Genomic DNA, 57671 nt, shown 5'->3' with positions numbered 1-57671 from the left:
CGTCGCGCCCGCCTACGACCACATCACGTCGGGCATCGGCGCCGCGATGATCGCCTGGTGGGGCACGGCGATGCTCTGCTACGTCACGCCCAAGGAGCACCTGGGCCTGCCCAACCGCGACGACGTCAAGACCGGCGTCATCACGTACAAGATCTCGGCGCACGCCGCGGACCTCGCCAAGGGGCACCCGGGCGCCCAGGAGTGGGACGACGCCCTGTCCGACGCGCGGTTCGAGTTCCGCTGGGAGGACCAGTTCAACCTGGCGCTGGACCCGGACACGGCCCGTGAGTTCCACGACGAGACGCTGCCCGCCGAGCCGGCCAAGACCGCGCACTTCTGCTCCATGTGCGGTCCGAAGTTCTGCTCGATGAAGATCTCGCAGGACATCCGCCGTGAGCACGGCGGGGACCTGAAGGCCGACGAGATCGAGGCCGGCATGGCGGAGAAGTCCGCCGAGTTCGCGGCCGCGGGCAACCGGGTCTATCTGCCGCTGGCCGACTGAGGCCGGCCGGCAGGACCCGACTGCGGACGGGCGGACCCGCGACCCATGGGGGGAGTCGCGGGCCCGCCCGTTTTTCGTGCCGTCGGACGGAGGGGGCCGGGCTCCGTGGCCCGGCGGGAGCCCATTGGTGTCGCATCAATAGTCCGATAAGTGGACTTTTCTGCGAGGTGTCCGGCGTGTTCGTGGCGGCGGTTCACACGCTACCGATGTGGCCGGAGAGGCCACCACCATCGTTCGACCGGTTTCGAGAAGGAGTGGTATGCGTCCCGAGAACAGGACCAGGTCGCCCTTTGGCCCCCTGCCGAGGAGTACTTGGCGCAAGGCCGGCACGCTGGCGTCGCTCGCCCTGGTGATGATGGGAGTGGCGAGCCCCTCCATCGCCGTGGCGCAGGGCGTCAGGGCGGCCGAGCGGGTCGACGCGGCGAGCCGCGTGGGCGGGGACGGCTGCGATCACTATCAGGAGCCGGACCCGTGGGCGGACCTCGACCCGGACCAGGGCCCGGACGCCGACCCGAACGACGGCCGGACGGCGTGGGACCTCCTCCTGGCCGGCCCCCGCGGAGGAGGCGACCAGTGCGGGCCGGGCCGACCCGGCCCGACCGGCCCCACCGGTCCGACGGGAGCCACCGGAGCGGACGGTGCCGATGGCGCGGACGGCGCGACGGGCCCGACCGGTCCGACGGGCGCTACAGGTGCGACCGGGGCTACGGGTGCTGACGGTGCCACTGGGGCTGCGGGTGCTGACGGTGCGACCGGCGCGACAGGTTTGGCTGGTGCTGACGGTGCGACCGGCGCAACGGGTGCGGATGGCGCTCCCGGTGCGACCGGGGCTACCGGTGCTGACGGTGCCACCGGGGCTACGGGTGCCGATGGTGCCACCGGGGCTACAGGCGCCGACGGTGCGGCAGGTGCTGATGGCGCGACTGGTGCGACCGGTGCGACCGGCGCCGACGGTGCCACAGGGGCTACCGGTGCCGACGGGGCGGTCGGAGCTACGGGCGCCACTGGTGCGGATGGTGCGGCCGGAGCTACGGGTGCTGCCGGAGCTACGGGCTCCACCGGACCGAGCGGCGCCGATGGCGCGACCGGCGCCACTGGGGCCACTGGTGCCACTGGGGCCACGGGTGCGACCGGGGCCACCGGCGCCACTCTTCGCTGCCGGGACATCGATACCGTCGCACCCTCGAACAGCGAGTCGTTCGGCGTCGTCCTCGCGAACGGCGTCGCCTACGTCGGCCGGGCGGCCACGGCCGGAGGAGTGCCCGTCTGGCAGAACGTCTCGGACGGGGACAACCCCGGATTCCCCGCCGCCACCGCCTGCGGCATCGCCATCGTCAGTCAGGGAACGAATTCCTACATCAGGGTCCTGACCTCGGACAACCGGATCTTCCAGACGCACGGTGACACCAATGGCACCACCTTCGTCTGGGACGAGGGGTGGACCGAACTGACCCCCGGTCCGGTGGCAGCCCTCCGGGGCAAGGCCTTCCCGAACCGCGCCGCACGGTAGGGGGCAGAGGGGGCCGAGGGGCCGGACGCATCCCACGCCGTGGACGCGTCCGGCCCCTCGGCCGTGCGGGAGCGTCGGTGGCCGTCAGGCCACCACCTGGTACTCCGGTCCCAGCTTGCCGAGGGCGAACGCGCGGTTCTCCACGACCCGTTCACGCTGGCTCTCCGGAAGCCGGCCCTCCCGCAGCAGCCGCTCGCAGCACCGCAGCGACTCCTCGTACGCGCCGACCCAGTAGGCGGACACGGCGAGCTCGTCGAGCGCGCGCCACTCGTACCAGTCGAACTCGACGAACAGGATGTCGTCCGGCCGTGGGATCCGCGCCGCCTGACGGGCGAACAGGTACGCCAACGGGAAGCGGCCGTCGAGACGGCACAGGCGCGCCAGGTCGCCGAGCGCCTCGGCCCGCCCGGGACGGCTCTCGTGGGCGCGGAGGTAGCGGTCCATCACCTCGGCCGGCGGGCGCTGGAGGCTCGCCGCGAGGCGTGCCGCGTAAAGCCGGGAGCAGTAGGCCTCCTCGGCGAAGCCGCCCATGCCGGCGCGGTGGTCGTAGGCGGCCAGGGACTTCTCCGGCTCGCCCGCGTCGCGCCAGCTCTGGGCCAGGTAGAAGGCGTAGCGGGCGTTCCCGGGTTCGTCGAGCAGGCCCTTTTCGAGGATCGCGGCGTCGCGGAGGTACTTCTCCCGGTCGCCGCCTTCGCCCTGGCGGGCTCCGCCGCCGACGACGCGGATATGGAAGCCTTCGAGATCCCCCCGGGTGAAGGATTCCTCGCAATCGAGGTACTCGTGCAGCACACCCACGTATTTCCAGGGCAATCGGGTGGAGACCAGAGCCGGCCGCCAGTGGATGACGGGCTGGTGGTGCACCGCGACGCCGTACGCGTCGAAAGTGAGCTCCGGCATCCGGAATCCGGGATCCACCTCGATCACGTCGTCCGCGTCGATGAACAGCAGGTAGTCCGCGCTGGAGCGGGCCAGGTCGATCGCCTCGCTGCGGCTGCCGTCGAATCCCTTCCAGGGGCGTTCGTGCAGGACACCGGGGAGATCACCGAAGAATTCCCGGATGATCTCCTGGGTGCCGTCGGTCGACCCGGTGTCGACGATCACCCAGGTGTCGATCAAAGGACGTACGGATTCGAGACAGCGCCTGATCACCGCGGCCTCGTTCTTTACGATCATGTTCAGGCAGATTTTGGCTTTCAAGGATCCCGTCCACGGTGGTGGTGAAGACGACCGTGAGGCGACCGTAGGGATCGGGTCAATGGGGTGCAAGGAAGGCACGATGAGAGCCGCCATTGGGGGTCTCTTGCTGGTCCGATGAGATGACGGCGGTGCGAGGCGCCTCATTCCTTCAATCCGATTTACCGACTATGAGCGAGGCGGCCCGTCCGGGCCGATCGCCCATCGTTCGATTCGGATACGAGAAGGAGCGGCGTATATGAGCCCCGTGAACAGGACCAGGTCACCCCTTGGCCCGGTGGCCAGGCGGAGTGCTGTGGTGAAGGGAGGCACACTGGCGTCACTGGCCCTGGTGATGGCGGGCATCGCCAGCCCGGCGTTCGCCACCGCGCAGACCGTCCAGTCGGCCGCCACGGTCCGGTCGGCGAGCCCCGCCGGCGGCGGTGACTGCACGACCAAGAAGAGCGCGAGCCAGGATCCGAGGGCGGTGGACGTCGAGGCCGGCCCCCGCGGCGGCGGCGACAAGTGCGAGGGCGAGCGCGGTCCGACGGGTCCGACCGGCCCCACCGGTCCGCGTGGCGAGCCGGGCGCCGACGGCGCGACGGGCGCCACGGGCGCGACGGGCGCCACCGGTGCGACGGGTGCGACGGGTGCCACGGGCGCGACCGGTCCGGGCACGTGCGTGGACATCGACGCCGTCCGGGACAACAACGACCGCGAGTTCAAGGCGGCGCTCACCCCTGACGGCATCACGTACGCCGGCGTCCGGGAGGTCCAGAACACCACGCTGGGCCCCTGGATCTGGTACGACCTCACCACCAACGAGGAGGGCGAGTACCCGGAGGGCGCCTGTGCGGTCTCCCTCTCCCACCAGGCCAACCGGCTCGAGATCGAAGTGATCACCCAGGCGGGCGAGATCTACGAGACGTTCTGCAACGTGGTCCCGGGCACCCCGGACACCCTCACGTGCGACGGGGTGTGGAACCTCGGAGTACCGCAGCCCAACCCGGGCGACCCGCCGCCGCCGCTGCGGGCCGACGCGCAGCCGGTTCGTCCCATGGACCCCAACCACCTGCCGAAGGAGCTGAAGTAGCCACGGAGCCGGCCGGAGCCGTTACTCCGGCCTCTGCTCCGCACCGCCGAAGTCCGGGCTGGTGAAGTCCGGTGACGTGTAGCCGGGCGGGGACCCCTGCGAAGGGGTTCCCGGGCTGGTGAAATCGGGCCGGGTGTACCCCAGACTGGGGATGCGCCCGGCCCCTGGCGTGCGGGGGGTCGGGAAACCCGGGCCGGCGCTCGGATCGGCCAGTGCGTCCCGCAGGAACGGGATGATGCCGCGCTCCAGCAGGGCGTGCCGCCAGGCCTCGCGGGCCCGTGCCACCTCGTCGGGTATCGCCTCGGTCTCGTCCGCCGCCACCTCGGTCGCGCTGTTGCGCACGGCCGTGACCAGCAGCCCGATCACGGCGAAGAGGAGGGCGGCCGCGGTGAGCGCCCCGAAGAGCCAACCCGCCGTCACCATGGTCTGCGCGAAGGCCGGTTCGGGCTCGATCATCTTCAGGATGTAGCCGACGAGCAGGAAGATCAGCATGGCGGTGCCCGCCAGGACCGGTGCGAGGACCGCCACCACGGCGCTGACGCCCGCGCCGGCGCCGCTGCTCCCGTCACCGTCCTCGTCCCCCGTCGTACCGGGGGCGTAGAGCGTCTCGTCGCGTCGTTCCTCGCGGACCTTCACGTAGTGGCCGTACTCGGCGGCCGCGGCGGCCGCCAGCAGGGCGCTGGCGCCCTGGGCCATGGTGCGCAGCTGTTCGGCGTTCAGCCGTTCGCCGAGCGTGGCGAGTTCGGGCCGTTCGCTCGCGGCGCGCAGTGCTTCGTCGATGAGCCGGTCGAATTCGGGCCGGTCCTCGGTCAGCAGGTGCGGAGCGCTGGTCATGTGCATCCCCCGATGCTCCGTAGAAGCCGGTTTGCCGCGCGTAGACCCGGGTGCCGGCTGAAACGGAGGAGAGCCTGCTACGGATAGTGCGATGGTAGAGCGACCACACCGCGCCGTGACAGGGGCTTTCCGGAAATACCCCTCTGCGTAAACTCTCAGTCGCTCAGCGGAAGCCGTACGACAAGCAGCTTGCCCGCCATCGTCACGCCGCCGTCCATCGCGATGGCGAGGCCGTCCGCGTAGACGTGCGGGCCGTCCACGGCCTCCGGTCCGCGTGACTCGTCGCCGTCCTCGGTGCCCACTTCGCCCAGCAGGTACGGGATCGGGCTGTGGCCGTGCACGACGCGGCTGCCGCCGTAGGTGTCGAGCAGTTCACGGACGGCCTGCGGGCCGGTCTCCTCGTCGCGGAAGGCGAAGCGCTTGGTGAACTTCCGGAAGAGGTCCCAGGTGATGTCGACGTCGCCCCGGTTGAGGAGCTCGTGGATGGTGTCGTTGACGTCCTCGATGGAGTCGCCGTAGTCCAGGTAGGCCGTGGTGTCGGAGTGCAGCAGCAGGTGGTCCTCCTCCAGCACGGCCGCGTCCAGTCTCGACATCCACTGGATGTGCACGTCCTGCAGGCGCTCCATGTCGGTGCGCTGGCCGCCGTTGAGCAGCCAGGCGGCCTGGAAGGTGGCGGTGCCGGCGCCGGAGACGACGGGGGTGTCGCCGAATCGCTTGGCGCCGATGAGCAGCAGTTCGTGGTTGCCCATCAGCGCCTTGCAGTAGCCGCCGGCCGCGGCCGCCTCGGCGGACAGCCGCATGACGAGGTCGATGACGCCGATGCCGTCGGGGCCGCGGTCGGTGAAGTCGCCGAGGAACCAGAGCCGGGCGTTGCCCGCGGACCAGCGGCCCTCGGCGTCGATCAGGCCCTGGGCGCGCAGCTCGGTGACGAGCTCGTCGAGGTAGCCGTGGACGTCGCCGACGACGTACAGCGGACCGGGTCCGGCGGCGTCCTGCGGGACGTACTGGACCTGGACGGTGTCGCCGGGGCCGCCGAGCGGGGTGCGGCCGATGACGGGGAGGTCCCGGTAGGTCGGGGTGTAGCCCTCGGGCTCGTCCTCCTCGGGGCCCTTGGTCATCGAGTGCACCGGTTCGGCCTCGGTGTGCGCGGCGGGCTGCGGGGGACCCTGGGGACGCCCGTGCGGGGGCCCCTCGTGGCGCGGGTCCTGCCGGGGGTCCTGCCGGGAGTCGTGACGCGGATCGCGGTGCTGCTCGCGGTGCTGCTCGTGAGCCTGCTCGCGGTGCGGATCGGGCTGCGGGCCCGGCGCCGCGGGCGGCTGCGGCAGGTACCCGGGCTGGGGCGGCACGGCGGCCCGTGCGCCGTCCTCGTAGTACGCGGGGTACTCGCCGTACACGGGAGCCTCGTCGGGCAGACCGGTGGATACGGCGTACGGGGCGGCGGGTTCGGTGACTGGCACCCGGAAGTCCCGCAGCGTCTCCGTCCGCATCGCGGGTCCCTGACCGGCCCCCTGAGTCATCGACCCCTCCACCACCGTCGCGCTGCCGTACACCTGCGGACCCTCCTGACCTCCTGGGAGGAGGGTCCGTGATGTCGTGCGCCCATCATAGGAATGCGGCTCGCGCTGTGTGACGCACCAGGGGTGGTGAATCCTTTGCGGAGCGTATCGTTCCTACCGTTTTTGCCCGATATTGCCGGTTGTTGAAATTCCGGACGACCCGCCGAACAGGCCGACCGGACGGTCCGGCGGTCAGTCCTGGGCCGGAGATCGGGGTGGGCTGACGGTCGTTCGGGGCTGCCTGCGCTGCGACGAGGTGCGGATGATCAGCTCGGTCGGGACGACCTGTTCGACCGGCCGTCCGGTGTCCACGCCCTCGATCGCGTCGATGAGCAGCTGCACGACGGCGGTGCCGATGCGACGCGGTTTGAGGGACAGCGTGGTGATGGGCGGCTCGGTGTTGGCGTACACGGTGGACTCGCTGCAGCAGACGAGCAGCAGGTCCTCGGGGACGCGCAGGCCGTAGCGGCGGGCGGCGGCGAGCAGGTCGGTGCCGTTCGGGTCGAAGAGACCGTAGACGGCGTCGGGACGGTCGGGTCGGGCCAGGAGCCGGTCGGCGGCGACGGCGCCCGCGCACGGATCGTGGGCCGGGTAGGACTCGTACACGGGGTCCTGGCCGACGCGCTCGCACCAGTTCAGGTAGGCCGTGGTGGACAGGCGGGTGTACGTGTCGGTGGTGGTGCCGGTCAGCAGCCCGATCCGGCGGGCGCCGGCGGCGGCGAGGTGGTCGAGGAGGCCGAGCACGGCGGCCTCGTGGTCGTTGTCGACCCAGGCGGTGACGGGGAGGGAGCCGGCGGGCCGGCCGTCGGAGACCACGGGCAGGCCCTGGCGGACGAGCTCGGTGACGACGGGATCGTGGTCGGAGGGGTCGATGACGACGGTGCCGTCGAGGGCGACGTTGGACCACACGTCGTGGCGGGAGGTGGCGGGGAGGATGACGAGGGCGTATCCGCGGGCCAGCGCCGCCGAGGTGGCGGCCCGGGCCATCTCGGCGAAGTAGGCGAATTCGGTGAAGGTGAAAGGTTCATCCCCGTACGTCGTCACGGTCAGGCCGATGAGGCCCGACTTTCCGGTACGGAGGGTGCGGGCGGCGGCCGACGGGCGGTAGCCCAGCCGGTCGGCTACTTCGCGAACGTGGCGGCGGGTGGCGTCGGGCAGCCGTCCCTTGCCATTGAGCGCGTCGGAGACGGTCGTGATGGAGACGCCGGCCGCGGCGGCCACGTCCCTGATGCCGGCCCGGCCCTGTCGGCCGGCGGCCCGCCGGGTGGTCTCGGTCCGGCTCACCTGATGCTTCCCTGCTGCTGTCATGGCGAGCCGATAGTAGGGCTCGGTGGGGTGGGCGGTCCGGGTGCATATGCACGCGTTGACAGGCACGTTTCTGCATGGTTCGCCACCCCCAATGACCTTGGAAATGAAGGCATTTGGTCGTACAGGCTGGCGGTGGAGCTTGTCGACGGGACCGGGCATGCCAAAACGGCGCGCTTTCGTGTCGGTCGCAACTCACCTGCACGAGGGATGCGCGCCACGGCGCAGGCCACCGGCGCGCGCATATATGCGCGCGCTCCCCCGCAATCCAGGCGCCCCCATTCTCGGGAGAGCGGAATCCTCATAAGGTGAGCAGTATTGAGTCGACGGCGACGTCGGACGGGACGGTCGAGGAGGACCTGCGGTGAGCGAGAAGAGCCCGAAGCTGCGCGCCGAGCTGGACGGCATTCCGACGTACAAGCCCGGAAAGCCGGCTGCCGCGGGCGGGCCCGTCGCGTACAAGCTGTCCTCGAACGAGAACCCGTACCCGCCGCTGCCGGGGGTGCTGGAGAGCGCGGTCACGGCGGCGGGTGCCTTCAACCGGTACCCGGACATGGCCTGCACCGGCCTGGTGAACGAGATCGCCGAGCGGTTCGGCGTGCCGGTCGAGCACGTGGCCACGGGCACCGGCTCGGTGGGCGTGGCCCAGTCGCTGATCCAGTCCACGGCGGGCCCGGGCGACGAGGTCATGTACGCCTGGCGGTCCTTCGAGGCGTACCCGATCATCACGCAGATCTCAGGTGCGACCTCGGTGCAGGTCCCGCTGACCGAGGGCGACGTGCACGACCTGGACGCCATGGCCGCGGCGATCACCGAGCGGACCCGGCTGATCTTCGTCTGCAACCCGAACAACCCCACCGGCACCGCCGTGCGCCGGGCCGAGCTGGAGCGCTTCCTGGACCAGGTGCCCTCGGACGTCCTGGTGGTCCTGGACGAGGCGTACCGCGAATTCGTGCGCGACACGGACGTCCCGGACGGCATCGAGCTGTACCGCGACCGCCCCAACGTCGCCGTGCTGCGGACGTTCTCCAAGGCGTACGGGCTCGCAGGTCTGCGGGTCGGATTCGCGGTCGCGCACGAGCGGGTGGCGGCGGCGCTGCGCAAGACGGCGGTGCCCTTCGGCGTCAGCCAGCTCGCGCAGGACGCGGCGGTGGCCTCGCTGCGCGCCGAGGACGAGCTGATGGGCCGGGTCGGTGCGCTGGTGGGCGAGCGTGCGCGGGTCCACGCGACGCTGCTGGCGCAGGGCTGGACCGTGCCGGACACGCAGGCGAACTTCGTGTGGCTGCGCCTGGGCGACCGGACCCTCGATTTCGCGTCGGCCTGCGAGAAGGCCGGTGTGGTGGTCCGGCCCTTCGCGGGCGAGGGCCTTCGGGTCACGATCGGTGAGCCCGAGGCGAACGACCTCTTCCTGCACACGGCGGAGGCCTTCTTCAAGGAGCTCTAGGCTCCGCGGCGCGGGTCCGGCGGCGGCGCGGGTTCCGGCAGCGGCGCGGTCCGCGGCCGTCCGGCCGGTCGGCGGGAGCGCCGCGCGGACGGGTGGGGCGGGAGTCTCAGGCCAGTTCCACGCGGACGGGATCGCCGTCGCGAACGGTGGACAGCAGGCGGGGGTCGCCGTCGAACGAGCCGAGCACGTTGCACGGGCTCGCCAGGCGGCTCTCGCCCCCGCGCGAGATGGGCGTCGGGCCGTAGGGCAGCGCGAGGGCGTCGCCCTCGGTCCAGAAAGCGACCGTGCCGGGCTCGACGACCTGCCGGGCGTCGTCCTCCAGGGCCACGGAGACGCCGGTGTCGAAGTAGACCTCCTCACCCCATGTGTTCGCGGAGGCGGAGATCGGAAGAGCCTCGGCCAGCGCCTTGCTGGTCGGGGTCTCGTCGAGGGTTGCGGTGAGCTGGCCCGAGGGCCAGGAGATTCGAATCTGCATGAGCCAGATTCAACAATCTGTTGAATCGATTGGCTAGGGGTACCCCGCCGGAAGGCGTCCGAACGCGATGCGCCATAATGCTTGTGAATGTGAACGCGTTCACAAGCGTGTCTGCTTCCTCCCGGAATAGGCGGGTTCGGAAAGCAGGCTGCCGCTGTGATCACGGCGACACGAAGGAGACGACGACGTGGACCTGGCTCTGGCGCCAGAAACCCTGGCGCGATGGCAGTTCGGCATCACCACCGTCTATCACTTCCTCTTCGTGCCCCTGACGATCTCGCTCGCCGCCCTCACGGCCGGCCTGCAGACCGCCTGGGTGCGCACCGAAAAGGAGAAGTACCTCAGAGCCACGAAGTTCTGGGGAAAGCTCTTCTTGATCAATATCGCGATGGGTGTCGTCACCGGCATCGTCCAGGAGTTCCAGTTCGGCATGAACTGGTCCGACTACTCGCGCTTCGTCGGTGACATCTTCGGCGCCCCCCTCGCCTTCGAAGCGCTGATCGCCTTCTTCTTCGAGTCCACCTTCATCGGACTGTGGATCTTCGGCTGGGACAAGCTGCCCAAGAAGATCCACCTGGCCTGCATCTGGATGGTGTCCATCGGCACCGTCCTGTCCGCCTACTTCATCCTGGCGGCCAATTCCTGGATGCAGCACCCGGTCGGCTACCGGATCAACGAGGAGCGGGGCCGGGCCGAGCTCACCGACTTCTGGCTGGTGCTCACCCAGAACACCGCGCTCACCCAGTTCTTCCACACCATCACGGCCGCCTTCCTCGTCGGCGGTGCGTTCATGGCCGGCATCTCCGCCTACCACCTGGCGCGCAAGAAGCACGTCCCGGTGATGCGCAGCTCGCTGCGCCTGGGCCTGGTCGTCCTGATCATCGCCGGCCTCGGCACGGCGATCAGCGGTGACCTGCTCGGCAAGGTCATGTTCAAGCAGCAGCCCATGAAGATGGCCGCCGCCGAGGCCCTCTGGGACGGCGAGGCCCCCGCGCCCTTCTCCGTCTTCGCCTACGGCGACGTCGAAAAGGGTCACAACAAGGTGGCCATCGAGATCCCGGGTCTGCTGTCCTTCCTGGCCAACGACGACTTCACCTCCTTCGTCCCGGGCATCAACGACGTCAACAAGGCCGAGCAGGAGAAGTTCGGACCGGGCGACTACCGGCCCAACATCCCGGTCGCCTACTGGGGCTTCCGCTGGATGATCGGCTTCGGCATGGCCTCGCTCGGTATCGGCATGCTGGGCCTCTGGCTGACCCGCAGGAAGTTCCTGCTCCCGCCGGGGCTGCGCACCGGGGAGGACGAGGTCCCCCACCTGGTGCTCTTCAAGAAGGCGCTGAGCCCCAGGCTCGGCAACCTCTACTGGATCGTCGCCCTCTGGACCATGGGCTTCCCGCTCATCGCCAACTCCTGGGGCTGGATCTTCACCGAGATGGGCCGCCAGCCGTGGGTGGTCTACGGGGTCCTGCGCACCCGGGACGCGGTCTCGCCGAACGTCTCCCAGGCCGAGGTCCTCACCTCGATGATCGGCTTCACCCTGCTCTACGCCGTGCTCGCCGTGATCGAGGTCCGGCTCCTCATCAAGTACGTCAAGCTCGGCCCGCCGGAGCTCACCGAGGCCGACCTCAACCCGCCCACCAAGATCGGCGGGGACGACAAGAACCCCGACCGGCCGATGGCCTTCTCGTACTGAGGCTGAGGAGAACGCACCATGGAGCTCCACGACGTCTGGTTCGTGCTGATCGCCGTCCTGTGGACCGGCTACTTCTTCCTGGAGGGCTTCGACTTCGGCATCGGCGTGCTGACCAAGCTGCTCGCCCGCGACCGTACGGAGAAGCGGGTTCTGATCAACACGATCGGGCCCGTGTGGGACGGCAACGAGGTCTGGCTGCTCACGGCGGGCGGTGCGACCTTCGCCGCCTTCCCCGACTGGTACGCCACCCTCTTCTCCGGCTTCTACCTGCCGCTGCTGCTCATCCTGATCTGCCTGATCATCCGCGGGGTGGCCTTCGAGTACCGGCACAAGCGCCCCGAGGACCGCTGGCAGACCAACTGGGAACACGCGATCTTCTGGACCTCGCTGATCCCGGCCTTCCTCTGGGGCGTGGCCTTCGCCAACATCGTGCGCGGAGTGAAGATCGACCAGAACAAGGAGTACGTCGGCAGCTTCCTCGACCTGCTCAACGTCTACTCGGTCCTCGGCGGGCTGGTCACGCTCACCCTGTTCACCTTCCACGGCGCGGTCTTCGCCTCGCTCAAGACCGTCGGTGACATCCGGGAGCGGTCGCGCAGGATGGCGACCGCACTGGGCCTTGTCACCGCCGTACTCGCCCTGGTCTTCCTCATCTGGACCCAGGTCTCGCGCGGCGACGGCAAGAGCCTGGTCGCGATGGCCGTCGCGGTGCTGGCCCTGCTCGGGGCGCTCGGCTTCAACCTGGCGGGGCGCGAGGGCTGGTCGTTCGCTCTGTCCGGGATCACCATCGCGGCGGCCGTCGCGATGCTCTTCCTGACGCTCTTCCCGAACGTGATGCCCTCCTCGCTCGACGCGGCCTGGAGCCTCACGGTCACCAACGCCTCGTCCAGCCCCTACACGCTGAAGATCATGACCTGGTGCGCCGCCGTCGCCACCCCGCTCGTGCTGCTCTACCAGGGCTGGACCTACTGGGTGTTCCGCAAGCGGATCGGTACGCAGCACATCGTCGACGCGCACTGATTCCGTGCCAGTGAACGCGCCCTTCCCCTCGCGCCGCCCGGCCCGCCGGCCCGGCCGGCCCTCCCTCGGAGGATGTTTCACGTGAAACCGATCGACCCGCGCCTGCTCCGGTACGCCCGTTCCACCCGCCTCTTCCTGGGGGCGGTGGTGGCCCTCGGGCTGGCCGGGGCGGGGCTGGTCGTCGGCCAGGCGATGCTCATCGCCGAGATCGTGGTGGGCGCCTTCGAGCAGGGCCTCGGCGGCGCGGCGCTCCGCACGCCGCTGCTGCTGCTCGCGGCGGTGGCGCTCGGCCGCGCTCTGATCGCATGGCTGACGGAGCTGGCCGCGCACCGCGCCAGCGCGGCGGTCAAGTCGGAACTGCGGGGCCGGCTGCTGGACCGGGCCGCGGAGACAGGGCCCGGGCGTCCGGGCGGACAGCGGACCGGGTCGCTGGTCTCGCTGGCCACCCGGGGCGTGGACGCGCTCGACGACTACTTCTCCCGCTACCTGCCCCAGCTGGGGCTCGCGGTCGTGGTGCCGGTGGCGGTGCTCGCCCGTATCGTCACCGAGGACTGGGTGTCGGCGGCCATCATCGTGGTCACCCTCCCCCTGATCCCGGTGTTCATGGTCCTCATCGGTATGGCCACCCAGTCCCGGATGGACCGCCAGTGGCGCCTGCTGTCACGGCTGTCCGGGCACTTCCTCGACGTGGTGGCCGGGCTCCCCACACTGAAGGTCTTCGGCCGGGCCAAGGCGCAGGCCGAGTCGATCCGCAAGATCACCGACGACTACCGGCGTGCGACGATGCGGACACTGCGCATCGCCTTCCTGTCGTCCTTCGCCCTGGAACTGCTGGCGACCCTGTCGGTCGCGCTGGTCGCCGTGACCATCGGCATGCGGCTGGTCCACGGCGAACTGGACCTCTACACCGGGCTGGTCATCCTGATCCTGGCGCCCGAGGCCTATCTGCCGCTGCGGCAGGTGGGGGCGCAGTACCACGCGGCCGCGGAGGGACTCGCGGCCGCCGAGGAGATCTTCGAGATCCTGGAGACCCCCGCCGCCGCCGCCGGTCCGGCCGGTACGGCGGAACTGCCGGCCGGCGCTCCCCTGCGGATCGAGATCGACGGGGTCGCCGTCCGGTACGAGGGCCGGGACGAGGACTCACCCCGGCCCGTCTCGCTGACCGTCGCACCGGGGGAGTGCGTGGCCCTCACCGGCCCGAGCGGGGCCGGCAAGTCCACGCTGCTCCAGGTGCTGCTGGGATTCGTCCGGCCGACCGCCGGGCGGGTCCGCATCGCGGGCGTGGACCTGGCCGAGCTGTCACCGGAGCACTGGCGGGAGCGGATCGCGTGGGTGCCGCAGCGGCCGCACCTGTTCGCAGGGACCGTCGCCGAGAACGTACGGCTGGCCCGGCCCGGGGCCGGTGAGGGTGCGGTGACCGCCGCCCTGAAGGACGCCGGAGCCTGGGAGTTCGTGTCCGCGCTCCCGCGCGGCGCCGAGACCCTGCTGGGCGAGGGCGGCGTCGGCCTGTCGGCCGGGCAGCGGCAGCGGCTGGCACTGGCCCGGGCCTTCCTGGCGGACCGTCCGGTCCTGCTGCTGGACGAGCCGACGGCGGCGCTGGACGGCGAGACCGAGGCGGGGATCGTGGACGCGGTGCGGCGGCTCTCCGCGGGACGGACGGTGCTGCTGGTCGTGCACCGGCCGGCCCTGCTTGCTGTCGCGGACCGGGTGATCCGTATGACGGCCGGTCCCGTTCCCGCCGAGCCGCTTTCCGGGCTCGCGCTGTCCGCAGGACCGCTCCCCCGCCCCGGAGGGGCCGGGACGGAAGCCGAGGAGCCCTCCCCCGACGGTTTCGGCCCGGACGCCGGGGAGTGGATCCTCGGCTCCGCCCCGGAGCGGCTGCGGACCGGCGGCGGTGCGTCCGACACCGGCGGCGCGGATCCGCTGCGCCGGGTGCGGGCGGTGGCGAAGGCATGGCAGGGACGTTTCAGGCTGGGTCTGCTGCTCGGGGCGCTGGCCGTCGGCTGCAGCGTCGGCCTGATGGCCGTGTCGGGCTGGCTGATCTCCAGGGCCTCCGAACAGCCCCCCGTCCTCTATCTGATGGTGGCGGTCACCGCGACGCGGGCCTTCGGATTGGGCCGCGCCGTCTTTCGGTACGCCGAGCGGCTCGTCTCGCACGACGCCGTTCTGCGGATGCTCGCCGACCTCAGGGTGTCGGTGTACCGGCGGCTGGAACGCATCGCGCCCGCCGGACTGCGCGAACACCGGCGCGGGGACCTGCTGGCCCGGCTGGTCGCCGACGCCGACGCGCTGCAGGACTACTGGCTGCGCTGGCTGCTGCCCGTCGGCACCGCGGTGCTCGTCGGAACGGGCTCCGTCGCCTTCACCACGTGGCTGCTGCCCGAGGCCGGGGCCGTGCTCGCCGTCGGCCTGCTCGCCGCGGGCATCGGGGTGCCGCTGGTCAGCGGCGCCTGCGCCCGCCGGGCGGAGCGCAGGCTCGCGCCCGCCCGGGGCGAACTCGCCACCCGGGTGGCCGACCTGCTGACCGGCACCGCGGAGCTGACGGTTGCCGGGGCGCTGGCGGACCGCAAGGACCGGGCGCGGGAGAGCGACGGCGTGCTGACGCGCATCGCCGCACGGGGCGCCGCCGCGGGCGGGCTGGGCGGCGGACTGTCCGCCCTGGTCTGCGGGCTCACGGTCGTGGCCGCCGCTGCTGTTGCCGCGAACGCGGTCCACGACGGACGGCTGTCCGGGGTTGCGATGGCGGTCGCGGTCCTGACGCCCCTCGCCGCCTTCGAGGCGGTCAGCGGACTCCCTCTCGCCGTCCAGTACCGCCAGCGGGTGCGCCGTAGCGCCGAACGGGTCTACGAGGTCATCGACGCGCCCGCTCCCGTCGCCGAGCCCGAGCAGCCCGCCGCTGCTCCCGCCTCGCCCTTCCCGCTCCGGCTGACCGGACTCACCGCCCGCCACCCGGGCCAGGAACGTGACGCGCTGCGCGGGCTGGATCTCACCCTGGAGGCCGGCCGCCGCATCGCGGTCGTCGGCCCCTCGGGCTCGGGCAAGACCACGCTGGCCCAGGTCGTACTCCGGTTCCTGGACCCGGCCGAGGGCTCCTACAGCCTGGCCGGTGTGGACGCGCGCACCCTCGACAGCGATGACGTACGGGCGCTCGTCGGCCTGTGCGCCCAGGACGCGCACCTCTTCGACAGCTCGGTCCGGGAGAACCTCCGGCTGGCCCGGACCGGGGCGAGCGAGGAGCAGCTGCGGGACGCGCTGGCCGCGGCCCGGCTGCTGGAGTGGGCGGACGGGCTTCCGGACGGGCTGGACACACTGGTCGGCGAGCACGGCGAGCGGATCTCGGGCGGCCAGCGCCAGCGCCTCGCCCTGGCCCGGGCGCTGCTGGCGGACTTCCCCGTACTGGTCCTGGACGAGCCGGCCGAGCACCTGGACCTGGTCACGGCGGACGCCCTGACCGCGGACCTGCTGACCGCCACGGAGGGCAGGACCACCGTGCTGATCACGCACCGGCTGGCCGGCCTGGAGGCGGTCGACGAGGTGCTTGTGCTGGACCGCGGCGAGGTCGTGCAGCGCGGTGAGTACGCGGAGCTGGCCGCCGTCGAGGGGCCGCTGCGCCGGATGCTGGAGCGGGAACGGGAAACCGACCGGACTTTGGCCAGCTTTCCCGTCTAATGGGGACTAACTAGGCTCAAGGACATGTCAGCGCAGTCGTCGCAGCACTCATCGGATCCGCTGCCGGATCCCTCGCAGGGGACACCGGATCCCCTGGCTGCCGCCACCGAGGCCACCAAGAGTCTGCACGGACTGTCGACCGAGCTCACGGCCCGGGTGCCGCAGCTGCTGGAGGCCATGCGGTCGGTCGGTACCGGGCTGGAGCTGCACTCCACGCTCGACCGTATCTGCGAGACCGCGGCCGAGCTGGCGGACGCCCGCTACGCGGCGCTCGGTGTCGTCGACACGGAGGGCCGCGGGCTCTCCGACTTCGTCACGTACGGGATCAGCCCGGAGGTGGCCCGGCAGATCGGCCACCGTCCGGACGGGAAAAGGGGCCTGCTCGGAGCGTTGATCTCGCACTCGGACACCGTCCGGCTCGCCGACCTGACGAAGGACCCGCGCTCGGCCGGTTTCCCGGCGCACCACCCGCCCATGAAGACCTTCCTCGGTGTCCCCATCCGCGTGCAGGGGGAGATCTTCGGCAACCTGTACCTCGCCGAGAAGCACGGCGGCGTCGAGTTCAGCGACTACGACGTCCACATGGTCCGGGTGCTGGCCACCGAGGCGGGCATCGCCATCGGTAACGCCCGGCTGTACGAGGCGGCCACCCAGCGCGAGCGCTGGATCGACGGCTCGGTCGCGGTCACCACCGCCCTGCTGTCCGGCGGGGACGCCGACGACGCACTCTCGGTTGTGGCCGAACAGGCCCGCCGCCTGGCCGACTCCGCCGCCGGGATCGTCCTGCTGCCGGCCGAGGAGGGCGGGATGGAGATCGTCGCCGTATCCGCGGAGAACGCGGCCACCTCGCTCGGCGTGGTGATCCCGGCCGAGAGTCCGGTGGTGGACCATCTGCTGTGCGGCGAGCCGGTCTTCACGGACGACGCCTCGTCGGACCCCCACATGATCAGTCCGCTCACCAGCGCGTTCGGCCCCTGCATGATGCTCCCCCTGCACAGCGGCGGGCGGGTCCTGGGCGCTCTGGTCACCCCGCGGGCCCGCGGCGGCCGGCCCTTCAGCGAGTCCGAGCGGACCCTGGCCACCCAGTTCGCCTCGCAGGCGGCACTCGCGCTGATGATGGCCGAGGCGCAACGCGACCGGGAGCGGCTGGCGGTCTTCGAGGACCGCGACCGGATCGCACGTGACCTGCACGACCTGGTCATCCAGCGGCTGTTCGCCACCGGGATGATGCTGGAGGGCGCCCAGCGCAGGTCGATCGTCCCCGAGGTCCGCGACGGCGTGGGCAAGGCCGTGGACGAACTGGACGTGACGATCCAGGAGATCCGTACGGCGATCTTCGCCCTCCAGCAGGGTCCCGCGGAGGCACCGTCCGGGCTGCGCACCCGCGTCCTGCGGGAGATCAACATGGCGGCCGTCCCGCTGGGCTTCAAACCGGCACACCGCTTCCTCGGCCCGGTCGACACGGTCGTCGGCGAGCTCGTGGGCAAGAACCTGATCGCCGCGCTGCGCGAGGCGCTGTCCAATGCCTTCCGGCACGCCGACGCGTCCCGGATCGAGGTGGTCCTGGACTGCACCGTCGCGTTGCCCGACGGCCGGCCCGGAGTCCGGCTGGAAGTCGCCGACGACGGGGTGGGCATCCCCGAGAGCGGTCGGCGCAGCGGCCTGCGCAACCTGCGGCGGCGGGCGGAGTCCCTGGGCGGCACGAGCTCCTACGGGGCGGGCCTCGGGGAGGACGGCGGCGGGACCACCCTGGTGTGGGAGGCCCCGCTCCAGTAGGGGCGGCCGGCCGGCGGGCGTCCGGTCCTGCCTGGCCTGCGCTTGCCCGGTCCGAGCCCGCCCGGCCCGCACCTGTTCGGCCTACGCCTCGTGTCGTGCGAGCCGTTCGGCCAGGATGCGTTCGATGACGAGGGCGACCCCGTCCTCGTTGTTGGCGACCGTACGGCCGGACGCGGCAGCGATCACATCGGGGTGGGCATTGCCCATCGCGTAGGAGGTGCCGGCCCAGCTGAGCATCTCCACGTCGTTCGGCATGTCTCCGAAAGCGACCACCTGGTCCGGGGAGATGCCCCGTTCGGCACAGCACAGTGCCAGCGTGCTCGCCTTGGACACGCCGTGCCCACTGATCTCCAGCAGGGAGGTGGGGCTGGACCGGGTGATCGACGCGTACGCGCCGGCGGCGGAGCGGGCCAGTGCGAGGAACTCGTCCGGGGCGATTTCGGAGTGGTGTGCGAGCAGCTTGAGTACGGGCGCTGGGCCTTCGCCTTCGCCGGTGTTCTCCTGGAGCAGTTGCTCGGCGGCCGCGAGTCCGGCGCCCGGATCCTTGAAGAAGGGCGGGTAGGCGGGCTCGTAGTTGATGCCGGTGGTCAGCTCGACCGCGAAGGACGTGCCGGGTGCCGCCGCACGCAGAGCTTCGACGACGGAGAGTGCGGCCGTCCTCGGGAGGGCTCGGACCTGGACGAACTCCCGTCCGGCATGCAAGTCGACCACCGCCGCGCCATTGGCGCAGATCGCCAGGCCGTGACCGTGGACGTGGTCGGCGACCACGTCCATCCACCGTGCGGGGCGGCCCGTGACGAAGAAGACCTCGATCCCCGCCTCCTCGGCTGCGGCGAGTGCGGCGACGGTACGCGGCGAGACGGACTGGTCGTCGCGCAGCAGGGTGCCGTCGAGGTCGGTGGCGATGAGCCGGGGAGTGGGGGTGGGCCCGTCCGGGCACTGAGGAGCCGAGGTCACGGCTCCATCTTCGCCCATGGGACGGGAGGACCGGACCATGATCAAGCCAGGCTGCCGCGGAGGGCGCTGTTTCACGTGAAACAGCGCGTGGCTCGATGTGTTTCACGTGAAACATCGGCCCGCCGTAGGCTCGATGCATGAGTCTGCGTCTGAGCACGGTGATCCTTCCGGTACGTCGATGGCATGAGGGGGGTCGGGACCAGTGGCTGCGGGCCGAGCAGCTCGGGTTCCACGCCGCCTACACCTACGACCACCTGTCATGGCGGACCTTCCGCGACGGCCCCTGGTTCGGTGCGGTGCCCACCCTGACCGCCGCGGCCGCCGCCACCGAACGGCTGCGTCTGGGCACGCTCGTGACCTCGCCGAACTTTCGTCACCCGGTGACCCTCGCCAAGGACCTCATCACCCTGGACGATGTCTCGGGCGGCCGTGTCACCCTCGGCATCGGCGCCGGCGGCAACGGCTTCGACGCGACGGCCCTGGGCCAGGAGGCCTGGTCCCCGCGTGAGCGCGCCGATCGCTTCGCCGAGTTCGTGGCGCTGCTGGACCGGCTGCTGACCGAGGGCTCCGTGAGCCACGAGGGCACCTTCTACTCCGCCGAGGAGGCCCGCAACATCCCCGGCTGTGTGCAGAAGCCGCGGCTGCCGTTCGCGGTTGCCGCGACCGGACCGCGCGGTCTTCGGCTCGCCGCCCGGTACGGGCAGGCGTGGGTGACCACGGGTGACCCGAAGCTCTTCGAGGACGGCACGCCCGAGCAGTCGCTGGAGGCTGTGCGCGGACAGCTCGCACGGCTCGACAAAGCCTGCGCGGAGATCGGCCGGGATTCCCAGCCCATGGAGAAGATCCTGTTGACCGGCTTCACGCCCGAGGCCAATACCGTGCTGGCGTCCGTGGACGCGTTCGTCGACTTCGCGGGCCGGCACCGCGAGCTGGGCTTCACGGAGCTGGTGATCCACGCGCCGATCCCGGACTCCGACTTCGCCGCCGACGAGGCCGTTTTCGAGAAGATCGCCACCGAGGCCCTGGCGCAGCTCGACAGCTGACCGACGGCCGTCGCCGCTCCGCGTGGAGCGGCGGCAGAGGGTGGACGGAGCGTCACCTCGCCCGTGAGCGTGCAGGGTTCGGCTACGGGAAGCGCAGGAACTGCGGGGGTACGGCGTCCACCAGCCACACCCCGTTGGCGCTGATCCGGAAGACGTGCCCGGCCGCACGCATCGCCGCGGCGTCCACGCTGAGCACGACGGGCCGGCCGCGGCGCGCGCCCACCCGGGTCGCGGTCTCCCGGTCGGGGGACAGGTGCACATGGTGGCGGGCCATCGGGCGCAGGCCTTCGGCACGGATCGGGTCGAGGGCGGCGGCCACGGTGCCGTGGTAGAGGTAAGCGGGCGGTTCGGCCTCCGGAAGGTCCAGGTCCACGGCCACGGTGTGTCCCTGGCTGGCCCGGATGCGGGTTCCGTCGACGGCGAACCGCTGCTTGTCGTTGGCTGCCACGACGTGATCGAGCTCGGCGCGGCTGAAGTGGAAGCCGTGCGCGGCGGCGGCGCGCAGCAGGTCGTCGATCTCCACCCAGCCGTTGGCGTCGAGCACCAGTCCGATCCGTTCCGGCTGGTGCCGCAGATGTTTCGAGACGTATTTGGACACCTTCACGGTGCGTCTTTCATCCATGAACCCCAGCGTGCCCGCTCGGGAGACCTTCCGGCAGGGATTTTCGTGGGGCTCGCGGTGCCGGACGACGGCGGACGCCCTCTATCCTCATTCCAGTATGCGGAATATGCTTTCCATTATTACTTCCGCTCTGGGGGAGAACCATGACAGTCCATACCTCTCTGCCACGCCGCGCGGCTGCCGAGCTGATCGGAACGGCTGGCCTGCTCGTGGTCGTGATCGGCTCCGGGCTCAAGGCCGCGGAGCTCAGCACCGACACCGGTGTCGCCCTCATCGCCAACTCGTTCGCGTCGGCCATCGGCCTCGGGCTGATCATCACCCTCTTCGGGCCGCTGTCCGGCGCCCACCTCAACCCGGTGGTGACCCTCACCTCCTGGTGGACCCGCCGCACCGGTGGCGAGGGGGTCGGCGGGCGCGAGGTGCCCGTCTACGTCGCCGCCCAGACCGCCGGCGCCATCGGCGGTGCCTTCCTCGCGGAGGCCATGTTCGGCCGGACCCCGGGCGCCTTCGCCACGCAGGCCCTCGACGGGGGCCACCTGCTCGTCGGAGAGGTGATCGCCACCGCCGGTCTCGTCCTCGTGATCCAGGGGCTGGGGCACATCGGGCGCGCCCGTCTCATCCCGGCAGCGGTGGCGGCTTACATCGCGGCCGCGATCTGGTTCACCTCCTCCGGCTCCTTCGCCAACCCGGCCGGCACCATCGGGCGCAGCTTCAGCGATTCCTTCACCGGCATCGCGCCCGGTTCGCTGCCGGGCTTCGTCGCCGCCCAGCTGTTCGGCGGGATCGTCGGGCTGGCCCTGGCCGCCTTCCTCTACGGATCCGGCGCGAAGAGCGGCACGAGCCGTGCCGGCCGGGGGACCCGCGGGGCCGAGCCGGGGCCGGGCGCAACGGCCGTACCGGCCGCGCTCCCCGCGCCCGGGCCGGCAGACGGAGCGAGCCCCGACCGGGACGCCTACCGGACCGTAGGGTGAGACGCCGTCCCGGTTACCCACAGGGAAAGGGCACTTGTCCACAGCCGTTTGGGCGGGTTTTGACGACAAACGCGTGATCCGCCCTGTGGAACCTGTGGACCGATCCGCTCAGGCGCTACCGGTCTCCCCGACGTGCCAGATCATTCATCGTCCGGGCCTGGATCTCCCGCTCCGTCGCGGCCCGCACGAACTCCGCCACGTGCTCGGCGCCGACCAGCTCCTGTACCGCCCGTACCGTTCCGGCGGGCAGGGCCACCGGGGAGGGGCCCGTCGGCTGCGGTGTCCCCGCCGTTCCCAAATGTCGCTGGAGGTGCCGGGTCGCGAAGAGCCGCATCGCCCGCGCCAGTTCCGCGTCCACGGTCTGCTGTGCCAGTGGCCGCAGCCGCCGCACCATCGTCGCCGCCTCCGCGGCGTCCGCGTCGGTGGGCGGCACCTGCCCGAGATACCGCGCGAAGACGTGCTCGGTGGTGAACTCCAGGAACCGCGAGGCGATGTGCTCCACCTGACCCCGCAGTTCCCGGAGGTGACCGGTGATCGCCGCGAGCGGCACCCCAGCCGCGTACAGCTCGGCCGCCACCGCCAGTTCCTGCGGGGACGGCACCAGGAACTGGTCCGGCCGCCCCGGGATCCGCTCCAGCACACCCAGGTCGCAGGCCTCGCCCACCGCTTCGTCGTCGGGCAGCCCGCCGAACCGTGCGTTCAGCTCGTCCCGGCTGATCCGGGCCGCCTCCTCATCGGTCCACGGCCCGTGCACCTCCGCGACCAGCCCCAGTACGCCTCCCAGTCCGCGTCCCGCGTCCCAGGCCTCCAGCAGCTCCTTGATGGAGGCCAGGGTGTAGCCGCGGTCCAGCAGGTCGGCGATCTGGCGCAGCCGCGCCAGGTGCGTGTCCCGGTAGACGTTGGAGCGGCCCCGCCGTTCCGGCTTGGGCAGCAGACCGCGGTCCTGGTACGCGCGGATCGTGCGCACCGTCGCTCCGCTGTGGTGCGCCAGATCCTCGATCCGGTACTCGGCTACGGCCTGATCGGACAATCCCGGCTCCCTACGACATGGCGGCTCGGCCGCCCGCGCCGGCTGCGGCCCGGGCGGCAGGCGAAGCCGCAAGGTACTCGACCGCCCTGCGCAGCGAGCCCTCCTGCGAGGGATGGTACGACCGCCGGCAGAAGCCGGGTATGGCCGTGCCGGGCTCTCTGCGCGGGGGCACCGGTCCCGCGGCCCCCGCGCGGCCGTGCACGCCCGACGGATCCGGGACCCCGGTCACAGCCGGGGCTCCAGTCGGGCGATGCGCCGCAGGGTGCGCGGGGCGAAGCGGGACATCCACAGGGCGCCCTTGGACTCGGGCGTGACCGGCACGACCGCCTCGTTGCGGACGACGGCGCGCAGGATCGCGTCGGCGACCTTCTCCGGCGGGAAGTTGCGCAGGCCGTACAGCCGCGAGGAGCGTTCCTGGCGGCGCTTCTCCTCGGCCTCGTCCACCCCGGCGAAGCGCGAGGTCGCGGTGATGTTGGTGTTGACGATGCCGGGGCAGATCGCGGAGACGCCGATGGACTTCGAGGCGAGTTCCGCGCGCAGGCACTCCGACAGCATCAGCACCGCCGCCTTCGAGGTGCTGTAGGCGGGCAGGGTGCGGGAGGGCAGATAGGCCGCGGCCGAGGCGGTGTTGACGATGTGCCCGCCCTGGCCGCGCTCGGCCATCTGCTTCCCGAAGATCCGGCAGCCGTGGATGACGCCCCACAGATTGACGTCCAGAACCTTCTTCCAGTCCTCGGCCGTGGTGTCGAGGAAGGCCCCGGACAGGCCGATCCCGGCGTTGTTGACCAGGACGTCGACGATCCCGTACTCGGCGGCGACCTTCGCCGCCAGCTTCTCCATCGCCTGCTCGTCGCTGACGTCCACGCACTCCGCCCACGCCTCGGGGGCACCGACCAGGCGGGCCATGTCGGCCGTGCGCGCCGCGCCCTCCGCGTCCCGGTCCACGGCCACCACCCGTGCTCCCGCCTCGGCGAAGGCGAAGGCGGTGGCCCGGCCGATCCCGCTGGCCGCGCCGGTGACCAGGACCAGCTGGCCGCCGAAGCGGTCGGCGTACCTGGCCGGGGCCTTCTGTTCCGGTGCCCGCGCCGCCGGCTCCTCCCGGGCCGTGACGAACTCGGTGATCCAGGAGGCCAGCTGGTCGGGCCGGGTACGCGGTATCCAGTGCTTGGCGGGCAGCGTCCGCCGCAGCAGGTCCGGGGCCCACCGCTCCAGGCCGTCGTAGAGCCGCTCGGACAGGAACGCGTCCCCGGTCGGAGTGATCAGCTGCACCGGTACGTGGGCGTACGCGTCGGAGCGCGGCCGGCGCAGCCTCGGGCGTACGTTGTCGCGGTAGAGCCAGGCCCCGTGCGCCGCGTCCGAGGGCAGCGAGGCCGTCGGGTAGGACCCGGCCGGCACCTTCTCGACGCGCTGCAGCATCTTGGGCCACCGCTTGCCGAGCGGCCCGCGCCAGGCGAGCTCCGGCAGCACGGGGGTGTGCAGCATGTAGACGTACCAGGACTTGGCGCCCTGGCCGAGGAGCTGCGCCGCCGCCCGCGGGGTCGGCCGCGCCATGCGCTTCTTGATCCAGTGCCCGAAGTGGTCCAGGGAGGGCCCCGACATCGACGTGAAGGACGCGATCCGCCCCTCCGTGCGGCCGACCGTCGCGAACTCCCAGCCCTGTACCGAACCCCAGTCGTGGCCGACCAGGTGCACCGGCCGGTCCGGACTGACCGCGTCCGCCACCGCCAGGAAGTCGTCGGTCAGCTTCTCCAGGGTGAAGCCGCCGCGCAGCGGCTGCGGCGCGGTGGAGCGCCCGTGGCCGCGCACGTCGTAGAGCACCACGTGGAAGCGGGTCGCCAGCCGCTCGGCGACCTCCGTCCAGACCTCCTTGCTGTCCGGGTAGCCGTGCACCAGCAGCACCGTCGGACGGCCCCGCTCGCCGAGCTCGACCACGCACAACTCGACCCCGCCGGTGCGCACCCAGCGCTCCCGCGCGCCCGCCGGCTCCATCGCTCCCGCTCCGCTCATGCCGCTCATGCTGCCTTCTCCTCCTCGGCCCAGCGCCGCACGTGCGGCAGGTCGTCGTCGAGCCAGAACGCGCTCTCCTCGGGGTCCCGCGAGTCGGTGACCACGAGGATCTCCTCGAACTTCGCTCCGGTGCCCCGGAAGCCCAGGTGTGGTTCCACCGCCCACAGTCCGGGCTGTGGCGGGTGGTCGGAGAAGCGGTACGGGCTCCACAGCGGGGACCAGCCCTCACGGTGCCCGTGCAGGGCGTCAGCGGCCAGCCCCTTGAGGGACTGGGTGCCGAAACCGAACGCCGTCGGCGACCAGCGCCGCTCCTTCACCCGGTCGATCTTGTGGGCTATGACGCCGAAGGGGTAGGCGCGGTGCCGGTTGGCGTACCCCTGCCGGTTCATCAGGCGCTCGACGTCCTCGTAGATCTCTCGCAGGGAGCGGCGCTCGCGCACCTGCTCCAGGATCAGCTCCCGGTGCTCCCGCAGGTCCGCCATGAGCCGGTCCTGCACCGGATTGAGTCCGAGGCTGCCCGAGTAGCCGATGTCCGCCGAGAAGCCCTTGTAGACCGGCGCCATGTCGAGGATGAAGGGCATGCCCGGCTCCAGCCGCCGGTTGGTCGGGAAGAACTGCAGCGGGATCCGGAAGTTCGCGAAGGCGGTGCGGTCCCCGAACCAGGCGAACGGCAGGTGGAACCAGTCCCGCACCCCGCGGTCGCGCAGCCACTCGCGCTGCATGCGCGCGGCCTCGCGCTCGGTCACGCCGGGCCGCAGCTGGGCAGCGACCGCCTCGGCGCACTCGTACGAGAGGCGCTGCACCTCTCTGAACCCGCTCAGGTCGGCGGAGAGCCGTCCGGAGTGCAGCGCGGTGCGTTGCCTGGTGTCCCCAGCCATGTCAGCCCGTCCATCCGTGTAGCCGTACGCGCCCGTAAGTTGACACTGATGAATGTGACAATGACCGGAGATCACGTCAAGGGTCGTGCACGGACCTGTGGACAAAGTTGTCCGGTCCACATCAGCCTCCAGTACGGGCATGTACGCCTGAAGGCTGAGACCGGATCCAGCTCCAGGTCTGACGCCTGGCGAGAGCCGCGCCACTAACGTCGGTTCCGTGACTGTCATCGCGACTGAAAGCCTGAGCAAGCGGTACCCCCGAGTGACCGCCCTCGACCGGCTCTCCCTGGACATCGGCCCCGGCGTGACCGGGCTCGTGGGCGCCAACGGAGCCGGCAAGTCCACGCTGATCAAGATTCTGCTGGGACTGTCCCCCGCCACCGAGGGCAGCGCCGCCGTGCTCGGCCTCGACGTCCATACGCATGGCAGCGCCATCCGTGAACGCGTCGGGTACATGCCTGAGCACGACTGCCTGCCACCCGACGTCTCGGCCACCGAGTTCGTCGTCCACATGGCGCGCATGTCCGGGCTGCCGCCGACCGCGGCCCGCGAGCGCACCGCCGACACCCTGCGCCACGTCGGGCTGTACGAGGAGCGCTACCGCCCCATCGGCGGCTATTCCACCGGCATGAAGCAGCGCGTCAAGCTCGCCCAGGCACTCGTCCACGACCCCCAGCTGGTCCTCCTCGACGAGCCGACCAACGGTCTGGACCCGGTCGGGCGCGACGAGATGCTCGGCCTGATCCGCCGCGTCTACACCGACTTCGGCATCTCCGTCCTGGTCACCTCCCACCTCCTCGGCGAGCTGGAGAGGACCTGCGACCACGTCGTGGTCGTCGACGGCGGCAAGCTGCTGCGTTCCAGCTCCACCAGCGACTTCACGCAGACCACCGCGACTCTCGCGGTCGAGGTCACCGACTCCGACGCCCACCCGGACGGCACCGCCGCCCTGCGCAAGGCGCTCACCGAGGCCGGCCTCACCCTGCACGCGGGCGAGGAGCAGGGCCTGCCCGGAGCCGGGCACATCCTCCTTGTCGAGGCCACCGGCGAGAGCACCTACGACACCATTCGCGACACCGTCGCCGAGCTGGGCGTCGGCCTGGTCCGCATGGAACAGCGCCGCCACCACATCGCGGAGGTCTTCCGCGACAACGACCAGCCCGCGTACACCGCTCAGCAGAAGGGAGCCGGTTCCGATGGCGCCTGAGACGTCGACACAGATCCACAACATCGGCTACCGGTCCTACGACGGACCCCGGCTCGGCCGCGCCTACGCCCGCAAGTCGCTGTTCTCGCAGTCCCTGCGCGGCGCCTACGGGCTCGGCCGGTCCGCCAAGTCGAAGGTCCTCCCGATGCTGCTCTTCGCGGTGATGTGCGTCCCGGCGCTCATCATCGTCGCGGTGGCCATCGCCGTGCCCGGTTCCACGGACCTGCCGATCAAGTACACGACGTACGCTCTGACCACCCAGGTGGTCATCGGCCTCTACCTCGCCTCCCAGGCGCCGCAGTCGGTCTCGCGGGACCTGCGCTTCAAGACGGTCCCGCTCTACTTCTCGCGGCCCATCGAACGCGTCGACTACGTCGTGGCCAAGTACGCGGCCATGGCCTCGGCCATGTTCATCCTCACCGCGACCCCGCTGCTGATCATGTGGATCGGCGCGCTCCTGGCGAAGTTCGACTTCGTCGACCAGACCAAGGGATTCGGGCAAGGACTCGTGTCGGTTCTGCTGCTGTCGCTGCTCTTCTCCGGGATCGGCCTGGTGATGGCCGCGCTGACCCCGCGCCGCGGGTTCGGCGTCGCGGCGATCATCGCAGTGCTCCTGATCCCCTACGGCGCGGTCACCGCGGTTCAGGGCATCGCCTACAGCACCGGGAACGCCGGATCCATCGACTGGCTGGGCCTGTTCTCCCCGATCACCCTGATCGACGGCGTACAGACGGCGTTCCTCGGCGCCACCTCCGCCTTCCCCGGCGGTGAAGGCCCCTCGGCCGGCATCGGCTTCGTCTACCTGCTCGTCGCCCTCGGCCTCATCGCCGGCTCCTACGCCGCCCTGATGGCCCGCTACCGGAAGGCCGGGCTGTGACCACCATCGACATCGACCACACCTCCCGCTGGTTCGGGAACGTCGTCGCCGTCAACGACGTGACCATGCGCATCGGCCCCGGCGTCACGGGACTGCTGGGCCCGAACGGCGCGGGCAAGTCCACCCTCATCAACATGATGGGCGGCTTCCTCGCCCCCTCCACGGGCACCGTCACCCTCGACGGCGCACCGATCTGGCAGAACGAGCAGATCTACAAGCACGTGGGCGTCGTGCCCGAGCGCGAGGCGATGTACGACTTCCTCACCGGCCGTGAGTTCGTCGTCGCCAACGCCGAGCTCCACGGCCTCGACGACGCGGCCGCACAGCGCGCCCTGGCCACCGTCGAGATGGAGTACGCGCAGGACCGCAAGATCTCCACGTACTCCAAGGGCATGCGCCAGCGCGTGAAGATGGCGTCCGCCCTCGTCCACGACCCGTCCGTGCTGCTCCTGGACGAGCCGTTCAACGGCATGGACCCCCGTCAGCGCATGCAGCTGATGGACCTCCTGCGGCGCATGGGCGACGAAGGACGCACCGTCCTGTTCTCCTCCCACATCCTGGAGGAGGTCGAACAGCTCGCCTCGCACATCGAGGTGGTCGTGGCCGGCCGGCACGCCGCCTCCGGTGACTTCCGCAAGATCCGCCGCCTGATGACGGACCGCCCGCACCGCTACCTCGTCCGCTCCTCCGACGACCGGTCGCTCGCCGCGGCCCTGATCGCCGACCCCTCCACGGCCGGCATCGAGGTCGACCTGAAGGAGGGCGCGCTGCGCATCCAGGCCGTGGACTTCGGCCGCTTCACCGAGCTGCTGCCCCTGGTGGCCCGACAGCACGGCATCCGGCTGCTGACGGTCTCGCCCTCCGACGAGTCCCTCGAGTCGGTCTTCTCCTACCTCGTCACGGCCTGAAAGGAGCTGGCACCCATGTACGTGTACGACCCCACCGTTGCCCGGCTCACCTACCGGGCCCTGCTCGGCCGGCGCCGCGCGCTCATCCTCTTCGCACTTCCCGCCCTGCTGATCGTCATCGCCCTCGTGGTCCGCGCCTTCGTCGGCGTGGACGACAAGGTCGCGGCCGATCTCCTCGGGGGCTTCGCGCTCGCCACCATGGTCCCGCTGATCGGTGTCATCGCCGGCACCGGCGCCATCGGGCCCGAGATCGACGACGGCTCCATCGTCTATCTGCTGGCCAAGCCGGTGAAGCGCCCGAAGATCATCATGACCAAGCTGATCGTGGCGATCGCCGTCACCATGGCCTTCTCCGCGATCCCCACTCTGATCGCCGGATTCATCCTCAACGGCAACGGCCAGCAGATCGCCGTCGCCTACACGATCGCCGCCCTCGTGGCCTCGATCGCCTACAGCGCCCTCTTCCTGCTGCTGGGCACGGTCAGCCGGCACGCGGTCGTCTTCGGCCTGGTCTACGCCCTGATCTGGGAGTCGCTCTTCGGCAGCCTGGTCTCGGGGGCCAAGACCCTCAGCGTCCAGCAGTGGGCCCTGGCCCTGGCAGAGAAGGTCGCCGGCGAGGGGTACGTCGACGCCACGGTGGGCCTGCCCACCGCGTCGGTCCTGCTCGTCGTGGTCACCGTCGGAGCCACCGCCTACGCGGGCCAGAAGCTGCGCCGCCTCACGCTGGCGGGCGAGGAGTAGACCCCGGCCGCACCCACCCCCGCGACAGTGCCCCGCCCGGCCCACCGGCCAGGCGGGGCACCGCTTTGCGGGTCATCATCGGGGCATGATCGAGCACACCGCCCCGGAGCCGTCCAGGCCCCTGCGGTCCTGGATACGTTCCTCACCCGGAACGCACATCTGGCTGCTGATCATCGCCGTGACCAGCATCATCGTCGCGATCGCGCCCGACCAGCTGGACCGTGTCCTGCTGCACCGCAACAGCAGCAACATCCACCAGCTCGTCCAGCACCCCGTCCGGGCGCTCATCAGCAGCGCCTTCTGGATCGCGAACCCGGCCTCGCTCGCCCTCTATGCCGTGCTCTTCGAGGTCTTCCACGCACCCGTCGAGCGATGGCTCGGGACCCTGCGCTGGCTCGTGATCGTGGCCACCGCACATGTCGTCGCCACCCTGATCAGCCAGAAGGTCCTCCTGACGGCCATCCAGGACCACCGTGCCCCGCGCAGCATGACCCATGTCGTCGACATCGGCGTCAGCTACGGACTCGCGGCCTCCATCGGTGTCCTCACCTACCGGCTCCCCAGCCCCTGGCGATGGTTCTACCTGGCCGGAGCGGTCGCCTTCTTCGGGATCCCCCTCGCCACCGGCGGCACCTTCACCGACCTCGGCCACGCCATCGCGCTGGCCGTCGGGCTGCTGTCCTGGCCGCTCACGCGCCACGTTGTTTCACGTGAAACACCGCCCCCACCGCCTGTTTCACGTGAAACGTGACTAGTCCGCGTCCGCTGTCGCGACGCCGTGCTCCCACGCCCATGCGGCGATCCCCACCCGGTTCCGTGCCCCGATCTTGGCCTGGATGTTCGCGATATGGGTCTTGGCCGTGCCCGCCGTGATGAACAGCTCCCCGCCGATCTCGGCGTTGGTGAACCCCCGCGCCACCAGCCGCACGATCTCCAGCTCCCGCTCCGTCAGCGGGTGGGCCGAGGGCCGGGCGACCGGACCCGGCTGCGTCAGCCGGCGCAGCAGCCGCACCGTGATCTGCGGGCTGATCAGGGTGTCCCCCGCCATCGCGGCCCGAACGCCCTCGATCAGCAGCGCCGGTCCGGACCGCTTCAGCAGGAAGCCGCAGGCGCCGTTGCGCAGCGCGGTGTGCACATATTCGTCGAGGTCGAAGGTGGTCACGACCACCACCCGTGTCTCGGGCGCCAGCAGCCGGGTCACCTCCAGCCCGTCGAGCCGTGGCATCCGGATGTCCGCGAGCACCACGTCGGGCCGCAGCTGCCGGGCCAGCGCCACCGCGCTCTCCCCGTCCGCCGCCTCCCCCACGACGGTCATGTCCGGCTGTGAATCGAGGATCAGCCGGAATCCGCTGCGGATGTCCTCTTGGTCATCGGCTATCAGGATGCGTGTGGTCACCCGTCATGATCACCTGAGGGCCTTCTCCTCCGCCGGGAAGACGGCGCAAACCCGCCATCCGCCGTCCTCGGCCGCCCCCGCCCGCAGGGTTCCGCCCGCGGCCTCCACCCGCGCCCGCAGGCCGGCCAGCCCGGTACCGCTCCGCCGGCGGCGGGCCAGCAGCCCGCCCCCGCCGCGCGGGGCGGCGGAGTTGGTCACGCTGACCTCGGTGCCCGCGCCGGCCCGGCGTACGGAGACCCGGACCACGGCCGCCCCAGGCGCGTGCCGTCGTACGTTCGTCAGCGCTTCGACAGCCACCCGGTACGCAGTGGTGTCCGCCTCCCTCGACAGCTCCCGCATCGCCTCGGCGTCGGCGTCCAGGGCTCCCCCCTCGAACCGCCCCACCAGCTCGGGCAGTCGGTCCAGGCCCGGGACGGGAGCCGTCGGCCCGCCCGCGGCCTCCTGCAGCGCGTGCACCGTGCGGTCCATCGACGCCAGCGCGCTCAGTCCCGCCGTCTCGATCCGCTCCAGCGCCCGGACCGCCTGCCCGGGATCCTGCTCGGCCACGAACCGCGCGGCCTGCGCCTGCACCACGATGGCGCTCACGTCGTGAGCCACGAAGTCATGCAGATCGCGGGCCAGTTCCAGCTGCTGGTCGCGCCGCGCATCCCGTACGGCCTGCTCCATCCGGGCCGCCTGGCGGCGCAGGTAGCCGCCGGCCGCCGCGGCCCCGAGGGCCGGGACCGCCCAGAAGCCCGCCACACCGCTGATCTCCAGCCACGAACCGGTCTCCCACACCAGCGGCACCGGCCACACCGAGACCGCGACCACGCCGAGAACACCCGCGACGGTCCCCGAACGCGCCGGTGACCAGCGGGCCACGAGGACGAGCAGCAGGAGCAGGAAGCCCGACCAGAGCATCAGCCGCGCCGCGGGCACCCCCAGGGCGGTGGCGACGATTCCGGCGAGGGAGGCCGAAGCCAGTAACGGGGCCCACACAGCACGAAGGTTGACGGTCATGACCCGACCCTACGAGCGCACCCGACGCCCGCCCATCCCCCATCCGGCAGACCTCCCGCCCCGGCGGACGCCCGCAGGCCTGCCGATCGGCGGATGGTCCGGGGAGCCGAGGGCGACGAGGCTCGATGCATCGCACCGCCCCTCTCCCGAAGGACTTGGACGATGACCTCCGCCCCCGTCTCCACCGCCCGCGCGCAGGCCCCGGACGCCGTACCGGGAGTGTCACCGTGGCTGAACCGGATCGCCGTGCTCGCCTCGCTGACCGTGCTCCCCAGCTGCCTGTGGCGGCTGGCGATCGCGGCCGGCGTCCCCATGGGCTGGGGTCCGGGCAGCGATCTGCACCACTCGTACTACCCGGGCCGGGAATCCCTGGTCCTCGTGTTCGTCACCGTCCTGCAGGAGTGCCTGGGCCTGTTGAGCCTCGGTCTGGTCCGGCGCTGGGGCGAGCAACTGCCCGGCTGGGTTCCGCGGCTGGGCGGACGCCGGTTGCACCCGCTGGTGGCGGCGGTCCCCGCGGCGCTCGGCGCGCTCGCGCTCACCGGCATCACCTCTCTGGGCGCCGCGACATGGAGCGAGGTCAACGCCGCGAACCCCGACGCGCCCACCGGACCCGCCCTGTGGATCTTCACCCTGTCCTACGTGCCCCTGCTGCTGTGGGGGCCGTTGCTCGGCGTCCTCACCGTCGCCTACTGGCAGCGGCGCCGCTTGCACGGCTGACGGGCGGAAATTCGCTGGTACGGGGCTTCGGGGCGGGGCAGAGTGAGGCGTGCGGGGAGCAACAAAAGGTCCGGGGCAGCCACTTCGAGCGCGCCTTCTGGCGCGGGCTGCCCCGGACCTCTCGTGCGTCCGGCGCGTTAAGCGGCGCCCAGCAGACGCTCCAGCACCACCGCGATCCCGTCCTCCTCGTTGGAGGTCGTCACCTCGTCGGCCACCGCCTTGAGTTCGGCGTGGGAGTTGGCCATGGCCACCCCGTGAGCGGCCCAGCCGAACATCGGGATGTCGTTCGGCATGTCGCCGAAGGCGATCGTCTCGGCCGCCTTCACCCCGAGCCGGCGCGCGGCCAGGGACAGGCCGGTGGCCTTCGTCAGGCCCAGCGGCAGGATCTCGACTATCCCCGGACCCGCCATGACGACGTCGACCAGGCTGCCCACGGTCTCCCGGGCCACCTTGACGAGCTGGTCGTCATCGAGCTCCGGGTGCTGGATGTAGAGCTTGTTGAGCGGAGCCGTCCACACCGCGGCCGTGTCCTCCAGGCGGAGGGCCGGGAGGCCTTCCTGCACCTGGTAGCCGGGCCCGAACAGGACCTCGCCGTCCACCCCGTCCCGGCTGGCGGCCAGGGCCAGCGGACCGACCTCCGCCTCCAGCTTCGACAGCGCCAGCCCGGCGAGCTGCCGGTCCAGCGTCACCGAGGTCAGCAGCCGGTGCGCTCCCGCGTCGTAGACCTGTGCGCCCTGTCCGCAGACGGCGATCCCCTTGTAGCCGAGATCGTCCAGTACGTGCCGGGTCCAGGGCACGGCGCGGCCGGTGACGATGATGTGGGCCGCCCCCGCCGCGGTGGCCGCGACGAGCGCTGCGCGGGTGCGTTCCGAAACGGTGTCGTCACCGCGCAGCAGCGTGCCGTCGAGGTCGGTCGCGACGAGCTTGTACGGGAACGGTGCCGGGCTCACTTGGTGATCGGCTCCAGGACCTCGCGGCCGCCGAGGTACGGACGGAGTGCCTCGGGCACCCGTACGGAACCGTCGGCCAGCTGGTGGTTCTCGAGGATCGCCACGATCGTGCGCGGAACGGCGCACAGGGTGCCGTTCAGCGTGGACAGCGGCTGGGTCTTCTTGCCGTCGCGGTAGCGGATCGACAGGCGGCGGGCCTGGAAGCTGTCGCAGTTCGAGGCGGAGGTCAGCTCGCGGTACTTGCCCTGGGTCGGGATCCAGGCCTCGCAGTCGAACTTGCGCGAGGCGGAGGCGCCCAGGTCACCGGTGGCGACGTCGATCACCTGGAACGGCAGTTCCAGGCTGGTCAGCCACTGCTTCTCCCACTCCAGGAGCCGCTGGTGCTCGGCCTCGGCCTCCTCCGGCGCGACGTACGAGAACATCTCGACCTTGTCGAACTGGTGGACGCGGAAGATGCCGCGGGTGTCCTTGCCGTACGTACCGGCCTCACGGCGGAAGCAGGGGGAGAAGCCGGCGTACCGCAGCGGCAGCTTGTCGCCCTCGATGATCTCGTCCATGTGGTACGCGGCGAGCGGGACCTCGGAGGTGCCGACCAGGTAGTAGTCGTCCTTCTCCAGGTGGTAGACGTTCTCCGCGGCCTGGCCGAGGAAGCCGGTGCCCTCCATGGCGCGCGGGCGGACCAGCGCCGGTGTCAGCATCGGGATGAAGCCGGCCTCGGTGGCCTGGGCGATGGCGGCGTTGACCAGCGCCAGCTCCAGCAGGGCGCCCACACCGGTCAGGTAGTAGAAGCGCGAGCCCGAGACCTTGGCGCCGCGCTCGACGTCGATGGCACCCAGCAGTTCGCCGAGTTCCAGGTGGTCCTTGGGCTCGAATCCCTCGGCGGCGAAATCGCGGATGGTGCCGTGCGTCTCCAGCACGGTGAAGTCCTCTTCGCCGCCGACCGGAACGTCCTCGTGGACGATGTTGCCGAGCTGGAGGAGAAGGCGCTTGGCGGCTTCGTCGGCCTCGTTCTGCTCGGCCTCGGCGGCCTTGACGTCCTGCTTGAGCTGTTCGGCCTTCTTCAGCAGCTCCGTCCGCTCCTCCGGGGAGGCCTTCGGGATGAGCTTGCCGAGCGACTTCTGCTCGTTGCGCAGTTCGTCGAAGCGCATGCCAGAGGACCTGCGGCGCTCGTCCGCGGAGAGCAGGGCGTCGACGAGTTCGACGTCCTCTCCACGAGCGCGCTGCGAGGCGCGGACACGGTCAGGGTCTTCACGGAGCAGCCGGAGGTCAATCACCCCTCCAGGCTACCGGGCTGGGCTTCCGGGGATCACACCGATATCACGCTGCGTGTCGCTATGTCCTAATTGCAACGAATGCATAAGTCTTGATCGCTGACCGGAAGTGACCCCTCTCCGCTGGTCAATAAAGCCGGGCCCATTCCCCGAAAAGGGGCACGGCGCCGGCTCCTGAGCGGGCCCTGAGCAGGCCTGGAGAGGGTTCTTGTCCACAGGAATAGTGACCGTCCGGAGTTTATCCACAGGCTGTGTGTTGCATCTGTGGACACAGGAATAGATCATTCCTGATCGGCGGGTGGCCGAGGTGAATCGGGGGTCAAACCACCCTCACACACTCATTCGGGTGGGAATGACTAGCTCCAAAGAGTTGATCCGCGATGCGGGGGTGACACCGTTCACCTACCGCTTCCCGGCGCGAAACCTGGGATCCCCAGCCGATATGTCGACCTTGTCGGGTCACTCTGTCGACTTGTCCCCAGGCCTCCGCCTCCACCTGTGGATAACCCTGTGGACAGTGGGCGACCCTACGCCCGGCCGTCGAGGCAGCGGGCCAGCCAGTCGGAGGCAGCCGTGAAGTCGCCATCGGAGGTTCCGGCCCGCGGAGAGCGCACGTCACTCTGAGCGACCCCGGCCCGCGGATAGGACCCGAGGAAGCGGACCTGGGGACAGGTCCGCTTGAGGCCCATGAGGGCCTCGCTGACGCGCCGGTCCGAGATGTGCCCCTCCGCGTCGACGGCGAAGCAGTAGTTGCCGATGCCCTGTCCGGTCGGACGGGACTGGATGAGCATCAGGTTCACCCCGCGGACCGCGAACTCCTGGAGGAGTTCCAGCAGCGCACCGGGGTGGTCGTCGCCGAGCCACAGCACGACCGACGTCTTGTCCGCCCCCGTCGGCGCGGCCGGCCGCGCAGGGCGGCCCACCAGCACGAAGCGGGTCTCGGCGTTCTCCGCGTCATGGATCTCGGTGACCAGCGGGACGAGGCCGTAGGTGGCGGCGGCGAACTCACCCGCGAAGGCGGCGTCGAAGCGCCCCTCCTGGACCAGCCGGGCGCCGTCGGCGTTCGAGGCCGCCGACTCCCACACCGCGTCGGGCAGGTTCGCCCGCAGCCAGTTCCGTACCTGCGGCTGGGCGACCGGGTGCCCGGTGACGGTCTTCACGTCCGACAGGGCGGTACCGGGGCGGACAAGCAGGGCGAACGCGATGGGCAGGAGCACCTCGCGGTAGATCATCAGAGGTTCGCCCGAGGCCAGCTCGTCGAGGGTGGCGGTGACCCCGCCCTCCACCGAGTTCTCGATCGGGACGAGGGCGGCGGCCGCCTCCCCGCCCCGTACGGCGTCCAGGGCGGCCGGGACCGACACCATCGGGACGAGCTCCCGGGTCGCGGCTTCCGGCAGGGTGCGCAGGGCGGCCTCGGTGAAGGTGCCCTCGGGACCGAGATACGTGAAGCGGGTGGCTGACATGCGATCAGCCTAATGCCGGGGCGCCGGCCGCCGCGGTGCTGTTCACCCTTCGAGCAGCCGCTGCCCGACGTACTCGCCGCTGCGCGGCCCGGGCGGAACCGCGTACAGGCCGCTGGACTCGTGCCGGATGAACGCCGACAGAGCGTCGCCGCGGTCGAGCTTGCGCTGCACGGGCACGAACCCGCGCAGCGGGTCGGCCTGCCAGCAGATGAACAGAAGCCCGGCATCCGGAGCGCCGTCGGGGCCGATCCCGTCGTGGAAGGAGAAGGGGCGCCGCAGCATGGCCGCCCCGCCGTTCTGCTCGGGGGCCGAGATCCGGGCGTGGGCGTTGGACGGGATGACGGGCTTGCCGTCGGTGCCGATCTTGTCGAGCTGCATCTCGGTGGTCTCGCCGCCGCCCGTCAGCGGGGCCCCGGTGGCCTTGGTCCGGCCGATGACCTGCTCCTGCTGCGCCAGGGACTGCTTGTCCCAGTCGTCGAGGAGCATACGGATGCGCCGCACGACGGCGTATGAGCCGCCGCCCATCCAGGCGTGGTCCGCGGGCCCGGGGCCCTGGGCGGGCACGAAGATCCGCTTGTCGAAGTCGGGCTCGGAGGGCTTCGGGTTGCCGGTGCCGTCGACCTGCCCCATGAGATTGCGGGCGGTCATAGGGGTGCCGGTCGCCCCGGGGGACCGGTTGAAGCCGTTCATCTGCCAGCGGACGCGCGCCGCCTCCCCGGCGTCCTTCTGGAGTGCGCGCAGGGCGTGGAAGGCGACCAGTGCGTCGTTCGCGCCGATCTGGACCCACAGGTCGCCGTTGCTGCGCTGGGCGTCGAGCCGGTCCGAGGAGAAGTCGGGCAGCGGGTCGAGGGCGGTGGGGCGGCGGGCGGTCAGGCCCGTGCGCTCGAAGAAGGAATGTCCGAAGCCGAAGGTGACCGTGAGGGAGGACGGCCCGGCATCGAGGGCGATGCCGCTGTCTGCCGTCGGGGCGGTCTCGCCCGCCATGAGCCGGCGTGCGGTCTCGGACCAGCGTCGCAGCAGCGCGGCGGCCTCGGTGCGGCCCGCCCCCGGAGCCAGATCGAAGGCGAGGACGTGCCCCTTGGCCTGGAGGGGCGTGGTGATGCCGGCCTGGTGGTCCCCGTCGAACGCCACCCGGGTGGCTCCGAGGGAGGACAGGCTCCCTGCCGCTCCGGTGGCGGAGCCGCCCCCGGAGCCGGCGAGCGCGGAGTGCGCCAGGGCGCCGCTCGCACCGCCCAGGGCCAGGCCGGCGGCGCCTGCGGCGCCGACGGTGCCCAGCAGCCTGCGCCGGGAGATCTCGATGTCGGGGTTGCTCTCGGTCACGCTGGTCAGCCGATCTTCACGGTCTTCTGGACGGTGGTCTGGTCGATGTCGGATGTACGGACGGTCACATCGATGCGCCATTCGCCGGCGAGCGGCAGTTGGACGCCCGATGCGGTCCAGTGCCCGGGGGAGGCCTGGTCGGGGACGACCGGCAGGGGGCCGATGTCCTTGGCCGGGAGGGTGAAGGACACCTTGATCTCGGGGAGGTCGAAGGGCTGCCCGTCGCCGGAGTCCGCCCACAGGTGCAGGGTGTTCGCGCCGACCCGGCCCGGATCGAGCTCCAGCCTGACGGATCCCTTGCCGTTCTGACCGCCGGTGTCGAACGGCAGGGTGATCTTCACGGCGCGGTCGGGGACCGCGGTGGCGGTGGAGCCGCGGGCTGCCTCCTGCTCGACGGTGCGCCCCGGCTCGGTGCTCGTGAGGACCGTGGTCACGACGAGCAGGACCACGGCGATCGCCGCCTCGACCAGGACCGAGCGGCGCAGTCCCGCGCGGTCCGGGTCCGCGTCCCGCACCCGCTTCTCGCGTGCGTTTTCGAGGGCGGCCCGCTGCCGGGCGAGCTGGGCGGCACGCTCCGGGTCCGCCGGAACGCCGGCGGGCTCTGTTTCACGTGAAACATCTGAGGCATCGGCGCCCTCGGCATCCGAGGCGCCCGAAGGGCCGGAGGCGTCCGGACGTGTTTCACGTGAAACATCGTCGCCCGCGAGCACCTGGGCGCCCACCTTCGCGCCGGGCTCCTCGGCGGCCGCAGGAGCCTCGGCGAGCCGGGCGGTCCACTTCCGCGACATAGAGGCGACGCCGAGGAGAACAGCGACCAGGGCGACCTTGAGGAGCAGCAGCCGCCCGTACTCGGTGCCGGTGAGCGCGGACCAGCTGCCGGTCTGCCGCCAGGCCTGGTAGACGCCCGTGACGGCCAGGACCACCACACTGACGAAGGCGACCCGGGAGAACCGCCGCACCGCCGAGCGCTCGATCCCCGGCACCTTGTGCAGGGCGACGAGCAGGGCGCAGATACCGCCGAGCCACGTGGCGACGGCCAGCATGTGCAGGATGTCGGCCGGCATGGCGAGGCCGGGCTGGATACCGGTGGAGGCGTGCTCGGAGAGGGCCCAGGTGGCCGCGATGCCGCCGGAGACGACGGCCCCGCCGATGGCCAGCCCGAAGGTGAGGTCGTCGGTGTCCTTGGCCCTGTCCTCCTCGGTCCCGGCGTCCTGCAGGCGGCGCGCGTACACACCGAAGAGGACCGCGACGAAGAGGGCGGCGGCCCCCAGCAGCAACAGCCGGGAGACCAGCGACGCGCCCGTCCTGGTCTCCAGTACCGCCCTGAGCCCGTCCAGATCGAAGGCGTCCGCGAACCGGCCGGAGCCCGTGTACGGGGCCCGCAGCACCAGCATCGCGAGGGTGGCCGCGGTCAGGGTGACCCAGGCCCGCACGACGAGCTTCTGGAGCGGCCGCTCGGCGGCGCCCCTGCGCCAGCACAGCAATACGAAGGCCGCACCGCCCACCAGGACGGTGAAGCCGGCGTAGGCGGCGTAGCGGGCGATGCCGTAGGCGATCCCGACGGGTCCGCCGCCCGCCCGGGTGGTGGGGAGGGAGACCTCGGTGGCCGAGGGCGCGCCGATGGAGAAGGTGAACGCGCCGGAGATCGGGTGGCTGTCCGCGGAGACGGCCTGCCAGGCGACGGTGTAGGTGCCGTTGGGCAGACCGGAATGCAGGGCCGTGCCGTAGCGGACGGTGTTCCCGCTGCACATGTCGCGCAGCTCACCGGTGTCCACCCGCCGGCCCTGGGGGTCGAGGACACGGATCGAGTCGTCACCCATGGCGACCTGCTCCGAGAAGGAGAGCGAGACCTGGGCGGGTGCCATGGCGACCACCGCCCCGTCCGTGGGGTCGCTCGCGGTGAGTGCGGCGTGCGCCGTGGCCGGTGAGGCCACGGTGAACAGGGTCGCCAGCAGGGCTGCGAGGACCAGCGCGAGCCGCGGCAGGAATGCCGTGGCGAGGGCGCGGGCCGTGGAGGGGGCGGGGGCGGTGGCCGTCATGGCGTGTCAGTCCTCGGTCCGTCAGTGGCCGTTGTGGCCCGTGGATGTCGGAGCCTGCGCGTTGTACGTCCGGTCCTTCACGTCCAGCTCGACCTTGACGGAGCCGGCCTTCTCGAAGCGGAGCTCGACAGTGACCTTGTCGCCGACCTTCGGGGTGTTCTTCAGCCCCATGAACATGATGTGGTTGCCGCCGCGCTCCAGCTTGAGCTCGCCGTTCGCCGGCACGTCCATCGACTGGACCTGCTGCATCTTCTGGTCCTTGGTCTCGTGGATCTGGAGATCGTCGGAGAGCGGGGAGGTGGCGCCGGTGAGCTTGTCGGCGGTGCCGGAGTCGTTCTTGATGACCATGAACCCGCCAGCCATCTTGTCGTTGACCGGCTGCGGCATGAAGGCGCCGCTGACGCTCATCGCGGCCTTGCTGTCGCCGGAGCAGCCGGATATGGCGAGCACTGCCGTCAGGGAGAGGGCGGCGGCGAGGATGCGGGTGGTGCGGGTGTTCACGGGTTCTCCCCCTTGATGAGCTTCGGCAGATCCTTGGCGTAGTCGTCGACGGTCGTGCCTTCGCCGTAGAGGACGTAGCCCTCGTCGGTCTTGGGCGAGAACGCGATGACCTGCGCGCCGTGCATGGAGACGACGCTGCCGTCCGTCTCCTTCTTCGCGGGATCGATACCGATGCCGAGCGTGCGGGCGGCGGCCTGGATGGTCGCGAAGTCCCCGGTGAGCCCGATGAAGGACGGGTCCTGTGCCTTGAGCCACGCGCCGAGGGATTCGGAGGTGTCCCGTTCGGGGTCGGTGGTCACAAAGACCACCCGCAGGTTCTCCTGGTCCTCCTTGGGGAGGTTCTTCCTGGCGACAGCGATGTTGCTCATCGTCAGCGGGCACACGTCGGGGCAGTTGGTGTAGCCGAAGTAGATGAGCGTCGGCCTGCCCTTGGTCTGCTCGCGGAGGTTCCACGGCTTGCCGGTGGTGTCCGTCAGGACGAGCTCCGGCTTGGTGAAGGGGCGGTCCAGGACCGTGGCGGCCTTGTTGCCGTTCTGGCCGCCGGAGATCTGGGTGATCCCGCTGTTCTTGGCGGGTTCACCGCCACCGCAGGCGGTGAGGGTGATCGCGGCCGCGGCGAGAAGCGCGGCGACCGTCACACGTGTGGTGCGCATGGAGAGATGTCCCTGGGATCGGGGATGCAGGATGGTCGGGGATGTACGGAGAGCACGCGCCCGGGGGCGCGGTACGTCAGGCGGAGCGGCGGCGCGAGGCGACGCCGAAGGCGACACCGCCGAGTCCGATGACGATGCCGGCGATGCCGAGGGCGCGCGCGGTGGTGTCGGAGCCGTGGTCGGCGGAGGCCTCGTCGGGGCCGTGCCCGGCGTCCTTGCCGCTGTCCTTCCCGGTGTTCTTCGCTTCGTCGGTCTTGCCGTCGGCGTGGTGGTCGGCGCTCTTCGCGGCGGTCAGCTTCAGCACGGGGGCCGGCGTCTGCGGTTCCGCGGCGCCTTCCCTGGCCTCCTCGATCCAGCGCACGACCTCGTTGTTGTCGTAGGTCTGGATCGCCTTGAACACCATCTGGTCGGCGTTCTCGGGGAGCTTGCCGACGGAGACCGGGAACTGCTGGAACATGCCCGGTCCGATCTTTCCGCCGGACCAGGTCACCTTGGTGACGACCTCGTTGACCTGCTTGCCGTGCACGTTCAGCGGCTTGTCGAGCTTCGTCTTCTCGACGTTCACGGTCCAGCCGGGAACGTCCTGCGGCATGACGGACGTGAGCGGCTGGTCGACCGGGAAGTTGACCTCGAGCTGCGTGGTCGAGGCGTTGTCGCGCTCGTTGGGGACCTTGAAGTTGAGCGTCGCGTACCCGCCCTTGGCGGCTTCGCCGATCGGCTGCACGCCGACGTGTGCGAAGGCGGTGCCGGACAGGACCAGGACGGATCCGGCGGCGAGGGCGGCGGCGAAGGAGACGCGTGAGGTCTTCATGGCAGAAACACTCCACGGAAGCAGTGGTGGTGGCTCCGCGCGCGGGCGCGCGCGGAGCACGCGGCACCGGTGCTCCCGCTGTGTCCCGGGGAGGAGGGCGCCGCGTCAGGCTGCGAGGGCGAACACCGCGGGCGGCCCGCGGCGGATCACCGTGTGCTGGAGTGCTTCCCGGCCCGTGCAGGCGGCGGGGTCGGTTCCGGTCCTGCGCCCGGTCCGCGGGGTGCGGGCGGGCCCGCCGAGTCCGGCGCCGAGGGCGCGTACGAAGGCCAGTGCGGCGCGCAACGGGCGCATCGGGACGGCCTCGGCGGTGAGCCGGGACAGTTCGACGAGCCGGAAGAGCGCGGCGTCGCCGCGGCCGAGCAGCCAGCCGGCGACGAGCGCGGCCAGCAGGTGCCCCAGCAGCATGGCCGGGCTGAACAGGCCGGTCTCGGGCGCGGTGGTGACGGCCTGGGCCACGTGCGTGCCGTGCCCCTGTTCCGCGGCCTGCTGGGCCAGGGAGGCCGGGTCCAGGCCGGCGGCCTCCAGGATCCTGCGGGCGTCGGCCGTGCTCAGCGGTACGGAGTTGCCCCCGCACACCAGCCGGGCGGCGAGTTCCGCGAGCGAGCTGTCGGAGGCGCCGACGGGTGCCTGGGCGGCCGCGGTGCTGTGCTGGCCGATGCCGAACAGCGCGTGCAGCGAGAGCTGTCCGGTGGCGAGCCCGGCGGCCAGGCCGGGCAGCGTCCGGCGGCGTCCCGCGAGAGGCGCCGCGATCGCGAAGACGGCGAGGAAACCGATGCACAGGGACCACCAGGGCACGGTGGCGCAGGACGCCAGAGCGTGCCCGGCCGCGGACAGCACGACACAGACCGCGGTGAACACCGCGGCCCGGATCAGCCGGAGGCCGGCTCCGGCGTGCGTCGCGTGGGGGTCAGACATGGCCGGGTCATCATCGCACTGCGCTGATGTCCTCCATACGGCAGGTCCGGAAGGTCCGCATGAGTCCCCTCTGCGAAGGGCGGAGACAGGTGCCGGCCGGTGTGCTCCGCCGTCGGACGGTGCGGGCACTGCGGGCGGCACGCCACCGCATACACGGCTCTCCGGGAGAGCCGCATCCGCCGGACGGGCGCATTGCCCTCCCGGACGGCCGCAGGGCGCTTACGGCCCCTCGCGGACGGCAATAGGTATCCGTATGAGCATCTGGTGGTCTCTCCACTTGAGGCGCGAAGCCGCGAGCGTGTCGCTCGCCAGGCGACTGCTGCTGGGGACGATGGAGACCGCGGGGGTGGACCCGGACATCTCCTTCGATCTCTCGGTGGCGCTGAGCGAGGCCTGCGCGAACGCGGTGGAGCACGGCGGGGGCGCGGACGCCCCGGACGAGACCGAGGCGTACCACGTCACGGCCTATCTGGACGGGGACTGCTGCCGTATCGAAGTGACCGACTCCGGTCCGGGGTTCCCACCCGCCACGGTGGCCCGCTGCAGACCCGCCCTGGCCGAGGACGGCCGGGGCCTGCACCTGATCGCCGAGCTCTCCGACCACGTCCGCTTCCGCAACGGGCCGGGCCGGGGCGCCGTGGTGAGCTTCGACAAGATGCTGAAGTGGCGCGACGACGCGCTGCTGAAGGTGTCGTAGTACGGCGACGGGCGGGACCCCGTTCGGGATCCCGCCCATCAGCACCCTGCGGCGCGGACGCCGGTTCTGGGACGTCAGCCCTTCAGGCGCGCCATCCAGGCCTCGACGTCGGCCGAGGTGCGGGGCAGCCCGGCCGACAGGTTCCGGTTGCCGTCCTCGGTGACGAGGATGTCGTCCTCGATCCGGACGCCGATGCCGCGGTACTCCTCGGGCACGGTCAGGTCGTCGGCCTGGAAGTAGAGACCGGGCTCGACGGTCAGGCACATGCCCGGCTCCAGCGTCCCGTCCACGTACGCCTCGGTGCGCGCGGCGGCGCAGTCGTGGACGTCCATGCCGAGCATGTGGCCGGTGCCGTGCAGGGTCCAGCGGCGCTGCAGGCCGAGCTCCAGGACACGCTCGACCGGGCCCTCCAGCAGGCCCCACTCGACGAGCTTCTCGGCCAGCACGTGCTGGGAGGCGTCGTGGAAGTCGCGGAACTTCGCACCCGGCTTCACCGCGGCGATGCCGGCTTCCTGGGACTCGTAGACCGCGTCGTAGATCTTGCGCTGGATGTCGGTGTACGTGCCGTTGATCGGCAGCGTGCGCGTGACGTCGGCGGTGTAGAGGGAGTGGGTCTCCACACCGGCGTCGAGCAGCAGCAGGTCACCGGAGCGGACGTCCCCGTCGTTGCGCACCCAGTGCAGCGTGCACGCGTGGGAGCCGGCGGCGCAGATCGAGCCGTAGCCGACGTCGTTGCCCTCGACGCGGGCGCGCAGGAAGAAGGTGCCCTCGATGTAGCGCTCGGACGTGGCCTCGGCCTTGTCGAGGACCTTCACGACGTCCTCGAAACCGCGGACGGTGGAGTCGACGGCCTTCTGCAGCTCGCCGATCTCGAACTCGTCCTTCACCGCGCGCGCCTCGGAGAGGTAGACGCGCAGCTCCTCGTCGCGCTCCTTGGTCACCTTGTCGGTGAGGGCGGACTCGATCACCGCGTCGTGGCCGCGCACGGCGCGGACCGGGCCCTCGGCCTCGGTGAGGGCCTCGGCGAGCTCGCGCACGTCCTGGGCGGGGATGCCCAGGAGCTGCTCGGCCTCGGCGAGGGAGTGGCGGCGGCCGACCCACAGCTCGCCCTGGCCGGACAGCCAGAACTCGCCGTTCTCGCGGTCGGAGCGCGGCAGCAGGTAGATGGTCGCGGTGTGCCCGGTCTCGCCGGTCGGCTCCAGGACCAGGACGCCGTTCTCGGTCTGGTCGCCGGTGAGGTACGCGTACTCGGTCGAGGCGCGGAAGGGGTACTCGGTGTCGTTCGAGCGGGTCTTCAGCCGGCCCGCGGGGACCACCAGGCGCTCACCGGGGAAGCGCTCGGACAGCGCTGCACGCCGGGCGGCGGTGTGCGCGGCCTGCGCGATCGGCTCCAGACCGTGCAGCTCGGTGTCCGCCCAGCCCGTGCGCATGTTCTCGGCGAGTTCGTCGCTGACGCCCGGGTACAGACCGTTCTTGCGCTGCTTGTGCGTCTTCTTGGGCTGCTCTTCTTCCGGGGTCTCCGGGGTGAGCTCGTCAGCCACGTCTTCTCCTCAGCTACGACGGTACGGACCTGGGTGTGGACCCCATCCATCGTATGCGTGTACGGGGAAGGCGTGGTCCGGATCGTGCGGGTTGTCACGGTCCGGAGCCCACGGCGGATCACTCGAAGCGGGCGGCGAGCAGCACGATGTCCTCGGGGGCGTCGGCGGGCCGCCCGTCGGGCAGCACGGTCCGCAGGATGTGGTCGCACAGGGCCGCCGGGTCCTCCCGGACGCCACGGGGGACCCCCGCGGCGGCCGCGTGCAGCCGCGCGTACGCCCGGTCCATCAGGTCGCCGGTGTGGCGCAGCAGCCCGTCGGTGTAGAGCAGCACCGTTTCTCCGGGTGCGGGTTCGATCTCCATGCTGGGCGCTTCCCAGCAGGACAGCATGCCCAGGGGAGCGGAGAGGGAGGTCTCCACGTACTCGGTGCGGTGCTCGCCGATGAGGAGCGGCGGGGTGTGTCCGGCCCCGGCCAGGATGATCTTGCTGCGCCGGCCGTCGTCCTGAGGGCCGCCGGCGGGCTCGCAGTATGCGAAGAGCGCGGTGGCGCAGCGGGCGGGTTCGGTCAGCCGCAGCAGCAGTTCCAGGTCGGACAGGACGGCCACGGGGTCCTCGCCCTCCATGACGGCGTAGGCGCGCAGTGACGCGCGCAGCCGTCCCATGGCGGCGACGGCGCTCGGGCCGGATCCGGTGACGGAGCCCACGGCCAGTCCGAGGGCGCCCTCGGGCAGCGGCAGAGCGTCGTACCAGTCGCCTCCGCCGCGCGGCCCCGTGTGGTGGCGGGCCGCGAGCTGCACGCCGGGAATCCGGGGGAGCCGGCTGGGCAGCAGTTCCTCCGCGACGGTGGCCAGGCGCGTGCGGGATCGTTCCACCTCGAGCATCCGGGCCAGGTGCTCGGCGGCGTGCCGCACGTACAGCCCGGCCAGGTCGCGCTGGCGCTCGTTCGGCTCGGCCTGCTCGTCGTAGAGCCATACGGCCGCGCCGAGCCGGCCGGTGGCCTCGGCGGTCAGCGGGAGCGCGTAGCTGGCGGCGTATCCGAGCCGGGCGGCGACCTCGCGCTGGCGGGGGTCCACGGGGGCGGCGAACCCGCCGGTGCCGGGAGGTGCGTCCGGCTCGGGGAGGACTTCCGAGCCGCCCTGGGCGTCGGGCAGCCCGTCGAGGATCCGTCCGTAGCAGGTCGCACTGCGCGGCACGGTCTCGATGTGGCCCAGTTCGGCGTGGCCGAGGCCGAGGCCGATGGTGGCGGTGGGGCCGAGTCCGTCGGAGGGCTCCAGGACGATCAGGCCGCGACGGGCACCCACGAGTGCGGCTCCGGCCCGCAGGAACTCGTGGAGGGAGGTGTCCAGGTCCTCGGCGCGGGCCAGGCGCTCGGTCAGCTCGTGCAGGGTGGTGAGGTCCGAGACCATGCCCGCCAGCCGGTCCTGGATGAGGCTGCCCGGTGCGGGCGGCGGGGCCGGTGCGGGGGTGGTCCGGACGGGCGCGGGCGCAGCAGTGTGCGGCGACGCGGTAACTGCTGGATCGATTCCAGCCACTTTCGGCAGATGCGGGGCGCTCATGGCGTCCGCCTTTCCACCTGGTGCGATTCGCCGAATAGCATCGCAAACCCCCAGACCGTGCTGCGCCGCCATCAAGGAATCCACATCTACACGCACACATGGATGCATGTCCAGCATTGCCCAGGTGGGAATCCTGGTGTCCGTGAGGCGGCAACTCGCTGTCGGGTCAAGGCTAGAACTTGGCCGGAAAAAGCTGGAAGCGGTCGGTTTTTGAGGTCGACTGGACGAGCTCCGCAGGGGGGTCGGGTACGTACTCGGTGGTGGCCGAGGTCAGTTGGCGTACCGGGAACCGCTCGGTCGCGCGCGGTCGTCGTTAGCGACGGCAGCCGGTCTCGGCAGTCGGCGCGGGTCGCGCTCCCTCCCCGCCGGACGTTTGATGGACCCGTAAGAAAACTGCACGAACCGTGTGAACCTGCCTCTGGCGAACAGTGACGCGAAACCTGCACGTGTGGTGAGTCACCGGTTACATGGTGTGATGTGGCCCTCGGCGTTCAACGGAAAGGAACGAGCGCTCATGCGCGAGATCCTCGGAAGGCGTCTCCAGCGGCTCCGCGATCGCTTTCAATCCCTACGCCCCGACCGGGGACGGAGCGGCGACACGTCCGCTCTCCTCGAAGCGGCGCTCACCTGCGCCACCACCTGGCAGTGGCCCGTCCTGCCCGGCGTCGGCCGGTCCGGTACGGACGGCACGCGCTGTGCCTGCCCCGACCCCGACTGCGTCGTTCCCGGCGCCCATCCCTTCGATCCGGGTCTGCTCGCCGCCTCCACCGACCCCCGGATGGTCGCCTGGTGGTGGACCAACCGGCCCACTGCGCCCGTCCTGCTGGCGACCGGCGGAACCGCCCCCTGCGCGGTGAGCCTCCCGGCCGGCGCGGCCGCGCGGGCCCTCGTACGACTGGACGCGCAGGGCATGCGGCTCGGGCCGGTCGTCGCCACCCCCACCCGGTGGGCGCTGCTCGTGGCGCCGTACTCACTGGAGCGGCTCGGGGAACTGCTCTACGCGAAGGACCACGTGCCTTCTTCGCTGCGGTTCCACGGAGAGGGCGGCTACCTGCTGCTGCCGCCGTCCGCCGCGTCCAGCGGCGGCCGGGTGCGTTGGGAGCGCGAACCGCGTGCGCTGCCGCCGTCGCGGTCTCCGGATCCGAAGTCTCCCGGTGTGCGGCCCTCGCAGGGCTCGGGGACGAAGCTCTGGCTGCCCGATGTCGAGGCGGTCGTGGACGCGCTGGTCGAGGCGAGCAGTGGCGCGCCGGGTGGCGGCAGCCGGCTCGCGTACTGACCTGCGCGGTACCCGCAGGATCACTCGTACGGGTGTCAGCGGGACGAGTTTCCAAGGGAATTGGGCGCGGGGATCTCCGCGCCCCTTTCCCGCATCGCTATCTTCGGCGAATGAATCTCCGCCTCATCGGTATCGGCGCCGGTGTGCTGATCATCTTGTCGCTCCCGCTCGCCGGGGCGATCGCCGGGCCTGATTTCGCCGGTCAGGACGACGGAAAGGGCGGTGGCCTGTTCCGGACCCTCGGTCTTTCGGATCCTGCCCGTACCCCTCCCGCGCCGGCCGGGCGCCCGGCGGCACCGGCCGGGACCGAGCGGACCGGCCCGGCGGAGCAGCCCCGTACGGATTCGCGCTGCGGCCCCGAACTGTCCTCGCCCCACGGAGTGGAGGCGCAGACGTGCGTGCTGGTGGCCGAAGGCCGGACGTGGGGCAGGAGTTACTACCGGAACACGAGTGGTCGGGCGCTGGACGTAGTGCTGGCGATGATGGGCCCGGCCGGGCGCACGGTGCAGATCCGATGTTCGGTCGGCGCCGGTGACGAACCCGGTCTCTGCGAGACGCCGAAGGAGGACTCGGCCGGAGAGCCGGAGAGTTACTCCGCTGTTGCGGAGTTTGCAGTTCCGGATGATGAAGGGCAGCTGCTCTTGCGGTCCGGGAGCAACTCACCGGCGCCGGGTGACGGTTGAGTACCGCCTTAAATGGAAGGGCCCGGTCGCTGGCGACGGGGGATGCACCAGCGACCGGGCTACAAGAACGGTAACAAGAGATCGCCTGTACGCAAATTCGATCTCTGATATTCAGACACCGATTTGCAGACGATTAGCGGGAGTTGTGACTCCGGTCACCGGTCCCGTGCGTGCGCGCGAGGTCAGCTGAGGGTCACCTGGCGGTTGGTGAGACCGCCGCGCGCCCGGCGCTCCTCCGTGGACAGCGGAGCATCCGTGGCCAGGGCCTTGGCCAGCCGCTCCGCGAACTCCGCCGCCGGCTTCTCGACGTCGTCGGCGGTCACTCCGGTCGGCAGGTCCCAGACCGGGACCATCAGCCCGTGGGCGCGGAAGGAGCCGACGAGCTTCGTGCCCTCGCCGAGCGACGACGTGCCGGCCGCGTGCAGCCGCGCGAGCGCGTCGAGCAGCTTCTCCTCGGGGTGCGGCATGACCCAGCGCAGGTGGTTCTTGTCCGGGGTCTCGCACCAGTAGGCGGCGTCGACGCCGGTCAGCTTCACGGTCGGGATGGCGGCGGCGTTGGCGCGCTCCAGCGAGGCGGCGATCTCCGGGGACGCGTTCTGGCCGCCCTCGGATTCCGGAATCCAGAATTCGAAGCCGGTGTGCACAACCGGCTCGAAACCGCCGTCGGTGTCCAGGAGATCCTGAAGTCGGGGACCCTCGGCCGGGACCCGGCGGGCAGCGACCGGAGTTCCCGGCTCCGCCACGAGTGCGCGCTCCAGGGTGTCGGCCATGTCGCGGCTCAGGTCCCCGGTGGAGGTCTCGTTCTGCAGGCCGAGCAGTACGGAGCCGTCCTCGCGGCGCAGCGCCGGCCAGGCCATGGGCAGAACGGTCACCAGCGTGACGGAGGGGACGCCCTCGGGCAGGCCGCCCTTCAGCGACAGCGGGATGGTGGCCGCGGGCACGAGCTCACGCAGCGCGACCCAGTCGCACTCGCCCGGCAGGCCCTCGAAGGGGCGCCGGACCTGGTCGGTGGCGGCGTGCGCGGCGGCTGCGCCGTGACAGGCCTTGTAGCGGCGCCCGGATCCGCAGGGGCAGGGCTCGCGCGCGCCGACAACGGGGATCTCACCGTTGTTGAGCTGCGGCTTTGCAGACTTGGCTGCGGGGCGCTTCTTGGCCATCGTGCGTGTCTCCCGGTTGCGGCGGTACGGCGTCGTGTCTGGGCGCGAGCCTAGCCGTTCGTACCGCCGGAACCGGTGGGGTGCGGCCGGGAGCACGGTCGGCGTGCGCTCCCGGACGGCCGCCTGTACGGATGACCGGTACTGCTGTGCTGACGATGAGCTGTTGTGCGGTCAGGGATCCCGCTGCCGAAGGGTCATGGCGTGCGGATCCCCGCGTTCAGACATCGAGATCGTCGAACGCCGTGCTGAAGTCGATCGCCGGGGGCGCAACGCGCGTAGCGAAATCCTCGTGCCGGGGCCCACAGGCGACGACCACCCAGACAGTGACCTCACCCGCCGCTCCGTCCCGGACACCCCAGTCCTGGGCGAGGGCACTGATGATGTTCAGCCCCCGGCCGCCGCGTGCGGTGACCGAGGGCGTGGAAGGAACAGGCCGGGTGGGCCCACCCCCGTCCGTGACCTCGACCGTCAGCCGCCCCGCTCTGTCGACGCGCCACGCGGCACGTATCTCCCCGTCCCCGACCTCCCGTGCACCCAGGGGCCTGCCGTGTCGGCAGGCGTTGCTGAGCAGTTCGGAAAGGATCAGTACGGCATCGTCCACGACCGATTCGGCCACCCCGCTGATACGCAATTGCTCGCGCATCCGGTGTCTGGCCTCGCCCACGCCCGCAGGACCATGGCGTACGTCCATGCACGACGACGTGGGCACTTCTTGTGCCACCACCAACGCCACCCCCGGAACCTCCTTAGCCCCACGCATGGTCTGGATGCCCCTTTGGCCTGGACCGGAAACCGCCGGAGCAGGCCGCTCTGACGCATTCGCGCCGATCGAATGCGGAGCGGATGCGCCGGGGCACGCCCTGTGACGAAGGGGCTGGGGGTGGCGGGTGCGCAAACAGGGACGTCAGCGCCCCAGTTGGGACAGAACCTGACGGGGTCTGTTCGTGATGATCGCTTCCACATCCAGATCAGCGCAGAGCTGAACGTCTTCTGGCTCGTTCACTGTCCAGACGTGCACGGAATGGCCCGCGCCCTGAAGCTTGCGGATGTAGCCGGGGTAGCTGCGGACGATTCGCATTCCGGGGCCGGCGATCGTCACACCGGCCGGCAGTCGCCCGTCGCGCATCCGGGGCGAGATGAACTGCATCAGGTACACGGTCGGGATCGTCGGTGCGGCGGCCCGTACCCGGTGCAGGGAGCGCGCGGAGAAGCTCATGATCCGGACCGGGTGCGGGCCCTCGGCCGGCGGGGCGTCCAGGCCGAAGCGCTTGAGGAGGAAGAGGAGGCGCTCCTCCACCTGTCCGGCCCAGCGCGTCGGGTGCTTCGTCTCGATGGCGAGCTGGACCGGCCGTCCGGTGTCCGCGACCAGCTCCAGCAGGCGCTCCAGGGTGAGGACCGAGGTGCGCTCCGGGTCGGCGTCCCAGTCGGGGGACTCCTCGCGGTCCTTCCAGGAGCCGAAGTCGAGGGCGGCGAGATCGGCCAGCTCCAGGGCGGACACGGCGCCGCGGCCGTTCGAGGTGCGGTTCACCCGGCGGTCGTGGACGAGGACCAGATGGCCGTCCGCGGTGAGCCGGACATCGCACTCGAGGGCGTCGGCGCCGTCCTCGATGGCCTTGCGGTAGGCGGCGAGCGTGTGCTCGGGGGCGTCCTCCGAGGCGCCGCGGTGGGCGACGACCTGGATGGTGCGCGGCATTGCGTGGGTCACCGGGTCATGGTGCCACCGTCAGCCCCTTGGGCGTCGAGCTCCGGCCCTGCGAGTGCGTCCGAAATGTCGGACATAAAGAATGGGGGGAGATGCACAGGTCCGGCTTACAGTGCTCTGACGGGTCATGGGAAAGGCTTCTGCCCAGGAACTTGTACGGTACGTCGAACGTTCAGCCGGATCGATATCGCCAGATTTCCGAAGCTGTGTGTGACGAGGAGAGAGAGCTGTGAGCACCGAGAACGAGGGCACCGCGGCCCCCACACCCCCCGCGGCCCCGTCCGTAACCCCTGCTCAGGGCTCCGAGACGGCGCCGGCGGCTTCCGCGCCCGCTCCGCGGCCGGACCATGCCCCGCAGGAGGCCGTTCCGGCCGTTCCGGCCGCACCGCCGGTCCCGCCTTCGGCGCCCGTCGCGCCCGCGGCACCGGCCGCGCCCGCGCCCGCGGCGCCCGCCGCCGGTGAGCAGGTGACCCAGCAGCTTCCGCCGACGCCCGCGCCGGGCACCGAGCCGACCCAGCAGATCCCGCCCGCGACCGCGGCGCAGGACCCCGCCTACGGCCAGGCCCCCGCCCCTGCCGCGCACGGAGCCGAGGGCTGGCCGCCCCCGCCGCCCACCGTGCCGGCGTACGGCGCCGGCGGGGCCGGCGGCGGCCCCGTCTGGGGCGCTCCCCCGGCCGCCGACGGCTATCCCGCGCCCAGGCAGAAGGGCAAGGGCGGCATGATCGCGGCCGTGCTCGTGGCCGCCCTCGTCGCCGGCGGCATCGGCGGCAGCGTCGGCTACTGGGCCGCCGAGCGCAGCGACAACGGCACCGGCTCGACCACCATCAGCGCGGCCAACACCCCGAAGGACCTCAAGCGCGACGCCGGCTCCATCGCCGGGCTCGCCGCCGGCGCGCTGCCCAGCGTGGTCACCATCGAGGCATCGGCCGGCGACGGCGAGGGCGGCACCGGCACCGGGTTCGTCTACGACCAGCAGGGCCACATCCTCACGAACAACCACGTGGTGGCCTCCGCGGCGAACGGCGGCAAGCTCTTCGCGACCTTCTCCGACGGCAAGCGGTACGACGCCGAGGTCGTCGGCCGGGCCCAGGGCTACGACGTCGCCGTGCTCAAGCTGAAGAATCCGCCGGCCGGCCTGAAGCCGCTGGCGCTCGGGGACTCCGACAAGGTCGCAGTCGGCGACGCCACGATCGCGATCGGCGCCCCGTTCGGCCTGTCCAACACCGTCACCACCGGCATCGTCAGCGCCAAGAACCGCCCGGTCGCCTCCGGCGACGGCACCGGCAGCAAGAACTCGTACATGAGCGCGCTCCAGACGGATGCCTCGATCAACCCGGGCAACTCCGGCGGCCCGCTGCTCGACGGACGCGGCGCGGTGATCGGCATCAACTCCGCGATCCAGTCGGCGGGCAACGGCGGCTTCGGTGGCGGCCAGGCCGGCTCCATCGGCCTCGGCTTCGCCATCCCGATCAACCAGGCCAAGAACGTGGCCGAATCGCTGATCAAGACGGGCAAGCCGGTCTACCCGGTGATCTCGGTCTCCGTGGACCTCCAGGCCAAGACCGAGGGCGCGAAGATCTCCGAACAGGGCGCGGCCGCCAACGAGCTCGTCGACCCCAACGGTCCGGCCGGTAAGGCGGGCCTCAAGCCGGGCGACGTCATCACGGACTTCGGCGGCAAGCCGGTCGACAGCGGCCCGACCCTGATCAGCATGATCTGGACGTACAAGCCCGGCGACACGGTGAAGCTGACCTACCTGCGCGACGGCAAGCCGACCACCGTCGACATCACGCTCGGATCCAGGATCGGCGACAAGTAGGAGCAGCACCGGCCACGGCGGTGGCCCGGTGACGAGGGGCCGTGGGCGGGATTCCGCCCACGGCCCCTCCAACGTCCGCTTATGCTTCCCTGGTGTTCGATTCTCGGCACATACGGACCTTCCATACGGTGGTCGCCTCCGGCTCCTACTCGGCGGCCGCCCGCGTGCTGGGCTACACCCAGCCCGCCATCACCCAGCAGATGAAGGCGCTCGAACGCGCCGTCGGAACCCCGCTGTTCACCCGCGTGGGCCGCAGGATGCAGCTCACCGAGGCCGGGGAGTCCCTGTCCCGGCACGCCGAGACCATCCTCGGCGACCTCTCCGCCGCCGAGGCGCAGCTGCGCGCGTACGCCCGTCTGCGCACCGGCCGGGTCAGACTGTGCGGCTTCCCCAGCGCCAACGTCACCCTGGTCCCGGAAGCCCTGAGCGGCCTGGCCAAGGACCACCCGGGCATACAGGTGGAACTGCTGGAGGGAGAGCCACCGGACTCGCTGCGACGGCTGGAGCGCGGCGAGTGCGACATCACCCTGGCCTTCACCTATCCGGGCCTGCACGAGGAGGTGCCGGAGGAGGTCGCCGAGGTCAGACTGCTGGAGGACCAGCTGACGGTGCTGCTCCCGAACGGGCATCCGCTGGCCCGTCGGCGTGCCGTGCACCTGGCCGACCTCGCCGAGGAGCGGTGGATCGCGGGCTGCCCGCGCTGCCGGGCGAACCTGCTGCACGAGTGTGCGGAGCTGGGCTTCGTGCCCGACATCCGCTTCGCCACCGACGACAACCTGGTGGTGCAGAGCCTCGTGGCGCAAGGCCTGGGCGTGGCGATGATGCCCGCGCTGGTCCTGCCCTCGCTCTCGCTGAACCGGGTGTGCGGCCGTGCGCTCCAGCCCGCTGCGCGTCGGCACATCGCCGCGTACGTCTACCGGGACCATCTGCGGATCCCGGCGACGGCCGTGGTGCTGGACGCGCTGAAGCAAGTGGCCGCCAACCGGGTCGGCTGCTGACCGATCCATAAGCGCTGCTTGGGATTTCCCGTCACAACTGTCGTTGGACGCGAGGGAACGACGCCCGCACGCTGCCCGTATGACCACCACCACACCGGCCCGTACCACCACGAGGATGGCCGCCCTCGTCAGTGAGATCCGCACGGTCGTGGAGCGGGGACTGGCTCCCGACCTCACCGCCTACCTCGTGGGCGAACGGCTCGCCCCGCACCTGGGGGCGCCCGACCTGCTGACGCCGATGCAGCAGGAGGGCAACCCCGAGCGCTACCGGCAGCACATCCTGCACGCGGAGTCGGACGGCAGCTTCTCCGTGGTGGCGCTGGTGTGGCTCCCCGGGCAGGAGACCTGCATCCACGACCACGTGTCGTGGTGCGTGGCCGGGGTGCACCAGGGTGAGGAGAGCGAGCGCCGCTTCCGGCTCGCCCCCGGTGCCGGTCCCGCCCGTCTGGTGGCGACCGAGGACGTGGTCAACGCCCAGGGAGAGGTCTGCGGGTTCGCGCCGCCCGGAGACATCCACAAGGTGCGCAACTCCTGTGCCACAAAGGCGATATCGGTGCACGTATACGGCGCCGACGTGTCCCGCCTGGGTACCAGCATCCGTCGCGTCTACAAGCTCCCCGTCGACTGATGGCCCTCCTTCACCGCCCGCAGAGCACGGCGGTTGGGCATGTTTCACGTGAAACATCCACGCCCTGGCCGGGGTTGGCGCTCGCCGCGGGCGGAGCCCTGGTCGCCTGGTGCATCCACCGGCTCATTCCAGGCATACCCATGCTGACCGCCTCGGTGGTGCTGGGCATCGCGGTGGCGCACCTCCCCGGCACGCGGATCTTCGTACGGGGACCCGGGCGCCCGGGTCTGTCCCTGGCCGGCCGGCGGCTCATGCGGATCGGCATCGTCCTGCTGGGCCTCGGCCTGGGGCTGGACCAGGTGCTGCGGCTGGGCTGGGCCACGGTGGCCATGGTGGTCGCCGTGGTCGCGGCCACGTTCTTCGGCACCCTCTGGCTGGGCCGCCGACTCGGGCTTCCGGGCGATCAGCCGCTTCTGATCGCCACGGGGTACTCGATCTGCGGCGCCTCGGCGATCGGCGCCGTGAGCGAGGTATCGGGCAGCGACGAGGAGGACGTGGCGGCATCGGTGGCACTGGTCACCCTCTGCGGGACGCTCGCCATAGCCGTACTCCCCCTCCTCCAGGACCCGTTGGCACTCTCCGACCTGGCCTTCGGGCGGTGGGTCGGCGCCGGTGTCCACGACGTCGGACAGGTGGTGGCGACCGCGCAGACCGCGGGTCCGGACGCCCTGGGCGAGGCGGTGCTGGTCAAGCTGATGCGGGTGGCCCTGCTCGCTCCGCTGGTGGCGGCGGTCGCCTTCTCGGTACGGGCCCGGCGGCGCGGGGTGCGCACCTCCTCGGGGCGCCGGCCGGCACCTGTGCCGCTGTTCGTGGCCGGATTTCTGGCCGCGGCCGGGCTGCGCGCCACCGGTGTGCTGCCCGACGTGGCCCTGCAGTGGGCGCACACCGCGCAGGAGGCCCTGCTGGCGGCAGCTCTGTTCGGTCTGGGAAGCGCCGTCCATCTGCCGACGCTGGCGCGAACCGGGGGCCGCGCGGCGGCGCTGGGGCTCGGGGCGTGGGTGGTCGTCGCCGGGGTCTCGTACGCGGGAGTGGTCCTCACTGTATGACCCCACAACGGCCGGGAGTTGGCCATTTCGTGGCCGGAACCGACCGAACGTTCCGACTGCCCCATGACATTGACGCGGGGCCGTGCCACTCTGCCCCGGCAAGCCGCACCACGTACGACGCACCACGCACAGCCGATCCGCACCGACCGCTCTTCACCCCCACCCTGCCCGGCTCCGACCGGTCCGGGCACGGCAGAAGGAGTCATGCGTGAATCGTCATCGCACGGCCTTGTCCGTCCTGCTCTCGGCGGGCGCCCTGGTCGCGGGCGTCCTGACGGCGGCCACCCCCTCGATCGCGGCGGACACCCCGACGTCCTTCCGGCCGCAGCAGACCCAGGGCTTCTGGACCGCCGAGCGGATGCGGGCCGCCACCCCGCTCGACGTGACGGCGGTCCCCGGCGCCGCCCGCACCGCGGTGGCCGCCTCGGCCGCTCCCACCGCCATCGCCCCGACGGCCGCCTCCTCCGCCGTATCGCCCACGGCGTTCCCGCAGGCGGGCGGGGCCTGGACGGGCGGCGGTGCGGTCGTGAAGACCTCGGGCCGGGTCTTCTTCACGATGGGCGGCCGCACCGCCTCCTGCTCCGGCAACTCGATCACCAGCGCCAACGGCAGCACGGTCATGACGGCCGGCCACTGCGTGAAGTACCAGGGCGCGTGGCACACGAACTGGGTCTTCGTGCCCGCCTACAACAACGGGTCGGCGCCCTACGGCCAGTGGCCGGCCACCAAGACCTTCGCCACCGACCAGTGGGCGGCCAGCGAGGACATGAACATGGACGTCGGCCTCGCCGTCGTCGCCCCGCTGAACGGCCAGACCCTCAGCCAGGCCGTCGGCGCCCAGGGGGTCCTCTTCAACGGCGGCTACAACAAGAAGATGTACTCCTTCGGCTTCCCCGCGGCCGCCCCGTACGACGGGACGAAGCTGGTCTACTGCAGCGGCAACAGCGGCAAGGACTTCCTGCTCACCAAGGACCACAGCCTGGGCTGCAACATGACGGGCGGCTCCAGCGGCGGCCCCTGGTTCCAGGACTTCAACGAGGCCACGGGCCTCGGTACCCAGGTCTCGGTGAACAGCTTCGGCTACACCTTCCTGCCGAACCGGATGTACGGCCCGTACCTCGGCAATGAGGCCAAGGCCGCCTACGACAAGGCGCAGGCCTCCTGATCCGACAGTCGTCCCGCCACCCCCGCCCGGCCGGTACTCTGTACCGGCCAGGTGGGTTGCCCGAGCGGCCTAAGGGAACGGTCTTGAAAACCGTCGTGGCGCGAGTCACCGTGGGTTCAAATCCCACACCCACCGCTTGCAGGTCAGTGAAGTAGCAGGTCAGAGGGCGGGTACCCGAATCGGGTGCCCGCCCTCCCTGCTCACCCTGGCTCGCCTCGATGCACCCGTATCCCGCTGTTCACCAGCGTGGAGGCCATCTGTGGGGCCAGGATCACGACGCTAGAGCTGCATACTCCTGGCGTCGCGCCGGCGCGCGATGTAGCGGAGCAGGGCCCAGATTGCCGCGGCGTTGACCAGGGCGCTGAACAGGACCGCACCGTAGAAGCCGAATTCGGCCCCCATGTCGAGCTTGGTGTCGACGGATGTGTCCGGTGCCCAGTCCGAGGGGTGCGGGGCGGACTCCGGCGGGAACTCCGTGGGCAGCGGCTCCGGCGGCGGCTGCGAGCCTTCGTAGGTGGGCCCCCTGTCCGGGGCCGGCTCGTCCAGGGCGTCCGAGCCGGGTCCGAAGGTGCTCAGCAGAAGGAGGCTGACCGGCGCGGTGGCGAGGATCGGCCAGACTCCGAAGAACCCGATGTCGCCCGTCCGGCTGCCGATCGCGATGTAGACCAGCATCGCGACCACCAGGGCCAGGTATCCACCGGGCACCCACATCTGAGGCTTTGACCAGCGCCGCACCATGACGTTCCCCGCTCCGTTCCGTTCCCGTCCCGCTCCGTTCGACCTGCGCCCAGTCTCGAAGCTGCCGAGGGCCGCCACCTGAGTACGCCTACTCATCCTGCTCGGCCGCGCGTACCTGGTCGGAGCCGTGCACAGCAAGCACGCCGGGGACACCGCGCCACGTATCCCCCCATGTCGGAGCAGGGCGTGCGGGGGATTCTCGGGTTGCCGGTCGGCCGGCGGTGTGCGGGGGCCGTGACCCCGGGCCGGGCCCGGTGCCGGGCGGCCCCGGAAGCCCGGCCGACAGGGGGAGGGAGACGGGACGAAAGACCGGATTGGGCCTTCCGAGTGGTGTTTGTCA

49 protein-coding genes, 1 tRNA gene and 1 pseudogene (1 of these 51 running past the window's edge) are annotated in these 57671 nt (G+C 71.2%); 24 read left to right on the top strand and 27 right to left on the bottom strand.

Annotated features, from left to right (window positions below; all coding sequences use genetic code 11):
* Positions 1–502 carry the final stretch of a phosphomethylpyrimidine synthase ThiC gene (gene thiC, locus NRK68_RS16815; RefSeq protein ID WP_220818870.1) on the top strand. Its footprint begins 1286 nt before the window's first position, so the window shows 502 of its 1788 coding nt (coding positions 1287–1788); the start codon falls outside the window, past its left edge; the stop codon is at positions 500–502.
* 1258 nt (positions 503–1760) lie between these two features.
* A complete protein-coding gene (locus tag NRK68_RS16810; protein WP_183066729.1) occupies positions 1761–2012 on the top strand; it encodes a hypothetical protein in 252 nt (83 codons plus the stop codon).
* A gap of 84 nt (positions 2013–2096) precedes the next feature.
* Here the strand turns inward: NRK68_RS16810 and NRK68_RS16805 are convergent, their stop codons facing one another.
* A complete protein-coding gene (locus tag NRK68_RS16805) occupies positions 2097–3185 on the bottom strand; it encodes a glycosyltransferase (RefSeq protein WP_220818869.1) in 1089 nt (362 codons plus the stop codon).
* A 319-nt stretch (positions 3186–3504) separates the two neighbouring features.
* Here NRK68_RS16805 and NRK68_RS16800 point away from each other — a divergent pair, with 319 nt between their 5' ends.
* Positions 3505–4278, top strand: coding sequence for a hypothetical protein (locus NRK68_RS16800; protein ID WP_183066728.1), 774 nt, complete (start codon positions 3505–3507; stop codon positions 4276–4278).
* Positions 4279–4299: 21 nt separating this feature from the next.
* On the opposite strand, the gene NRK68_RS16795 is transcribed toward NRK68_RS16800, so the two are convergent.
* From NRK68_RS16795 to NRK68_RS16785, 3 genes are all read right to left on the bottom strand, one after another.
* Positions 4300–5118, bottom strand: coding sequence for a hypothetical protein (locus tag NRK68_RS16795; RefSeq protein WP_183066365.1), 819 nt, complete (start codon positions 5116–5118; stop codon positions 4300–4302).
* 149 nt (positions 5119–5267) lie between these two features.
* Positions 5268–6644: a metallophosphoesterase family protein gene (locus tag NRK68_RS16790; RefSeq protein ID WP_183066701.1), complete on the bottom strand. Its 1377-nt coding sequence runs from the start codon at positions 6642–6644 to the stop codon at positions 5268–5270.
* Positions 6645–6860: 216 nt separating this feature from the next.
* Positions 6861–7976, bottom strand: a complete 1116-nt coding sequence (locus NRK68_RS16785) for a LacI family DNA-binding transcriptional regulator (protein ID WP_030028209.1) — start codon at positions 7974–7976, stop codon at positions 6861–6863.
* Between the two features lie 361 nt (positions 7977–8337).
* Here NRK68_RS16785 and hisC point away from each other — a divergent pair, with 361 nt between their 5' ends.
* Positions 8338–9417 (top strand): histidinol-phosphate transaminase, encoded by a 1080-nt coding sequence (gene hisC, locus NRK68_RS16780; RefSeq protein ID WP_183066364.1) that lies wholly within the window; start codon positions 8338–8340, stop codon positions 9415–9417.
* A 106-nt stretch (positions 9418–9523) separates the two neighbouring features.
* Here hisC and NRK68_RS16775 read toward each other — a convergent pair whose 3' ends face one another.
* Complete coding sequence (locus NRK68_RS16775) at positions 9524–9892, bottom strand: cyclophilin-like fold protein (protein WP_183066363.1); 369 nt, start codon at positions 9890–9892, stop codon at positions 9524–9526.
* Between the two features lie 187 nt (positions 9893–10079).
* Between NRK68_RS16775 and NRK68_RS16770 the strand changes: the two genes are divergently transcribed.
* The 4 genes from NRK68_RS16770 (at position 10080) to NRK68_RS16755 (ending at position 18050) form a co-directional block, all read left to right on the top strand.
* On the top strand, positions 10080–11585 hold the full coding sequence (locus NRK68_RS16770) for a cytochrome ubiquinol oxidase subunit I (RefSeq protein WP_183066362.1): 1506 nt from the start codon (positions 10080–10082) through the stop codon (positions 11583–11585).
* An 18-nt stretch (positions 11586–11603) separates the two neighbouring features.
* Complete coding sequence (gene cydB, locus NRK68_RS16765) at positions 11604–12605, top strand: cytochrome d ubiquinol oxidase subunit II (RefSeq protein WP_257856128.1); 1002 nt, start codon at positions 11604–11606, stop codon at positions 12603–12605.
* 81 nt (positions 12606–12686) lie between these two features.
* A complete protein-coding gene (cydD, locus tag NRK68_RS16760) occupies positions 12687–16274 on the top strand; it encodes a thiol reductant ABC exporter subunit CydD (protein ID WP_257856127.1) in 3588 nt (1195 codons plus the stop codon).
* A 24-nt stretch (positions 16275–16298) separates the two neighbouring features.
* A complete protein-coding gene (locus tag NRK68_RS16755; RefSeq protein ID WP_257856126.1) occupies positions 16299–18050 on the top strand; it encodes a GAF domain-containing sensor histidine kinase in 1752 nt (583 codons plus the stop codon).
* Positions 18051–18131: 81 nt separating this feature from the next.
* On the opposite strand, the gene NRK68_RS16750 is transcribed toward NRK68_RS16755, so the two are convergent.
* A complete protein-coding gene (locus NRK68_RS16750) occupies positions 18132–19025 on the bottom strand; it encodes a Cof-type HAD-IIB family hydrolase (protein ID WP_183066358.1) in 894 nt (297 codons plus the stop codon).
* A gap of 119 nt (positions 19026–19144) precedes the next feature.
* Here NRK68_RS16750 and NRK68_RS16745 point away from each other — a divergent pair, with 119 nt between their 5' ends.
* Positions 19145–20050 carry an LLM class flavin-dependent oxidoreductase gene (locus NRK68_RS16745; protein WP_183066357.1) on the top strand — a complete coding sequence of 302 codons (906 nt, stop codon included), beginning with the start codon at positions 19145–19147 and terminating at the stop codon, positions 20048–20050.
* 82 nt (positions 20051–20132) lie between these two features.
* Here the strand turns inward: NRK68_RS16745 and NRK68_RS16740 are convergent, their stop codons facing one another.
* The gene (locus tag NRK68_RS16740) at positions 20133–20672 is read right to left on the bottom strand and encodes an RNA 2'-phosphotransferase (RefSeq protein ID WP_183066356.1); all 540 of its coding nucleotides are present in this window, start codon (positions 20670–20672) and stop codon (positions 20133–20135) included.
* 143 nt (positions 20673–20815) lie between these two features.
* On the opposite strand from NRK68_RS16740, the gene NRK68_RS16735 reads away from it, so the two are divergent.
* Positions 20816–21643, top strand: coding sequence for an aquaporin (locus tag NRK68_RS16735; RefSeq protein ID WP_183066355.1), 828 nt, complete (start codon positions 20816–20818; stop codon positions 21641–21643).
* A 115-nt stretch (positions 21644–21758) separates the two neighbouring features.
* Here NRK68_RS16735 and NRK68_RS16730 read toward each other — a convergent pair whose 3' ends face one another.
* The 3 genes from NRK68_RS16730 to NRK68_RS16720 all read right to left on the bottom strand — a co-directional run bounded on the left by NRK68_RS16730 (position 21759) and on the right by NRK68_RS16720 (position 25558).
* Positions 21759–22673, bottom strand: a complete 915-nt coding sequence (locus tag NRK68_RS16730; RefSeq protein WP_183066354.1) for a MerR family transcriptional regulator — start codon at positions 22671–22673, stop codon at positions 21759–21761.
* A gap of 225 nt (positions 22674–22898) precedes the next feature.
* Positions 22899–24662 (bottom strand): SDR family oxidoreductase, encoded by a 1764-nt coding sequence (locus NRK68_RS16725; RefSeq protein WP_183066700.1) that lies wholly within the window; start codon positions 24660–24662, stop codon positions 22899–22901.
* A gap of 23 nt (positions 24663–24685) precedes the next feature.
* A complete protein-coding gene (locus NRK68_RS16720) occupies positions 24686–25558 on the bottom strand; it encodes a M24 family metallopeptidase (protein WP_183066353.1) in 873 nt (290 codons plus the stop codon).
* Between the two features lie 217 nt (positions 25559–25775).
* Here NRK68_RS16720 and NRK68_RS16715 point away from each other — a divergent pair, with 217 nt between their 5' ends.
* The 5 genes from NRK68_RS16715 (at position 25776) to NRK68_RS16695 (ending at position 30042) form a co-directional block, all read left to right on the top strand.
* On the top strand, positions 25776–26765 hold the full coding sequence (locus NRK68_RS16715; RefSeq protein WP_183066352.1) for an ABC transporter ATP-binding protein: 990 nt from the start codon (positions 25776–25778) through the stop codon (positions 26763–26765).
* A complete protein-coding gene (locus NRK68_RS16710; RefSeq protein WP_046777606.1) occupies positions 26755–27642 on the top strand; it encodes an ABC transporter permease in 888 nt (295 codons plus the stop codon). Before NRK68_RS16715 ends, NRK68_RS16710 begins: the two co-directional genes overlap by 11 nt.
* Positions 27639–28550 carry an ABC transporter ATP-binding protein gene (locus NRK68_RS16705; RefSeq protein WP_030956885.1) on the top strand — a complete coding sequence of 304 codons (912 nt, stop codon included), beginning with the start codon at positions 27639–27641 and terminating at the stop codon, positions 28548–28550. Before NRK68_RS16710 ends, NRK68_RS16705 begins: the two co-directional genes overlap by 4 nt.
* Positions 28551–28571: 21 nt before the next feature.
* Entirely contained in the window at positions 28572–29291 is a 720-nt protein-coding gene (locus NRK68_RS16700; protein ID WP_046778382.1) for an ABC transporter permease, read from the top strand.
* 85 nt (positions 29292–29376) lie between these two features.
* The gene (locus tag NRK68_RS16695; RefSeq protein ID WP_183066351.1) at positions 29377–30042 is read left to right on the top strand and encodes a rhomboid-like protein; all 666 of its coding nucleotides are present in this window, start codon (positions 29377–29379) and stop codon (positions 30040–30042) included.
* Here NRK68_RS16695 and NRK68_RS16690 read toward each other — a convergent pair whose 3' ends face one another.
* Positions 30043–30687 carry a response regulator gene (locus NRK68_RS16690; protein ID WP_183066350.1) on the bottom strand — a complete coding sequence of 215 codons (645 nt, stop codon included), beginning with the start codon at positions 30685–30687 and terminating at the stop codon, positions 30043–30045. It abuts the gene before it with no gap.
* A 9-nt stretch (positions 30688–30696) separates the two neighbouring features.
* On the bottom strand, positions 30697–31686 hold the full coding sequence (locus NRK68_RS16685) for a sensor histidine kinase (protein ID WP_183066349.1): 990 nt from the start codon (positions 31684–31686) through the stop codon (positions 30697–30699).
* Between the two features lie 162 nt (positions 31687–31848).
* Between NRK68_RS16685 and NRK68_RS16680 the strand changes: the two genes are divergently transcribed.
* The gene (locus NRK68_RS16680) at positions 31849–32403 is read left to right on the top strand and encodes a hypothetical protein (RefSeq protein WP_183066348.1); all 555 of its coding nucleotides are present in this window, start codon (positions 31849–31851) and stop codon (positions 32401–32403) included.
* A gap of 137 nt (positions 32404–32540) precedes the next feature.
* Here the strand turns inward: NRK68_RS16680 and NRK68_RS16675 are convergent, their stop codons facing one another.
* The 9 genes from NRK68_RS16675 to NRK68_RS16635 form a co-directional block, all read right to left on the bottom strand.
* A complete protein-coding gene (locus NRK68_RS16675) occupies positions 32541–33353 on the bottom strand; it encodes an HAD family hydrolase (RefSeq protein WP_183066347.1) in 813 nt (270 codons plus the stop codon).
* A complete protein-coding gene (serS, locus tag NRK68_RS16670) occupies positions 33350–34627 on the bottom strand; it encodes a serine--tRNA ligase (protein WP_183066346.1) in 1278 nt (425 codons plus the stop codon). The genes NRK68_RS16675 and serS overlap by 4 nt, the downstream gene beginning before the upstream one ends.
* Before the next feature lie 524 nt (positions 34628–35151).
* On the bottom strand, positions 35152–36087 hold the full coding sequence (gene pheA, locus NRK68_RS16665) for a prephenate dehydratase (protein ID WP_030026448.1): 936 nt from the start codon (positions 36085–36087) through the stop codon (positions 35152–35154).
* A 42-nt stretch (positions 36088–36129) separates the two neighbouring features.
* Positions 36130–37488 (bottom strand): iron uptake transporter deferrochelatase/peroxidase subunit, encoded by a 1359-nt coding sequence (efeB, locus tag NRK68_RS16660; protein ID WP_183066345.1) that lies wholly within the window; start codon positions 37486–37488, stop codon positions 36130–36132.
* Positions 37413–39446 (bottom strand): copper resistance CopC/CopD family protein, encoded by a 2034-nt coding sequence (locus NRK68_RS16655; RefSeq protein ID WP_183066344.1) that lies wholly within the window; start codon positions 39444–39446, stop codon positions 37413–37415. Before NRK68_RS16655 ends, efeB begins: the two co-directional genes overlap by 76 nt.
* A 21-nt stretch (positions 39447–39467) precedes the next feature.
* Positions 39468–39947 (bottom strand): copper chaperone PCu(A)C, encoded by a 480-nt coding sequence (locus NRK68_RS16650; protein ID WP_183066343.1) that lies wholly within the window; start codon positions 39945–39947, stop codon positions 39468–39470.
* The gene (locus NRK68_RS16645; protein ID WP_183066342.1) at positions 39944–40600 is read right to left on the bottom strand and encodes an SCO family protein; all 657 of its coding nucleotides are present in this window, start codon (positions 40598–40600) and stop codon (positions 39944–39946) included. Before NRK68_RS16645 ends, NRK68_RS16650 begins: the two co-directional genes overlap by 4 nt.
* Before the next feature lie 76 nt (positions 40601–40676).
* The gene (locus tag NRK68_RS16640; protein ID WP_183066341.1) at positions 40677–41411 is read right to left on the bottom strand and encodes a YcnI family copper-binding membrane protein; all 735 of its coding nucleotides are present in this window, start codon (positions 41409–41411) and stop codon (positions 40677–40679) included.
* 105 nt (positions 41412–41516) lie between these two features.
* A complete protein-coding gene (locus tag NRK68_RS16635) occupies positions 41517–42326 on the bottom strand; it encodes a hypothetical protein (RefSeq protein ID WP_257856123.1) in 810 nt (269 codons plus the stop codon).
* A gap of 253 nt (positions 42327–42579) precedes the next feature.
* Between NRK68_RS16635 and NRK68_RS16630 the strand changes: the two genes are divergently transcribed.
* On the top strand, positions 42580–43023 hold the full coding sequence (locus tag NRK68_RS16630; protein ID WP_183066339.1) for an ATP-binding protein: 444 nt from the start codon (positions 42580–42582) through the stop codon (positions 43021–43023).
* Positions 43024–43097: 74 nt separating this feature from the next.
* Here NRK68_RS16630 and NRK68_RS16625 read toward each other — a convergent pair whose 3' ends face one another.
* The gene (locus NRK68_RS16625; RefSeq protein WP_183066338.1) at positions 43098–44564 is read right to left on the bottom strand and encodes an aminopeptidase P family protein; all 1467 of its coding nucleotides are present in this window, start codon (positions 44562–44564) and stop codon (positions 43098–43100) included.
* A 118-nt stretch (positions 44565–44682) separates the two neighbouring features.
* Positions 44683–46236, bottom strand: coding sequence for a PP2C family protein-serine/threonine phosphatase (locus NRK68_RS16620; RefSeq protein WP_183066337.1), 1554 nt, complete (start codon positions 46234–46236; stop codon positions 44683–44685).
* A gap of 397 nt (positions 46237–46633) precedes the next feature.
* On the opposite strand from NRK68_RS16620, the gene NRK68_RS16615 reads away from it, so the two are divergent.
* A complete protein-coding gene (locus tag NRK68_RS16615; protein ID WP_183066336.1) occupies positions 46634–47395 on the top strand; it encodes a bifunctional DNA primase/polymerase in 762 nt (253 codons plus the stop codon).
* An 865-nt stretch (positions 47396–48260) separates the two neighbouring features.
* On the opposite strand, the gene NRK68_RS16605 is transcribed toward NRK68_RS16615, so the two are convergent.
* From NRK68_RS16605 to NRK68_RS16595, 3 genes and pseudogenes are all read right to left on the bottom strand, one after another.
* Positions 48261–49235, bottom strand: a complete 975-nt coding sequence (locus NRK68_RS16605; RefSeq protein ID WP_183066335.1) for a DUF5926 family protein — start codon at positions 49233–49235, stop codon at positions 48261–48263.
* Between the two features lie 217 nt (positions 49236–49452).
* A pseudogene (locus NRK68_RS16600) lies at positions 49453–50054 on the bottom strand (ATP-binding protein).
* 85 nt (positions 50055–50139) lie between these two features.
* Positions 50140–50928 carry a glycerophosphodiester phosphodiesterase gene (locus NRK68_RS16595; protein WP_183066699.1) on the bottom strand — a complete coding sequence of 263 codons (789 nt, stop codon included), beginning with the start codon at positions 50926–50928 and terminating at the stop codon, positions 50140–50142.
* Between the two features lie 238 nt (positions 50929–51166).
* Here NRK68_RS16595 and NRK68_RS16590 point away from each other — a divergent pair, with 238 nt between their 5' ends.
* The 6 genes from NRK68_RS16590 to NRK68_RS16565 all read left to right on the top strand — a co-directional run bounded on the left by NRK68_RS16590 (position 51167) and on the right by NRK68_RS16565 (position 56728).
* Entirely contained in the window at positions 51167–52756 is a 1590-nt protein-coding gene (locus NRK68_RS16590) for a S1C family serine protease (RefSeq protein WP_257856120.1), read from the top strand.
* Positions 52757–52848: 92 nt separating this feature from the next.
* Positions 52849–53754, top strand: coding sequence for a LysR family transcriptional regulator (locus tag NRK68_RS16585; RefSeq protein ID WP_257856119.1), 906 nt, complete (start codon positions 52849–52851; stop codon positions 53752–53754).
* A 79-nt stretch (positions 53755–53833) separates the two neighbouring features.
* Positions 53834–54382 carry a cysteine dioxygenase family protein gene (locus NRK68_RS16580; protein ID WP_183066333.1) on the top strand — a complete coding sequence of 183 codons (549 nt, stop codon included), beginning with the start codon at positions 53834–53836 and terminating at the stop codon, positions 54380–54382.
* A complete protein-coding gene (locus NRK68_RS16575) occupies positions 54382–55428 on the top strand; it encodes a YeiH family protein (protein ID WP_257856118.1) in 1047 nt (348 codons plus the stop codon). Before NRK68_RS16580 ends, NRK68_RS16575 begins: the two co-directional genes overlap by 1 nt.
* Positions 55429–55636: 208 nt before the next feature.
* Entirely contained in the window at positions 55637–56593 is a 957-nt protein-coding gene (locus NRK68_RS16570; protein ID WP_183066331.1) for a trypsin-like serine peptidase, read from the top strand.
* A gap of 50 nt (positions 56594–56643) precedes the next feature.
* A tRNA-Ser gene (locus NRK68_RS16565) sits at positions 56644–56728 on the top strand.
* Between the two features lie 144 nt (positions 56729–56872).
* Here the strand turns inward: NRK68_RS16565 and NRK68_RS16560 are convergent.
* A complete protein-coding gene (locus NRK68_RS16560) occupies positions 56873–57298 on the bottom strand; it encodes an SCO4225 family membrane protein (RefSeq protein ID WP_257856117.1) in 426 nt (141 codons plus the stop codon).
* Positions 57299–57671: the final 373 nt, after the last annotated feature.

The sequence above is a fragment of the Streptomyces yangpuensis genome (genome assembly GCF_024666385.1).
GTDB classification, from domain to species: Bacteria; Actinomycetota; Actinomycetes; order Streptomycetales; family Streptomycetaceae; genus Streptomyces; species Streptomyces yangpuensis.
The sequence above is the reverse complement of the archived record's forward strand: the minus strand, read 5'-3'. Positions and strand labels throughout refer to the sequence as shown.

Excerpts from the sequence above, each read along its gene's own strand:
- NRK68_RS16805 (WP_220818869.1), bottom strand. The coding sequence starts at position 3,185 with ATGATCGTAAAGAACGAGGCCGCGGTGATCAGGCGCTGTCTCGAATCC.
- NRK68_RS16795 (WP_183066365.1), bottom strand. The coding sequence starts at position 5,118 with ATGCACATGACCAGCGCTCCGCACCTGCTGACCGAGGACCGGCCCGAA.
- NRK68_RS16785 (WP_030028209.1), bottom strand. The coding sequence starts at position 7,976 with ATGACAGCAGCAGGGAAGCATCAGGTGAGCCGGACCGAGACCACCCGG.
- NRK68_RS16775 (WP_183066363.1), bottom strand. The coding sequence starts at position 9,892 with ATGCAGATTCGAATCTCCTGGCCCTCGGGCCAGCTCACCGCAACCCTC.
- cydB (WP_257856128.1), top strand. The coding sequence starts at position 11,604 with ATGGAGCTCCACGACGTCTGGTTCGTGCTGATCGCCGTCCTGTGGACC.
- NRK68_RS16755 (WP_257856126.1), top strand. The coding sequence starts at position 16,299 with ATGTCAGCGCAGTCGTCGCAGCACTCATCGGATCCGCTGCCGGATCCC.
- NRK68_RS16750 (WP_183066358.1), bottom strand. The coding sequence starts at position 19,025 with ATGGGCGAAGATGGAGCCGTGACCTCGGCTCCTCAGTGCCCGGACGGG.
- NRK68_RS16745 (WP_183066357.1), top strand. The coding sequence starts at position 19,145 with ATGAGTCTGCGTCTGAGCACGGTGATCCTTCCGGTACGTCGATGGCAT.
- NRK68_RS16740 (WP_183066356.1), bottom strand. The coding sequence starts at position 20,672 with ATGGATGAAAGACGCACCGTGAAGGTGTCCAAATACGTCTCGAAACAT.
- NRK68_RS16735 (WP_183066355.1), top strand. The coding sequence starts at position 20,816 with ATGACAGTCCATACCTCTCTGCCACGCCGCGCGGCTGCCGAGCTGATC.
- NRK68_RS16725 (WP_183066700.1), bottom strand. The coding sequence starts at position 24,662 with ATGGAGCCGGCGGGCGCGCGGGAGCGCTGGGTGCGCACCGGCGGGGTC.
- NRK68_RS16720 (WP_183066353.1), bottom strand. The coding sequence starts at position 25,558 with ATGGCTGGGGACACCAGGCAACGCACCGCGCTGCACTCCGGACGGCTC.
- NRK68_RS16710 (WP_046777606.1), top strand. The coding sequence starts at position 26,755 with ATGGCGCCTGAGACGTCGACACAGATCCACAACATCGGCTACCGGTCC.
- NRK68_RS16695 (WP_183066351.1), top strand. The coding sequence starts at position 29,377 with ATGATCGAGCACACCGCCCCGGAGCCGTCCAGGCCCCTGCGGTCCTGG.
- NRK68_RS16685 (WP_183066349.1), bottom strand. The coding sequence starts at position 31,686 with ATGACCGTCAACCTTCGTGCTGTGTGGGCCCCGTTACTGGCTTCGGCC.
- NRK68_RS16680 (WP_183066348.1), top strand. The coding sequence starts at position 31,849 with ATGACCTCCGCCCCCGTCTCCACCGCCCGCGCGCAGGCCCCGGACGCC.
- pheA (WP_030026448.1), bottom strand. The coding sequence starts at position 36,087 with ATGTCAGCCACCCGCTTCACGTATCTCGGTCCCGAGGGCACCTTCACC.
- efeB (WP_183066345.1), bottom strand. The coding sequence starts at position 37,488 with ATGGCGCATCGATGTGACCGTCCGTACATCCGACATCGACCAGACCAC.
- NRK68_RS16655 (WP_183066344.1), bottom strand. The coding sequence starts at position 39,446 with ATGACGGCCACCGCCCCCGCCCCCTCCACGGCCCGCGCCCTCGCCACG.
- NRK68_RS16645 (WP_183066342.1), bottom strand. The coding sequence starts at position 40,600 with ATGCGCACCACACGTGTGACGGTCGCCGCGCTTCTCGCCGCGGCCGCG.
- NRK68_RS16640 (WP_183066341.1), bottom strand. The coding sequence starts at position 41,411 with ATGAAGACCTCACGCGTCTCCTTCGCCGCCGCCCTCGCCGCCGGATCC.
- NRK68_RS16635 (WP_257856123.1), bottom strand. The coding sequence starts at position 42,326 with ATGTCTGACCCCCACGCGACGCACGCCGGAGCCGGCCTCCGGCTGATC.
- NRK68_RS16630 (WP_183066339.1), top strand. The coding sequence starts at position 42,580 with ATGAGCATCTGGTGGTCTCTCCACTTGAGGCGCGAAGCCGCGAGCGTG.
- NRK68_RS16620 (WP_183066337.1), bottom strand. The coding sequence starts at position 46,236 with ATGCTGGACATGCATCCATGTGTGCGTGTAGATGTGGATTCCTTGATG.
- NRK68_RS16615 (WP_183066336.1), top strand. The coding sequence starts at position 46,634 with ATGCGCGAGATCCTCGGAAGGCGTCTCCAGCGGCTCCGCGATCGCTTT.
- NRK68_RS16605 (WP_183066335.1), bottom strand. The coding sequence starts at position 49,235 with ATGGCCAAGAAGCGCCCCGCAGCCAAGTCTGCAAAGCCGCAGCTCAAC.
- NRK68_RS16595 (WP_183066699.1), bottom strand. The coding sequence starts at position 50,928 with ATGCCGCGCACCATCCAGGTCGTCGCCCACCGCGGCGCCTCGGAGGAC.
- NRK68_RS16580 (WP_183066333.1), top strand. The coding sequence starts at position 53,834 with ATGACCACCACCACACCGGCCCGTACCACCACGAGGATGGCCGCCCTC.
- NRK68_RS16575 (WP_257856118.1), top strand. The coding sequence starts at position 54,382 with ATGGCCCTCCTTCACCGCCCGCAGAGCACGGCGGTTGGGCATGTTTCA.